The organism is Pantoea osteomyelitidis (assembly GCF_044342975.1).
GTDB lineage: Bacteria > Pseudomonadota > Gammaproteobacteria > Enterobacterales > Enterobacteriaceae > Pantoea > Pantoea osteomyelitidis.
On the sequence record NZ_JBGFSN010000011.1, the window covers coordinates 1 to 56,559 of the forward strand.

The 56,559-nt window shown below is 55.9% G+C and carries 55 protein-coding genes and 1 riboswitch (1 of these 56 only partly in view); of the genes, 25 read left to right on the top strand and 30 right to left on the bottom strand.

Annotated elements, in window-relative coordinates; translation table 11 throughout:
* Positions 1-418 precede the first annotated feature (418 nt).
* Both murI and btuB read right to left on the bottom strand, forming a co-directional pair.
* On the bottom strand, positions 419-1,270 hold the full coding sequence (gene murI / locus ABU178_RS18265; protein WP_397217558.1) for a glutamate racemase: 852 nt from the start codon (positions 1,268-1,270) through the stop codon (positions 419-421).
* Complete coding sequence (btuB, locus tag ABU178_RS18270) at positions 1,215-3,089, bottom strand: TonB-dependent vitamin B12 receptor BtuB (protein ID WP_397217560.1); 1,875 nt, start codon at positions 3,087-3,089, stop codon at positions 1,215-1,217. The genes murI and btuB overlap by 56 nt, the downstream gene beginning before the upstream one ends.
* 67 nt (positions 3,090-3,156) lie before the next feature.
* A riboswitch (cobalamin riboswitch) is annotated at positions 3,157-3,340 on the bottom strand.
* Between the two features lie 111 nt (positions 3,341-3,451).
* Here btuB and trmA point away from each other — a divergent pair.
* Positions 3,452-4,555: a tRNA (uridine(54)-C5)-methyltransferase TrmA gene (trmA, locus tag ABU178_RS18275; RefSeq protein ID WP_397217562.1), complete on the top strand. Its 1,104-nt coding sequence runs from the start codon at positions 3,452-3,454 to the stop codon at positions 4,553-4,555.
* Between the two features lie 51 nt (positions 4,556-4,606).
* On the opposite strand, the gene ABU178_RS18280 is transcribed toward trmA, so the two are convergent.
* The gene (locus tag ABU178_RS18280) at positions 4,607-4,963 is read right to left on the bottom strand and encodes a YijD family membrane protein (RefSeq protein ID WP_397217564.1); all 357 of its coding nucleotides are present in this window, start codon (positions 4,961-4,963) and stop codon (positions 4,607-4,609) included.
* An 18-nt stretch (positions 4,964-4,981) separates the two neighbouring features.
* Positions 4,982-5,626: an HTH-type transcriptional repressor FabR gene (gene fabR, locus ABU178_RS18285; RefSeq protein ID WP_397217566.1), complete on the bottom strand. Its 645-nt coding sequence runs from the start codon at positions 5,624-5,626 to the stop codon at positions 4,982-4,984.
* A gap of 193 nt (positions 5,627-5,819) precedes the next feature.
* Here fabR and sthA point away from each other — a divergent pair, with 193 nt between their 5' ends.
* Entirely contained in the window at positions 5,820-7,220 is a 1,401-nt protein-coding gene (sthA, locus tag ABU178_RS18290; protein ID WP_397217568.1) for a Si-specific NAD(P)(+) transhydrogenase, read from the top strand.
* On the opposite strand, the gene oxyR is transcribed toward sthA, so the two are convergent.
* Complete coding sequence (gene oxyR / locus ABU178_RS18295) at positions 7,203-8,120, bottom strand: DNA-binding transcriptional regulator OxyR (protein WP_397217570.1); 918 nt, start codon at positions 8,118-8,120, stop codon at positions 7,203-7,205. The two genes, sthA and oxyR, sit on opposite strands and share 18 nt — an antisense overlap.
* Positions 8,121-8,247: 127 nt before the next feature.
* On the opposite strand from oxyR, the gene ABU178_RS18300 reads away from it, so the two are divergent.
* Positions 8,248-8,982, top strand: coding sequence for a glutathione peroxidase (locus ABU178_RS18300; RefSeq protein ID WP_397217572.1), 735 nt, complete (start codon positions 8,248-8,250; stop codon positions 8,980-8,982).
* A gap of 116 nt (positions 8,983-9,098) precedes the next feature.
* Here the strand turns inward: ABU178_RS18300 and argH are convergent, their stop codons facing one another.
* The 4 genes from argH to argC form a co-directional block, all read right to left on the bottom strand.
* On the bottom strand, positions 9,099-10,475 hold the full coding sequence (gene argH, locus ABU178_RS18305; protein ID WP_397217574.1) for an argininosuccinate lyase: 1,377 nt from the start codon (positions 10,473-10,475) through the stop codon (positions 9,099-9,101).
* An 87-nt stretch (positions 10,476-10,562) separates the two neighbouring features.
* On the bottom strand, positions 10,563-11,780 hold the full coding sequence (locus tag ABU178_RS18310) for an argininosuccinate synthase (RefSeq protein WP_397217576.1): 1,218 nt from the start codon (positions 11,778-11,780) through the stop codon (positions 10,563-10,565).
* A 24-nt stretch (positions 11,781-11,804) separates the two neighbouring features.
* The gene (argB, locus tag ABU178_RS18315) at positions 11,805-12,581 is read right to left on the bottom strand and encodes an acetylglutamate kinase (protein ID WP_397217578.1); all 777 of its coding nucleotides are present in this window, start codon (positions 12,579-12,581) and stop codon (positions 11,805-11,807) included.
* Positions 12,582-12,597: 16 nt separating this feature from the next.
* Positions 12,598-13,602: an N-acetyl-gamma-glutamyl-phosphate reductase gene (argC, locus tag ABU178_RS18320; RefSeq protein ID WP_397217580.1), complete on the bottom strand. Its 1,005-nt coding sequence runs from the start codon at positions 13,600-13,602 to the stop codon at positions 12,598-12,600.
* Positions 13,603-13,770: 168 nt separating this feature from the next.
* Between argC and argE the strand changes: the two genes are divergently transcribed.
* The 9 genes from argE to ABU178_RS18365 all read left to right on the top strand — a co-directional run bounded on the left by argE (position 13,771) and on the right by ABU178_RS18365 (position 24,332).
* Entirely contained in the window at positions 13,771-14,919 is a 1,149-nt protein-coding gene (argE, locus tag ABU178_RS18325; protein WP_397217582.1) for an acetylornithine deacetylase, read from the top strand.
* Positions 14,920-15,166: 247 nt separating this feature from the next.
* Positions 15,167-17,818 (top strand): phosphoenolpyruvate carboxylase, encoded by a 2,652-nt coding sequence (ppc, locus tag ABU178_RS18330; RefSeq protein ID WP_397217584.1) that lies wholly within the window; start codon positions 15,167-15,169, stop codon positions 17,816-17,818.
* Between the two features lie 169 nt (positions 17,819-17,987).
* On the top strand, positions 17,988-18,299 hold the full coding sequence (locus ABU178_RS18335) for a type II toxin-antitoxin system RelE/ParE family toxin (protein WP_397217586.1): 312 nt from the start codon (positions 17,988-17,990) through the stop codon (positions 18,297-18,299).
* Positions 18,300-18,310: 11 nt separating this feature from the next.
* Positions 18,311-18,652, top strand: a complete 342-nt coding sequence (locus ABU178_RS18340) for a HigA family addiction module antitoxin (protein ID WP_397217588.1) — start codon at positions 18,311-18,313, stop codon at positions 18,650-18,652.
* A gap of 274 nt (positions 18,653-18,926) precedes the next feature.
* Complete coding sequence (locus tag ABU178_RS18345) at positions 18,927-19,643, top strand: DUF3053 domain-containing protein (protein WP_397217590.1); 717 nt, start codon at positions 18,927-18,929, stop codon at positions 19,641-19,643.
* Positions 19,644-20,087: 444 nt separating this feature from the next.
* Entirely contained in the window at positions 20,088-22,028 is a 1,941-nt protein-coding gene (locus ABU178_RS18350) for a PTS mannitol transporter subunit IICBA (RefSeq protein ID WP_397217592.1), read from the top strand.
* 90 nt (positions 22,029-22,118) lie between these two features.
* A complete protein-coding gene (gene mtlD / locus ABU178_RS18355; RefSeq protein WP_397217594.1) occupies positions 22,119-23,267 on the top strand; it encodes a mannitol-1-phosphate 5-dehydrogenase in 1,149 nt (382 codons plus the stop codon).
* Positions 23,268-23,331: 64 nt separating this feature from the next.
* Positions 23,332-23,877, top strand: coding sequence for a mannitol operon repressor MtlR (gene mtlR, locus ABU178_RS18360; RefSeq protein WP_397217596.1), 546 nt, complete (start codon positions 23,332-23,334; stop codon positions 23,875-23,877).
* 92 nt (positions 23,878-23,969) lie between these two features.
* Entirely contained in the window at positions 23,970-24,332 is a 363-nt protein-coding gene (locus ABU178_RS18365; RefSeq protein WP_397217598.1) for a YibL family ribosome-associated protein, read from the top strand.
* A 9-nt stretch (positions 24,333-24,341) separates the two neighbouring features.
* On the opposite strand, the gene ABU178_RS18370 is transcribed toward ABU178_RS18365, so the two are convergent.
* The 4 genes from ABU178_RS18370 to ABU178_RS18385 all read right to left on the bottom strand — a co-directional run bounded on the left by ABU178_RS18370 (position 24,342) and on the right by ABU178_RS18385 (position 29,785).
* A complete protein-coding gene (locus tag ABU178_RS18370; RefSeq protein WP_397217600.1) occupies positions 24,342-25,304 on the bottom strand; it encodes a VirK/YbjX family protein in 963 nt (320 codons plus the stop codon).
* Between the two features lie 133 nt (positions 25,305-25,437).
* Positions 25,438-27,378 (bottom strand): methyl-accepting chemotaxis protein, encoded by a 1,941-nt coding sequence (locus ABU178_RS18375; RefSeq protein ID WP_397217602.1) that lies wholly within the window; start codon positions 27,376-27,378, stop codon positions 25,438-25,440.
* 277 nt (positions 27,379-27,655) lie between these two features.
* Positions 27,656-28,273, bottom strand: coding sequence for a superoxide dismutase [Mn] (gene sodA, locus ABU178_RS18380; RefSeq protein ID WP_397217604.1), 618 nt, complete (start codon positions 28,271-28,273; stop codon positions 27,656-27,658).
* Between the two features lie 171 nt (positions 28,274-28,444).
* A complete protein-coding gene (locus ABU178_RS18385; RefSeq protein ID WP_397217606.1) occupies positions 28,445-29,785 on the bottom strand; it encodes an aspartate aminotransferase family protein in 1,341 nt (446 codons plus the stop codon).
* A 184-nt stretch (positions 29,786-29,969) separates the two neighbouring features.
* On the opposite strand from ABU178_RS18385, the gene ABU178_RS18390 reads away from it, so the two are divergent.
* Complete coding sequence (locus ABU178_RS18390; protein WP_397217608.1) at positions 29,970-30,749, top strand: DeoR/GlpR family DNA-binding transcription regulator; 780 nt, start codon at positions 29,970-29,972, stop codon at positions 30,747-30,749.
* Here ABU178_RS18390 and fdhD read toward each other — a convergent pair.
* On the bottom strand, positions 30,746-31,570 hold the full coding sequence (gene fdhD / locus ABU178_RS18395; RefSeq protein ID WP_397217610.1) for a formate dehydrogenase accessory sulfurtransferase FdhD: 825 nt from the start codon (positions 31,568-31,570) through the stop codon (positions 30,746-30,748). The two genes, ABU178_RS18390 and fdhD, sit on opposite strands and share 4 nt — an antisense overlap.
* Before the next feature lie 264 nt (positions 31,571-31,834).
* Between fdhD and fdhE the strand changes: the two genes are divergently transcribed.
* Both fdhE and ABU178_RS18405 read left to right on the top strand, forming a co-directional pair.
* Complete coding sequence (fdhE, locus tag ABU178_RS18400) at positions 31,835-32,764, top strand: formate dehydrogenase accessory protein FdhE (RefSeq protein ID WP_397217612.1); 930 nt, start codon at positions 31,835-31,837, stop codon at positions 32,762-32,764.
* 44 nt (positions 32,765-32,808) lie between these two features.
* Positions 32,809-33,420, top strand: a complete 612-nt coding sequence (locus tag ABU178_RS18405) for a glutathione S-transferase (RefSeq protein ID WP_397217883.1) — start codon at positions 32,809-32,811, stop codon at positions 33,418-33,420.
* Between the two features lie 381 nt (positions 33,421-33,801).
* Here the strand turns inward: ABU178_RS18405 and ABU178_RS18410 are convergent, their stop codons facing one another.
* From ABU178_RS18410 to glyQ, 3 genes are all read right to left on the bottom strand, one after another.
* The gene (locus ABU178_RS18410) at positions 33,802-33,990 is read right to left on the bottom strand and encodes a hypothetical protein (RefSeq protein ID WP_397217613.1); all 189 of its coding nucleotides are present in this window, start codon (positions 33,988-33,990) and stop codon (positions 33,802-33,804) included.
* A 342-nt stretch (positions 33,991-34,332) separates the two neighbouring features.
* Positions 34,333-36,402: a glycine--tRNA ligase subunit beta gene (glyS, locus tag ABU178_RS18415; RefSeq protein ID WP_397217615.1), complete on the bottom strand. Its 2,070-nt coding sequence runs from the start codon at positions 36,400-36,402 to the stop codon at positions 34,333-34,335.
* 9 nt (positions 36,403-36,411) lie between these two features.
* Positions 36,412-37,323, bottom strand: coding sequence for a glycine--tRNA ligase subunit alpha (gene glyQ / locus ABU178_RS18420; protein WP_397217617.1), 912 nt, complete (start codon positions 37,321-37,323; stop codon positions 36,412-36,414).
* Positions 37,324-37,677: 354 nt separating this feature from the next.
* Here glyQ and ABU178_RS18425 point away from each other — a divergent pair, with 354 nt between their 5' ends.
* The 9 genes from ABU178_RS18425 to ABU178_RS18465 all read left to right on the top strand — a co-directional run bounded on the left by ABU178_RS18425 (position 37,678) and on the right by ABU178_RS18465 (position 46,859).
* Positions 37,678-38,070, top strand: a complete 393-nt coding sequence (locus tag ABU178_RS18425) for a RidA family protein (protein ID WP_397217885.1) — start codon at positions 37,678-37,680, stop codon at positions 38,068-38,070.
* Positions 38,071-38,079: 9 nt separating this feature from the next.
* The gene (locus tag ABU178_RS18430; protein ID WP_397217619.1) at positions 38,080-39,051 is read left to right on the top strand and encodes a D-2-hydroxyacid dehydrogenase; all 972 of its coding nucleotides are present in this window, start codon (positions 38,080-38,082) and stop codon (positions 39,049-39,051) included.
* Between the two features lie 75 nt (positions 39,052-39,126).
* Positions 39,127-40,020: a transporter substrate-binding domain-containing protein gene (locus ABU178_RS18435; protein ID WP_397217621.1), complete on the top strand. Its 894-nt coding sequence runs from the start codon at positions 39,127-39,129 to the stop codon at positions 40,018-40,020.
* A 34-nt stretch (positions 40,021-40,054) separates the two neighbouring features.
* Positions 40,055-41,575: an amino acid ABC transporter permease/ATP-binding protein gene (locus ABU178_RS18440; RefSeq protein WP_397217623.1), complete on the top strand. Its 1,521-nt coding sequence runs from the start codon at positions 40,055-40,057 to the stop codon at positions 41,573-41,575.
* Positions 41,562-42,614 carry an alpha-hydroxy acid oxidase gene (locus ABU178_RS18445; RefSeq protein ID WP_397217625.1) on the top strand — a complete coding sequence of 351 codons (1,053 nt, stop codon included), beginning with the start codon at positions 41,562-41,564 and terminating at the stop codon, positions 42,612-42,614. Before ABU178_RS18440 ends, ABU178_RS18445 begins: the two co-directional genes overlap by 14 nt.
* Positions 42,611-43,540 (top strand): ABC transporter substrate-binding protein, encoded by a 930-nt coding sequence (locus ABU178_RS18450; RefSeq protein WP_397217627.1) that lies wholly within the window; start codon positions 42,611-42,613, stop codon positions 43,538-43,540. The genes ABU178_RS18445 and ABU178_RS18450 overlap by 4 nt, the downstream gene beginning before the upstream one ends.
* Positions 43,537-44,913: an allantoinase AllB gene (allB, locus tag ABU178_RS18455; protein ID WP_397217629.1), complete on the top strand. Its 1,377-nt coding sequence runs from the start codon at positions 43,537-43,539 to the stop codon at positions 44,911-44,913. The genes ABU178_RS18450 and allB overlap by 4 nt, the downstream gene beginning before the upstream one ends.
* A gap of 13 nt (positions 44,914-44,926) precedes the next feature.
* Positions 44,927-45,706, top strand: a complete 780-nt coding sequence (locus tag ABU178_RS18460) for a GntR family transcriptional regulator (protein ID WP_397217631.1) — start codon at positions 44,927-44,929, stop codon at positions 45,704-45,706.
* Positions 45,707-45,743: 37 nt separating this feature from the next.
* Positions 45,744-46,859 (top strand): mandelate racemase/muconate lactonizing enzyme family protein, encoded by a 1,116-nt coding sequence (locus ABU178_RS18465; protein WP_397217633.1) that lies wholly within the window; start codon positions 45,744-45,746, stop codon positions 46,857-46,859.
* A 56-nt stretch (positions 46,860-46,915) separates the two neighbouring features.
* On the opposite strand, the gene ABU178_RS18470 is transcribed toward ABU178_RS18465, so the two are convergent.
* A complete protein-coding gene (locus ABU178_RS18470) occupies positions 46,916-47,806 on the bottom strand; it encodes an Rpn family recombination-promoting nuclease/putative transposase (RefSeq protein ID WP_397217635.1) in 891 nt (296 codons plus the stop codon).
* A 202-nt stretch (positions 47,807-48,008) separates the two neighbouring features.
* Between ABU178_RS18470 and ABU178_RS18475 the strand changes: the two genes are divergently transcribed.
* On the top strand, positions 48,009-49,004 hold the full coding sequence (locus ABU178_RS18475) for an acyltransferase (RefSeq protein ID WP_397217637.1): 996 nt from the start codon (positions 48,009-48,011) through the stop codon (positions 49,002-49,004).
* Between the two features lie 100 nt (positions 49,005-49,104).
* Here the strand turns inward: ABU178_RS18475 and ABU178_RS18480 are convergent, their stop codons facing one another.
* The 12 genes from ABU178_RS18480 to xylA all read right to left on the bottom strand — a co-directional run.
* On the bottom strand, positions 49,105-49,536 hold the full coding sequence (locus tag ABU178_RS18480) for a hypothetical protein (protein WP_397217639.1): 432 nt from the start codon (positions 49,534-49,536) through the stop codon (positions 49,105-49,107).
* On the bottom strand, positions 49,533-49,895 hold the full coding sequence (locus tag ABU178_RS18485; RefSeq protein ID WP_397217641.1) for a tlde1 domain-containing protein: 363 nt from the start codon (positions 49,893-49,895) through the stop codon (positions 49,533-49,535). Before ABU178_RS18485 ends, ABU178_RS18480 begins: the two co-directional genes overlap by 4 nt.
* Positions 49,896-49,988: 93 nt before the next feature.
* The gene (locus ABU178_RS18490) at positions 49,989-50,351 is read right to left on the bottom strand and encodes a hypothetical protein (RefSeq protein WP_397217643.1); all 363 of its coding nucleotides are present in this window, start codon (positions 50,349-50,351) and stop codon (positions 49,989-49,991) included.
* A 77-nt stretch (positions 50,352-50,428) separates the two neighbouring features.
* Positions 50,429-50,674: a tlde1 domain-containing protein gene (locus ABU178_RS18495; RefSeq protein WP_397217887.1), complete on the bottom strand. Its 246-nt coding sequence runs from the start codon at positions 50,672-50,674 to the stop codon at positions 50,429-50,431.
* 209 nt (positions 50,675-50,883) lie between these two features.
* On the bottom strand, positions 50,884-51,327 hold the full coding sequence (locus ABU178_RS18500; RefSeq protein WP_397217644.1) for a hypothetical protein: 444 nt from the start codon (positions 51,325-51,327) through the stop codon (positions 50,884-50,886).
* Positions 51,324-51,686, bottom strand: a complete 363-nt coding sequence (locus tag ABU178_RS18505) for a tlde1 domain-containing protein (protein WP_397217646.1) — start codon at positions 51,684-51,686, stop codon at positions 51,324-51,326. The genes ABU178_RS18500 and ABU178_RS18505 overlap by 4 nt, the downstream gene beginning before the upstream one ends.
* A gap of 92 nt (positions 51,687-51,778) precedes the next feature.
* Positions 51,779-52,222 carry a hypothetical protein gene (locus ABU178_RS18510; RefSeq protein WP_397217648.1) on the bottom strand — a complete coding sequence of 148 codons (444 nt, stop codon included), beginning with the start codon at positions 52,220-52,222 and terminating at the stop codon, positions 51,779-51,781.
* Complete coding sequence (locus ABU178_RS18515) at positions 52,219-52,581, bottom strand: tlde1 domain-containing protein (RefSeq protein ID WP_397217650.1); 363 nt, start codon at positions 52,579-52,581, stop codon at positions 52,219-52,221. The genes ABU178_RS18510 and ABU178_RS18515 overlap by 4 nt, the downstream gene beginning before the upstream one ends.
* 278 nt (positions 52,582-52,859) lie before the next feature.
* Entirely contained in the window at positions 52,860-53,792 is a 933-nt protein-coding gene (locus ABU178_RS18520) for a GlxA family transcriptional regulator (protein WP_397217652.1), read from the bottom strand.
* 33 nt (positions 53,793-53,825) lie between these two features.
* Positions 53,826-54,380, bottom strand: coding sequence for an isochorismatase family protein (locus tag ABU178_RS18525; RefSeq protein ID WP_397217654.1), 555 nt, complete (start codon positions 54,378-54,380; stop codon positions 53,826-53,828).
* 76 nt (positions 54,381-54,456) lie between these two features.
* Complete coding sequence (gene xylB / locus ABU178_RS18530) at positions 54,457-55,938, bottom strand: xylulokinase (protein ID WP_397217656.1); 1,482 nt, start codon at positions 55,936-55,938, stop codon at positions 54,457-54,459.
* Between the two features lie 18 nt (positions 55,939-55,956).
* On the bottom strand, positions 55,957-56,559 hold the 3' portion of the coding sequence (gene xylA, locus ABU178_RS18535) for a xylose isomerase (protein ID WP_397217658.1). 720 nt of this gene lie beyond the right edge of the window; only the last 603 of its 1,323 coding nucleotides appear in the window; its start codon lies off the right edge, out of view — the gene reads right to left on this strand; its stop codon occupies positions 55,957-55,959.

Here is a 56,559-nt window from a genome sequence, read left to right on the forward strand (position 1 = left end):
TGTTAGGCCTGCCGCCAGCGTTCAATCTGAGCCATGATCAAACTCTTCAATTAAAAGCTTGATTTGCTTCAACTCGTGAAGCGATGCTCAGGGAAAAACGTCGTAATGAATTACGTGTTCACTCTGAGACTTGATATTTTTTGAGCCCGGAGGCTCTGATATCAATCCTGCGAGTGCCCACACAGATTGTCTGATAAATTGTTAAAGAGCGGTGCCACATTCTTCTGTAGCGCGGGCTGCGTATATTACGCTTTCCGCTTTATCAGTCAAGCATTTATTTTGCTTTTCTGATACTGACGCGACGTTGCGTATCGCGCTGTGCCGTGTCAGTGGAGGCGCATTATAGGGAGTTCTTTTCCTCTGACAAGCCCTAATTTCAAATTAATTTCTGAGTGTTGAGTTTTTGTACAAAACCGGGCTAAACCGCCAGTTTTTTCAGCTGCGGGAAGCCATAACGCTGCAAAACGGGCAATAATTGCACTGCCTCCTCATCCATAGCCGTACAGTAAGCTTCATTTTGATCTGCTGATTTTGCATCTGGCGACTCATGCTCCAGCAGCCAGACAGTTCGTCTCGCAATAGCGGCGCCGGAGTCGATTAAGCGTGTCCCTTCCGGCAAGACCTGCTGCAGCTCTTCACGCAGTAGAGGAAAGTGCGTACAGCCGAGCACCACAGTATCAGGCGGTTCCGGCATACGCAGCCAGGGCTGGACGATGCGCCGGACCTCTTCCGGGTCCACCTCTTCGCCATGCAGCTTCTTCTCTGCCAGCTCAACCAGCTCGGCGGAACCCAACATAGCGATGCGGCACTCACGGGCAAACTGGGTTACCAGCTCATGGGTATAGGATCGACGTACGGTAGCGCGCGTCGCCAGCAGGCCGACGATACCGTTGCGCGTCAGGCGCGCCGCCGGCTTGATGGCGGGTACAACGCCAACCACAGGGAAAGCGAAGCGCGCACGTAAAGCAGGCAAAGAGACGGTGCTGGCGGTATTGCAGGCGATCACTACCAGCGCCAGCGGATAATGCTGCGTGATGGCTTCCACTACAGCGACCACACGCTCCACAATAAACTCTTCGGTTTTTTCACCGTAAGGGAAACCGGCATTATCAAAGGCGTAGAGATAATGAAGATCCGGCAAAAGCTGCCGAATCTCATCATATACGGAGAGCCCACCGACGCCGGAGTCAAATACCAGCACGGTGGGACGCAGATTAGAAGCTGTAACTGCCGCTGAGGTAATATTCCCGTCCTGGAGTTTGATAGCCATACGCTGTCTCATAATCTTTATCGAACAGGTTGGCAATTCTACCACGAACGGTGAGGTGAGAGGTGACGGGATAAGAGAGAGCGAGATCCCATAAGCTGACACCGCCGAGCTTCACGCGCCGGGTTGTCGCACCGCTAAAGTCATTATCATAACGCTCGCCGAGATAATGATAAGTCACTGACCAGTCAAAATCGTACAGGGTCCAGTCAAGCTGATATTTCACCTGCTGTTTCGCCCGGCGCAGCAGCGCCTGATTGGTTTCACCATCGCGGGCATCAACATAGTCGTAAGAGAGTTGATGACTGAGAGGGCCGGTATCAAAGGAGGCGGTCGCTTCCACGCCTTTAATGCGCGCTTTATCGATATTGTAGTAACGATAAGTCAGCGGATCGCTGTCGATGAGATCCTTCACGTCATTACGATAGCCAGACACGCGCCAGTTAACCGGCCCGGTTAAGCCTTCAAAGCCGCCTTCCCACTGCTTGCTTTTTTCCGGATCGAGATCGCGATTGCCGTAGAAGCCGCTGTATAGCTGTCCGAGATTGGGTGCCTTGAATGCCGTACCGTAAGAGGCGAACGCGCGATAGCCATCCACGAACTCCCATGCCGCGCTGGTTTGCCAGGTATTATGCCAGCCGAACTCATCGTTATCGTCGCCGCGCACCGCCCCTTCCAGGGTCAGGCTGCCGAACTGCTGTTGCGCGGTGGCATAAATGCCGGTGTTACGTTGCTCCTGACCATCAGCTACGTAGCTGGTGCCTGGTTCTGAAGTTTGCTTTTGCCAGTCAACCCCGGCACTTACCGCGCCGTGGCCCACCTGCACGGTATTGCCCCACTGCAGATTATATTGCTCAACATCATCCAGCGTTGCGCTGGAGGGATCGTAACGGCCCGCTGCCGGACTGTAGTTGTAATCTTTGGTGTGGCTGTAGCTGGCGATCAGCTGCGTAGAATAGATCCCCTGATTAAAGCGCAGGCCGCTATCCCAGGTCTGACTGTAAAGCTGGCGCGTATCAACAAAGCCGTTCGGCGTAACGTAATCAGGATAGCCGTCATAGTCGGTGCGGTTATCGAAGCCGTAACCACGCACGAAGCCGCTGAACTGCTCATTAAACTGATGCTCCAGCGCACCATAGAGCGTTTTGCTCATAAAGCCGTCGCGATCCTTCTGCGCCGGATCGCCATAGGCATCGGGCAGGCCCGCTACCACGTCATAACCTTTGGTATAGGTATAGTTGCCCGCCAGCGTCAGTTTGGTTGCCGCGCCCAGCATCTGCTGAGTGGAGCCGTCATAAGATTGATAACCATGCGATCCCACACCCGCCGTCAGCGTGGTTCCCGATTGCGCACGGCCAGTGATGATATTAATCACGCCGCCAATGGCGTCGGAACCGTAAACGGCCGAGCGCGCGCCGCGCACATACTCAATGCGTTGTACCAGCGCCAGCGGAATCTGGCTGAGATCGGAGGAGCCGGTGATGCCCGCCTGGTTCAGACGGATGCCATCAATCAAAATAAGCACATGGCTGGAATTGGTGCCGCGAATAAAGAGCGAGCTTTGCTGCCCGAGTCCGCCATTTTGCGCCACATCGACGCCCGGCAAGCGACGCATCACATCCGTCAGGCTTTTTGACTGCCAGCGATCGATCTCTTCACGGGTCACAACGGTTGTGGGGGCCAGCACCGAAGAAACCGGCTGAGCGAATCGATTGGCGGTAACGACTTGCATATCATCATTCTGCTGCGCGAAACCGTTTTGCGCCCAGAGTGAAATCGCCGTTGCACTGAAGGCAAACAGCGAAGCTTTTGTTTTAATCATGTATAAGCATCCAAAAGACAGAGCAGGATGCCGCAGGCATACGATCGATAGCACGCGATGATCGTACGAATTGCGACGTCACACCGGTAGGTCTTCGGGCTGGGAACCATAAGATGGCGAAGACTTCCCGTCCGTACGGACAGTGTCTGCAAAGGCGATCGCCACGACGTTCCTTACCGCTGCGCGTCAGCTCCAGATTCGCACTGGATTCCCTATTAACTCATGCTGAGGCCGGCAGGCGCAGTCTACGGATAAGAAGGCCGGAAATCCAGACTTCCAGGCATCTTCTCATGGAGAGAGCTGGACATCGCCTGGTGAATACTTACAATCGCCCGGCAAGCTCGCTATTAACAGGATTGATCATGACGCCCGAACATCTCCCGATTGAAAACTATGACGCGCAACTAGCGGAAAAAGTCAGCCGTCTACAGACGATGATGACGCCTTTTGCCGCGCCCGCTGTGGAGGTGTTTCGCTCGCCGGTCAGCCATTACCGGATGCGTGCCGAGTTTCGTCTCTGGCACGACGGCGACGATATCTATCACATCATTTTCGATCAGGAAACGCGCCAGCGTATTCGTGTCGATCAATTCCCGGCCGCCAGCGAGCTAATCAACGCGATGATGCCGAAAATGATCGCTGCGATCCGCGATAACCGCACGCTGCGCCATAAGCTGTTTCAGATCGATTACCTCTCAACGCTCAGTAACCAGATCGTTATTTCGTTGCTTTACCATCGCAAGCTGGATGACGCCTGGCAGCAGGAGGCGAGCGCCCTGCGCGATGCGCTGCGTCAGGAAGGATTTGAGGTTCAGCTGATTGGCCGCGCGACCAAAACCAAAATCTGTCTCGATCGCGATTATATCGACGAGCGCCTGCCGGTAGCGGGCCGCGAGTTGATTTACCGTCAGGTGGAGAACAGCTTTACCCAACCCAATGCGGCGATGAATATCCAGATGCTGGAGTGGGCGCTGGACGTCACAACCGGCTCGCGCGGCGATCTGCTGGAGCTTTACTGCGGCAACGGCAACTTCTCTCTGGCACTGGCGCGCAACTTCCGTCGCGTGCTGGCGACCGAAATCGCTAAGCCATCGGTTGCGGCTGCGCAGTACAACATCGCGGCGAATCAGATTGAGAACGTCCAGATCATTCGTATGGCGGCTGAAGAGTTTACCCAGGCGATGAACGGCGTGCGCGCCTTCAACCGCTTGCAGGGCATCGATTTAACCCGCTACGACTGTGAGACGATATTCGTCGATCCGCCGCGCAGCGGGCTGGACGAGGAGACGGTGAAGATGGTGCAGGCTTATCCGCGTATTCTTTATATCTCCTGCAACCCACAGACGCTGTGCGATAACCTGCAGCAGCTGGCGCAAACCCATGAGATTACGCGCCTCGCGCTGTTCGATCAGTTTCCTTATACCCATCATATGGAATGCGGCGTCCTGCTGACGCGCCGGGCCTGATACGCAAAAAGGGAACCTGATGAGGTTCCCTTTTTACTTCCACAGCGGCCTTTAACGGTTGTTCTTCGGACGCTTAAAGCGCGTCGCGATCCAGAACACCAGGCAGACCATTAAAATGGTAGGAACAAAATTGGAGCCGATATCAGGATACTCGGCGCGGACAATGGCGCTGTAAACCAGAATGCCCAGCAGAAAGAAGGCGGCGGCCAGCGAAGGCATTCCTTCCGGCATATTGCGATTCAGGTAACGCTGATGCAGGCACCAGGCGGCGAGGCCCAGCGCGATCAGCGGAAAGATAGAAAAAGGGACAAAATCGCTGAACAGCACGGAAAACGAACCGTTAATTGCTAAACCGGTAATAAAAGCCAGCAACAGCGTGCCTTTATCGCGAGAGTTCTGCTCTGTCATATCATTATCCTTATCAGTTTACTCTTCAGGTTTTTCCAGGGTAACCGCCAGTCGTTCCTGCTCCCGGCGATACCAGTAATAGGCGCCTTTGGCGATCATCCGCAGTTGCAGCACCAGACGATCCTCCAGCCTGCGGCGTTGCTCCGCGTCAACGTCCAGCGCCTCTGCACCGGCGCTGAAAACAATGGTCACCATCGCCTCCGCCTGCGCTTCTGTAAAGCTGCGCGGCATATGGTTTTCCAGCTCCAGATAGTCCGCCAGTTCAGCAATAAAGTGCTGAATCTCGCGCGCGACCGCAGCACGAAAAGCCGCCGAGGTGCCGGAGCGTTCACGTAGTAAGAGACGAAATGCGTTGGGATTGTTCCCGATAAATTCCATAAAGGTGGAGACGGAAGTTTTGATGATGCTGCCGCCTTTGGCGATACGCTGCCGCGCCTGGCGCATCAGCTGACGCAGCATCAAACCGCTCTCATCCACCATGGTCAGGCCGAGTTCATCCACATCCTTGAAGTGACGATAAAATGAGGTAGGCGCGATCCCTGCTTCGCGCGCCACTTCGCGCAGGCTTAAGCTGGCGAAACTGCGCTCTGCGCTAAGCTGACTGAATGCCGCCTCGATCAGCGAACGTCGTGTACGTTCTTTTTGTTGCGCTCTGACGCCCATTATCTCTGCCTTTTAGCCATCCGGGCAGGCACTATAACAAAATTTTCAGCGTACAGACTGGCAAACTTTGTGACCGCCTGTGAACCTCACGCTTTGTCAAACCCGGTCTAAAATCGCTGTTAGAATTCAGAAATGCGCGACGAGATGTTAGAATCCCGTTGTTAAAATGTTTAAAAAAATAGGACGTATCGGTATGCAAAAGTCTTACGATTACGATGCCATTGTGATTGGCTCCGGTCCGGGCGGTGAAGGTGCGGCGATGGGACTGGTGAAACAGGGAGCGCGCATCGCAGTGATCGAACGCTACCACAACATCGGCGGCGGTTGTACGCACTGGGGCACCATCCCTTCCAAAGCGCTTCGCCATGCAGTCAGTCGCATCATTGAATTTAACCAGAACCCGCTCTACAGTGACCACACCCGCCTGCTTCGCTCCTCTTTTGCTGACATCCTGAACCACACGGAAAGCGTTATCAGACAGCAAACCGCAATGCGTCAGGGTTTTTACGAACGTAACCGCTGTGAGCTGTATCAGGGTGATGCGCGCTTCATTGATAACAACACGATAGAGATTGAGTTACATGACGGTACGCGCGAGCAGCTGACGGCGGAGAAATTTGTCATCGCCTGCGGTTCACGCCCTTATCAACCGGCAAGCGTCGATTTTACCCATCCGCGCATCTATGATTCCGACTCTATCCTCAACCTGCACCACGAGCCGGGCCACGTGATTATTTACGGCGCCGGGGTGATTGGCTGTGAATATGCGTCGATCTTTCGTGGCCTGAATGTCAAAGTCGATCTGATCAACACCCGCGACCGCCTGCTGGCGTTTCTCGATCAGGAAATGTCCGATTCGCTCTCTTATCACTTCTGGAACAACGGCGTGGTGATTCGCCACAACGAAGAGTTTGAGAAGATCGAAGGGGTGGATGACGGCGTGATTGTGCATCTGAAGTCAGGCAAAAAAGTCAAAGCCGATTGCCTGCTGTACGCCAATGGACGTACCGGGAACACCGATTCGCTGTCGCTGGAGAATGTGGGTCTGGAAGCTGACGGACGCGGCCTGCTGAAGGTGAACAGCATGTATCAAACCGCGCAGCCGCATATCTATGCGGTCGGCGATGTGATCGGCTATCCGAGCCTGGCGTCGGCCGCTTACGATCAGGGCCGTATCGCCGCGCAGGCGATTATCAAAGGCGAAGCCACGGCGCATCTGATTGAGGATATCCCCACCGGGATTTACACCATTCCGGAAATCAGCTCCGTGGGTAAAACCGAGCAGCAGCTAACGGCGATGAAAGTGCCTTATGAGGTGGGTCGTGCGCAGTTCAAACATCTGGCGCGGGCGCAAATTGTCGGCATGAACGTGGGCAGCCTGAAGATTCTGTTCCACCGCGAAACCAAAGAAATTCTCGGCATCCACTGCTTCGGTGAGCGTGCCGCTGAAATCATCCACATCGGCCAGGCCATCATGGAACAGAAAAACGGCGGCAACACGATTGAGTACTTCGTGAATACCACCTTTAACTATCCCACCATGGCCGAAGCCTATCGTGTGGCGGCGTTAAATGGCTTAAACCGCCTTTTTTAACGACTGATTCATCTTGGGCTGCATATGTGTTCGAATTGCCTCTGCCAGCTGCTCATAGCGGCTGCGCAGCGGTGATCCCGGACGATACACCAGCGCAATGGTGCGCTGCGGCACCGGCTTATAACAGGGCAGATAGCACACGCCGTCACGCACCCGCTCCTGCGGCACCGCCAGCTTTGGTAACAGCGTAATACCGCTGCCTGCCGCCACCATGTTGCGCAGGGTTTCCAGACTGGTCGCGCGGAAATGGGTATCTTCATCCGCGCCAGCTTCAAAACAGAAGCCCATCGCCTGATCGCGCAAGCAGTGACCGTCTTCCAGCATCAGCAGCTTTTCGCCCGCCAGATCGGACATCGGCACCCGGTCGCGATCGTGCCACGGATGATCTTCGTAAACGGCCAGCATCATTGGCTCATCAAACAGCGGCACCTCAATAAAGGCTTCGCTCTCTTTCACCAGCGCCAGAATCGCGCAGTCCAGCTTGCCACTGTCCAGCTGTGCCAGCAACTGCTGCGTTTGCGCCTCATGCAGATACATTTCCAGCTTCGGGAAAGTTTGATGCAGCATGGGAATAATTTGCGGCAGCAGATAAGGTCCGGTGGTCGGGATCAACCCAATATGCAGCGGACCTGACATCGCTTCGCCCTGCTGGCTCGCCATCTCTTTCAGCACTTTCACTTCGCGCAACACGGTGCGCGCCTGGTCCACCAGCAGCAGGCCAGCCTGGGTGAAAAGCACCTTACGGCTGGTTCGCTCCAGCAGCATCACGCCCAGCTCATCTTCCAGCTTACGAATTTGCCCACTCAGCGTTGGCTGGCTGACATGACAGGCATCGGCGGCACGCCGGAAATGGCGATGCTCCGCTAACGAAACCAGATATTCCAGATCACGAATGTTCATTGCTACCCTCCGTTCCACGATAGTCCGTGGCGATAAATAGAATAGCAATGAACGATTAGCCCTATCAAGCGACAGTGGGAATAATGCGTGCATTGAATCACACCGGTTTAGCCTACAGAGAGAAGATATGTTTGTAAGTCAGGAAGGTAGGTCAGTTCCCCAGGTCACGTTTCATACCCGTCAGGGTGAGCGCTGGGTTGACGTTACCACTGATGAGCTGTTCAGGGATAAAACGGTAATCGTATTCTCACTGCCCGGCGCCTTTACGCCGACCTGTTCATCGAGCCATCTTCCGCGCTACAACGAGCTGTACAGCGTTTTCGCGCAGCAGGGGGTAGACAGCATCTTGTGCGTCTCGGTGAATGATACGTTTGTGATGAATGCGTGGAAAGCCGATCAGCATGCAGAACATATCACCTTTATTCCCGACGGGAACGGTGACTTCACCCGCGGCATGAATATGCTGGTGGAAAAAGCGGATCTGGGCTTCGGCTCGCGTTCATGGCGCTACTCCATGCTGGTTTGCAACGGCGTGGTAGAAAAGATGTTTGTTGAGCCAAACAAACCGGGCGACCCGTTTGAGGTTTCAGATGCCGACACCATGTTGCGCTACCTGGCCCCCGAATTTAAGGTGCAGGAGTCGGTCTCTGTATTCACCAAACCGGGTTGCCCGTTCTGCGCCAAAGCGAAACAGCTGTTGCTGGATCACGGCGTACAGTTTGAAGAGATTGTGCTGGGTCAGGATGCGACGACCGTCAGCCTGCGCGCTGTTTCCGGTCGCGCCACTGTGCCGCAAGTTTTTATCGCTGGCCGCCACATTGGCGACAGCGATGACCTGCAGCAGTATCTGCTGTCAGCGTAAAAGAATCACTGTGTCGGCCAGGAGAGCCGGCCCTCTGATGATGTGCCTATAACAACATGTAAGACTGAAGCTAGAGGTTGGCGGGCAACTATTGCCCGCTCTTTTTTTATCTTTTATCAGCTGCCGAGACGCTGTTTCGCCTCGGTAATCGCCAGCGCCACCTGATGCGGTGAAACCCCGCCTTTGGCATTACGCTGATCCAGGCAGGATTGCAACGCCAGCATCGGATAAACATCTTCGCCAATCACGCTGCTGAACTTTTGCAGATCCGCCAGCTTCAGTGCTTCCAGCGCCACGCCCTGCTTGATCGCTTCCACAACCGCTTCGCCGACGATATGGTGCGCTTCACGGAACGGCACGCCTTTGGCGACCAGATAATCCGCCAGCTCGGTGGCGTTCGCGTAGCCCTGCTCGGCCGCTTCCTGACAGCGCGGACGCTTCACCTGAATGCCATCCAGAACCAGCACCGACATCTGCAGACAGTCAATCCAGGTGTCGAGCGCGTCGAACAGACCCTCTTTGTCTTCCTGCATATCTTTGTTGTAGGCGAGTGGCAATCCTTTCAGCGTCATCATCATGCCGGTCAGCGCGCCCTGTACGCGGCCGCACTTGCCGCGGATCAGCTCCAGCGCATCCGGGTTTTTCTTCTGCGGCATCAGTGACGAGCCAGAGGTGACTTTATCCGACAGCTCCACAAAGCCCGCTTCGCCGGTGTTGAAGAAGATCAGATCTTCGGCGAAGCGCGACAGGTGCACCATGCCGATGGCGGCATCCGAGAGCAGCTCCAGCACATGGTCGCGGTCAGAAACCGTATCCAGGCTGTTGCGGGTAGCTGAAGCGAAGCCCAGCCAGTCGGCCAGCTGCTCACGGTCGATCTCATAGGCGGTGCCGGCCAGCGCGCCGCAGCCCAGCGGGCTGACGTCGAGGCGCTTCAGGGTATCCTGCAGACGGCTTTCATCGCGCGCCAGCATCTCAACATAAGCAAGACACCAGTGGGCAAAGGTTACCGGCTGCGCACGCTGCAGGTGGGTATAGCCCGGCATCACCGCATCCTGATTGGCTTCAGCGGTCGCGGCCAGCGCCTGTTGCAGCTGACGCGTCGCGCCCAGCAGCTCGGTTACCTGCATTTTGCACCACAGCTTAAGATCGGTCGCGACCTGATCGTTACGGCTGCGGCCGGTGTGCAGCTTTTTACCCAGCGCGCCCACTTTCTCGATCAGCTGACCTTCAACCCAGCTGTGAATATCTTCCGCGTCGCTTTGCAGAATCTGTTCAGGATCGGCGCGAACCTCATCCAGCAGCGCATTCAGCGCGCTCTCCAGCTGGCTCTGCTCTTCCGCAGTGAGCACATTCACCGTGACCAGCGCTTTGGACCAGGCGACGGAACCCATAATATCCTGCTCCGCCAGACGATAATCAAAGCGCAGCGAGTCGTTGAACTGTTTGAAACGCTGGTCTGCTGCCTGGGTAAACCGTCCACCCCAAAGTGCCATGAGAATGCTCCCTCTAATCGTTAAAACAAGGGCGGCCTGAAAGCCGCCCCGAATCAGGTGTTGGGACGAGACGCGCTCGTCGAAAAATTATTTTTTCTGCTCGTTCAGCGCGCGAATGCGTGAAGAGAGCGAGAAGAGACGGATAAAGCCGCCCGCGTGACGATGATCGTAAACTTCATCTTCGCCGAAGGTCGCGAACTCTTCAGAGTAGAGGCTGTTGGCGGATTTTTTCTGAATCGCCGTGGCCTGACCTTTATAGAGCTGCAGCACCACCTCGCCGTTAACCTCTTCCGCCAGCGATTCCGCCGCGGCCTGGATCGATTTACGCAGCGGCGCGAACCAGCGACCGTCGTAAACCACATAGGACATCTCCTGGCCCAGCTGCTCGCGCCATTTGAAGCTGTCGCGATCCAGAACCAGCTGCTCAACGGCGCGCAGCGCGTTCACCATGATGGTGCCGCCGGGGGTTTCATAGCAGCCACGGGATTTAATGCCGACCAGACGGTTCTCAACGATATCGATACGGCCCACGCCATGCTTCGCGCCCAGCACGTTCAGTTTTTCCAGGCACTGGAACGGGGACATTTGCTCGCCGTTCACTGCAACAACGCGGCCTTTTTCCACCGTCACGGTGACTTCTTCAGGCTGATCCGGCGCTTCCAGCGGATCAACGGTCCACACCCAGCAATCTTTGTTCGGAGCATTCCACGGGCTTTCCAGCACGCCGCCTTCGGTTGAGATATGCCAGGCATTCTCGTCGCGGCTGTAGATTTTTTCCAGCGACGCGGTGGTCGGAATGTTGCGCTCTTTCAGGTAGTCCAGCAGTGCTTCACGCGAACGCAGGTTCCACTCGCGCCACGGCGCAACCACTTTCAGCTGCGGTGCCAGCGCGGTATAGGTGGTTTCGAAACGCACCTGGTCGTTGCCTTTACCGGTCGCGCCATGGCACAGCGCATCCGCGCCGACCTTTAGCGCCAGCTCAACCTGCGCTTTGGCGATAATCGGACGCGCCATCGAGGTGCCCAGCAGGTAGGTGCCTTCATAGAGCGCGCCGGTTTGCAGCACCGGATAGACGTAATCGCGGATAAACTCTTCGCGCAGATCGACAACGTGACACTCGGACGCACCGGACTGCAGCGCTTTTTTCTCAACGCCTTCCAGATCGCTACGCTCCTGACCGATATCCGCAACGAACGCGACCACTTCACAGCCGCCGTAGTTCTCTTTCAGCCACGGAATAATAGCGGAGGTATCGAGGCCGCCAGAGTAAGCCAGAACGATTTTTTTGATGTCTTGCGTTTGCATTTCGTAATCCTTGAATCAGTGTCGTTAAGCGAGAATCCGGGTGCCAATCGACACGCCGTTAAAAAGGGTCGGCAGCTGTTCCGCATGACGCCAGCTGGCGATATCCACCGGACGACCGAGTGTGCGCGCCGCATCAAGGGCCGCGTTCACTTTCACAATCATGCCGTCGGTGATAATGCCTTGCGCGATCAGCTGCTCGGCTTTGGCTGCGGTCATCTCTTCGATGCGCTGGCCTTTGCCGTCAAGAATGCCGCTCACGTCGGAGAGCAGCACCAGATCGGCGCCCAGCGTCGCGGCGAGCGCGGTGGCGGCCTGGTCGGCGTTCACGTTCATCAGCTCGCCATCGTCGGTCACGCCAATCGAGCTGACCACCGGCATATAGCCCGCCGCCAGCAGGGTATTCAGCAGATCCGGCGTACCCGGCGTGGCCTTGCCTACGTGACCAAGCTCTTCATCAAACTTTTCAACATTCACCATGCCGCCGTCGCCGAGGCAGAGGCCCACACCATTGATGCCGTGCTTTTTCGCCCACGCCAGCAGCGTCTTATTGGCGGTACCGGCCAGCGCGCCGGTAATAATGTCGATCTGATCGGCGGGGGTAACGCGCAGACCATTTTTCTTTTTCACCGGCAGCGCCAGCTTTTTCATCAACTCATCCACCAGGCAGCCGCCGCCATGAACGATTATCAGCGGGCGCTGATGCGCCGAGCGGTAGGTCAGCAGCGCATCAAACAGACGGGCCAGCGCTTCTTCGCTGTCCAGCAACACGCCGCCCAGCTTGATAATTAATGGATTCATCATCTCGCACACCTGTTGGTTAAATAAGTGACTGCGTTTCAGGGAAGCCGAAACGAATATTTAAACACTGAACCGCCTGCGAAGAGGCGCCTTTCAGCAGGTTATCTTCTGCAGCCACCACGATCAGGTGTTCGCCCTGCACGGCAAAGCCGATATCGCAAAAGGGCTGCCCTACCACGCCTTTCAGCGCCGGCACGCCTTTTTCATACAGACGCACCAGCGGTTTGTCGTGGTAGGCATCATGGAACGCCTGCGCCACTTCCGCATGGCCGATACCCGCTTTCAGACGGCAGGTAATGGTCGCCAGAATGCCGCGCGCGAAATTGCCAAGATGCGGGGTAAAAATCACCGGCACGCCGAGATGAGAGGTGATTTCCGGATGATGGCGATGGTTGAAAATACCGTAGGGTTGCAGGCTCACTTCGCAGAAGCTGGTGCCGACGCTGGCTTTGCGTCCTGCGCCGCTTACGCCGCTGGTGGCATTGATCACCGGCCACTGCGCGTCATTCAGCAGTCCCGCTTCCACCAACGGTTTCAGCGCCAGCTGTGCCGCGGTGGGATAACAACCCGGCACGGCAATCAGCTGCGCTTCGCGGATTTTTTCGTGCTGCCATTCGGCCAGACCATAAACGGCTTTATCCAGCCACTCGCCGTGCTGGTGAGTGAAACCGTAGTATTGGGTATAGAAATCAGCATCGTTAACGCGGAACGCGCCTGAAAGATCAAACACAACGCAGCCCGCTTTCAGAAATTCGGGCGCCAGATCGTGGCTTACCTCATGGGCGGTCGCGAGAAACACCACGTCGACTTTTCCCGCCCAGGCTGAGGCGTCGCTTAACGGCTGCAGCGGCAGATCCACAATGCCTTTGAGCTGCGGATGTAAATCGGAAAGTAATTTTCCCGCATCCGGACTTTGCGCTGAAACCGCTAAAGCGGTTATGTTCATATGCGGATGGCGATTCAGGTAGGTGGCAAGCTCTACGCCAGCGTAACCACTGGCACCCACGATCAGCGTATTCAACATCAGGCTGTATACCTTATTACAGTCACACGTTCCGGGTCGCGGCCTTGCCCCGTTGCCCACGATGCCGTTTGCAGAAGATTTCTTGTTCACATGCAGACGACGTTAATGTATTTTTATTCACTATTAGTGCATGAATATTGATACATCCTAACTCAAGGACCGTCAACAGTGAAGACAAAATTACCGCCTTTTCTCGAACTCTACCGCCAGCTGATTGCCACGCCGACCATCAGCGCCACTGACAGCGCGCTCGATCAAAGTAATGAAACTTTAATCAATTTGCTTGCCGGCTGGTTTCGCGATCTCGGCTTTACGGTAGAAGTGCAGCCGGTGCCCGGTACGCGCAATAAATTCAACATGCTGGCGCGCACCGGCAGCGGCGCGGGCGGCCTGCTGCTCGCCGGTCATACCGATACCGTGCCCTTCGATGATGGCCGCTGGACGCGCGATCCTTTCACGCTGACCGAGCACGACAACAAGCTCTACGGCTTAGGCACTGCCGACATGAAAGGCTTCTTTGCCTTTATTCTCGATACGCTGCGCGATGTGGATCTCTCCACGCTAAAGAAACCGCTCTATATCCTGGCGACTGCCGATGAAGAGACCACCATGGCAGGCGCGAAATATTTTTCTGAAACTACCAGCCTGCGCCCCGATTGCGCCATTATCGGCGAACCGACCTCGCTGAAGCCGGTGCGCGCGCATAAAGGCCATCTCTCCCATGCGATTCGCGTGCAGGGCCAGTCAGGCCACTCCAGCGATCCGGCGCGCGGGGTGAATGCGATCGAACTGATGCATGATGCCATTGGCCATCTGATGCAGCTGCGCAATACACTGAAAGAGCGTTATCACCATGACGGCTTCGCTATCCCTTATCCGACGATGAACTTCGGCCATATCCATGGCGGCGATGCGGCGAACCGCATCTGCGCCTGCTGCGAACTGCACATGGATATTCGTCCGCTGCCGGGCCTGACGCTGAGCGATCTTGACGGCCTGCTGAACGAGGCGCTGGCACCGGTCAGCGCGCGCTGGCCGGGTCGCCTGACGGTAGGCGAGCTGCATCCGCCGATTCCCGGCTACGAATGTCCGGCGGATCATGAACTGGTAAAGGTGGTGGAAAAGCTGCTCGGCACGCCGACCGAAGTGGTGAACTACTGTACCGAAGCGCCGTTCATTCAGGAACTTTGCCCGACGCTGGTGCTCGGCCCCGGCTCCATCAACCAGGCGCACCAGCCCGATGAGTTTATCGATACGGCATTTATCAAGCCGACCCGCGCCCTTATCGCGCAAGTTGTGCAGCATTTTTGTCACTGATGAATAATAAATGGGGCATTTCACTGTGAAAGCAGCAAAATGCCCGGTCATTGTTCGGTGTTTAGCGATAAGAATAACTTATCACGCTCCGATGTAAGTTAATTTCATAAATTACCGTCATTTAGCTGCACATTACCCTGTATTTAAGCTATTTGACGAATGTTGCGTTACGTGGCTAGATAAAAGACGAAGTTATGCCCGTGGGGTGTAAGACAGTGACAAAATACGATGAGGGTGTCAGGGTCAAATGAACGAACAATATTCCGCAATGCGAAGTAATGTCAGTATGCTCGGCAAACTGCTCGGGGATACGATAAAGGATGCACTGGGAGAGAACATCCTCGATCGGGTAGAGACTATCCGCAAGCTTTCTAAATCATCTCGTGCAGGAAATGACACTCATCGTAAGGAACTGCTCTCCACGCTGCAAAACTTGTCGAATGATGAGCTGCTGCCGGTGGCACGCGCTTTCAGCCAGTTTCTTAACCTGACCAACGTGGCGGAGCAGTATCAGACCATCTCCCCCCACGGCGACGCCGCCAACCATCCGGACCTGTTAAAGAAAACCTTTGAACGCCTGAAGCTGCAGACCGATTTGAATGAAAGCGCCATTCATGAGGCGATTGAATCCCTGTCGCTGGAGCTGGTATTGACGGCACATCCCACGGAAATCACCCGTCGCACCCTGATTCACAAGCTGGTGGAAGTGAACAGCTGCCTGAAGCAGCTGGACCACAGCGATATTTCCGATTACGAACGCAACCAGATTATGCGCCGTCTGCGCCAGCTGGTGGCGCAGGCCTGGCACACCGATGAGATCCGAAAATATCGCCCGACGCCGGTTGATGAAGCCAAATGGGGCTTTGCCGTGGTGGAAAACAGCCTGTGGGAAGGCGTGCCTGCTTTCCTGCGCGAGCTGACGGAACAGGTGGAAGAGACCTTCGGCCTGACCCTGCCGGTGGATTTTGTCCCGGTGCAGTTCACCTCCTGGATGGGCGGCGACCGCGACGGCAACCCGAACGTAACCTCAACTATCACGCGCCACGTCCTGCAGCTGAGCCGCTGGAAGGCTGCCGATCTCTTTCTGCGCGACATCAGCGTGCTGATTTCCGAACTCTCTATGTCAGAATGTAATGACGAGGTGCGTGCGCTCTGCGGCGATCCGGAAGCACTGGAGCCCTATCGCGTGATTTTGAAGCGCATTCGCAGCCAGCTGATGAATACCCAGATTTACCTTGAGCGTCGTCTCAAGGGCGAACTCCTGCCGCGCCCTGCCGATCTGCTGATTTCCAACGATCAGCTGTGGGATCCGCTGTTTGCGATTTATCAGTCGTTGCAGCAGTGCGGTATGACGATTATCGCCAGAGGCCAGCTGCTCGATACCCTGCGTCGCGTGAAGTGTTTCGGCGTGCCGCTGGTGCGCATCGATATTCGTCAGGAGAGCACGCGCCATACACAAGCTATCGCGGAAGTAACGCGCTATCTGGGCCTCGGCGACTATGAAAGCTGGTCAGAAGCGGACAAACAGGCGTTTCTGATACGCGAACTGAACTCCAAACGTCCGCTGCTGCCGCGCCAGTGGGAACCGGGCGAAGAGACGCGCGAAGTGCTGGAAACCTGCCGCGTGGCGGCGGAAGCGCCGTACGGCTCTATCGCCGCCTACGTGATTTCGATGGCGAAAACCCCTTCAGACGTGCTGGCGGTGCATCTGCTGTTGAAAGAGGCGGGCATTCAGTTTGCCATGCCGGTTGCGCCGCTGTTTGAAACTCTCGACGACCTGAATAATGCCAACGACGTGATGAGTCAGCTGCTGAGCATCGACTGGTATCGCGGCTTTATTCAGGGCAAACAGATGGTAATGATTGGCTACTCCGACTCGGCGAAAGATGCCGGCGTGATGGCGGCCAGCTGGGCGCAATATCAGGCGCAGGACGCCTTAATTAAAACCTGTGAGAAAGCGGGCATCGCGCTGACGCTGTTTCACGGACGCGGCGGCACCATCGGTCGCGGCGGCGCGCCAGCTCACGCCGCGCTGCTCTCCCAGCCGCCGGGCAGCCTGAAAGGCGGTCTGCGCGTGACTGAACAGGGCGAGATGATCCGTTTCAAATATGGCCTGCCGGAAGTGACCATCGCCAGCCTGTCGCTCTATACCGGTGCGATTCTGGAAGCTAACCTGCTGCCGCCGCCAGAGCCGAAAAAAGAGTGGCGCAGCGTGATGGATCAGCTTTCTGAGGTTTCCTGCGCCATGTATCGCGGCTATGTGCGTGAGAACCCGGATTTCGTGCCCTATTTCCGCTCGGCCACGCCAGAACAGGAGCTGGGCAAGCTGCCGCTCGGCTCGCGTCCGGCCAAGCGTCGTCCGACCGGCGGCGTGGAATCGCTGCGCGCGATCCCCTGGATTTTCGCCTGGACGCAGAATCGCCTGATGCTGCCCGCCTGGCTGGGTGCCGGCGCGGCGTTGCAGAAAGCGATGGATGACGGCCATCAGGATCAGCTGGAAGCGATGTGCCGCGACTGGCCGTTCTTCTCTACCCGCCTCGGCATGCTGGAGATGGTGTTTGCTAAGGCGGATCTCTGGCTGGCGGAATATTACGATCAGCGTCTGGTGGATAAATCGCTCTGGCCGCTGGGCAAACAGTTGCGCGATCAGCTGGAAGCGGATATCGGCGCGGTGTTGACCATCGCCAATGATGCGCATCTGATGGCGGATCAGCCATGGATTGCGGAATCAATCGCGCTACGCAATGTGTATACCGATCCGCTGAACGTGTTGCAGGCAGAGCTGCTGCACCGCTCCCGCGCGCAGGAAGATCGCGGCGGCGAGCCGGATGCCCGCGTCGAGCAGGCATTAATGGTGACGATTGCAGGCGTGGCGGCAGGTATGAGGAATACAGGGTAAAAAAAGTGGCGGGCGAACAGCCCGCCAGCTGCGCTTTTATTCCCTCAAGCACTCCGCAGAATATCTGGCAAATAGTATTTGTTTTTCTGTGAAGCATACCCATGCACTTGCACACGGTGCAGTAGTGCATTAAAATATTGCTGTATTGCGAAACGGAGGTTGCAATGTAATGAAGTTGAGAAGCATTGAAAGCTTTCGGAACCAATGGCTTGAGGACTATTTTCTCTATGGAAAAACCCATAAGAAAATCCCGGCTACCATTGAGTCAGCGCTGGCCCGAAGGCTCGATATAATAAACGCGGCAGCAACATATAAAGATTTGCAATCGCCGCCCGGGAACCGTTATGAAGAGTTGAATCCACCTTTAGAGGATTACTCTTCAATACGGCTCAATGACCAGTACCGATTGATATTTAAATGGATTGATGGAAAAGCCGTTGACCTCTACTTAGATCCCCATAGCTATAAAAAGCATAAATGAGATAAAACCTTATGACACAAGCAACTCGTAAGCCGACTACTCCGGGAGACGTGCTACTTTACGAATACCTTGAACCACTATCCCTTAAAATCAATGATTTAGCTGAAATGTTAAACGTACACCGTAACTCGGTTAGCGCGCTGGTCAACAATAACCGTAAACTCACTCCTGACATGGCTTTCAGACTCTCTGCCGCTTTTGATACAAGCGTCGAGTTCTGGTTAAATCTTCAAAACAGCGTTGATATATGGGAAATCGAAAACGATGCTCGTACTCAGGAAGAAATTAGTCGCGTAATCTCTCTGGAGAAGTTTCTGGCGCTCAAAAATGCCCCTGAAAATAAGGTCGCATAGTCTCTTAATTTTATAAAAAGCCTTTGCTCTCAGGCGGCCCCAAATTGCCTGCTTTACTTTGTCATTTCATAAGCCAGCGTGGAAATGCCTCTTGCAACGTAGCTTTTACTGCGTTGTACATCGCTGGCAGCCAAAAGTTTGCTTTACCCCAGCCCGCAATAAAACCCGCCGCGTTCCCTGCATAGTCATTGTGTCCACCTGGTCCTTTGTTCTATCCTTTAGCAACATTAACCTTTTTTAAAACTGGCCATTTTCACCGACAGGAGTTGAACCCATGGCGTCAGGAATTTCCCGCATCTGGATGCGTACAGGATGGCTGCTGGCAACGGCGCTGCTGGTATTTCAGCTCACCGGCTGCGGCGACAAGGAAGGCGAGCAGCGTAAAGCCTTTATCGACTTCCTGCAGAACACCGTGATGCGCAGCGGCGAGCATCTGCCCAGCCTGAGCGAGAACCAAAAGCAGAGCTTCGGCAACTACGCTGGCGACTACGCCATTATTTACGGCTTCTCGCAGCAAATAAATAAAGCTGTCGACGAGGGAATGCGTCCGGTAGTGGATGAACTCTCCGCCATTCGTGTGCCGCAAGATTACCTGACGCGTCGCGATTCGCTGCGCCAGGCAAGCGGCGCGCTCAGCGTGTTAACCCAACAGATTCAGAGCGCTAAAATGCAAGCGGATACCAGCAAAGCCGCACTGAAGCAGCCTGACGATCTGAAAAAGGTTTACGATGACGTCTATGGCAAAGCGGTGACGCAGCCAGCTAACGTGCTGATTCCGCTGCTGCCCAAACTGCAAACCTTAAGCCAGGATGTGTTACAGACCGGCGACTATCTGCAATCGCAGGGCGCACGCGTAACCTTCGAGAATAATGGCGTGCAGTTCCCGACTCAGGATCAGGCCACGCAGTACAATACCCTGATGAGTAATCTGTCTGGCAATGCACAGGCGCTAACCCAGGCGCAGAATGCTGTGCAGGGCAATTTGCAGTAAGTAACCTAAGGGGCAGCGCAACAGCTGCCCCTTAAGATTTTTCGTAACTCCCTCGCGCTTTTTTTCCTCTCGCCGTTCTGGTTCATACAAAGTGTGATCAGGCGCATTTTTGACCAAAAATAGTTTGTGATCAAAGTCACATTTATCGCACAAAGCCATCATCTGAAAAGGTGATTTTCATCACAATTAGCCTCCTGCCACGGCGAAATTTCCACCAAGGCGCTCTTATTACAGCTTTATTTTGTGATCGTGATCACTCAAATACCCCCTAAAGCCCGCAAAATTGCGTGATCAATATCACACTTAAGAGCTGCTCTACGCAGCGTCATAAACGCGTGGTAGAGTCCGCGTGCATACAGTAATGCCGACGGCTCCCCGCCGTGACGTCTAAACAAAAACAAACGCGCTCTCTTATTGCAGCGCGTATCAATAAGGGGTGGGTTTATGTCCTCATCAGTAAAGGTCAAAGTACAAAGCTTTGGTCGCTTCCTGAGCAACATGGTGATGCCAAACATCGGCGCGTTTATCGCCTGGGGTATCATCACAGCACTGTTTATTCCAACCGGTTGGATCCCCAACGAAACGCTGGCGAAGCTGGTTGGTCCGATGATTACTTACCTGCTGCCGCTGCTGATCGGTTTTACCGGCGGTCGTCTGGTGGGTGGCGATCGTGGCGGCGTGGTGGGTGCTATCACCACGATGGGCGTGATTGTCGGCGCCGACATGCCGATGTTCCTCGGCTCGATGATTGCCGGTCCGCTGGGCGGCTGGGCGATTAAATCTTTTGACCGGGCGATTGATGGCAAAATCAAAAGCGGCTTCGAAATGCTGGTCAACAACTTCTCTGCCGGCATCATCGGCATGTTGTTGGCGCTGCTGGCCTTTATGGCTATCGGTCCGTTGGTGGAAGGGCTGTCGCACATTCTCGCCGCAGGCGTAAACCTGATGGTGCAGAACAACCTGCTGCCGCTAACCTCTATCTTTGTTGAACCGGCGAAAATCCTGTTCCTCAATAACGCCATTAACCACGGCATCTTCTCGCCGTTGGGCATCCAGCAGGCCAGCGAAGCCGGTAAATCCATCTTCTTCCTGATCGAAGCGAACCCAGGTCCGGGCATGGGCGTGCTGGTGGCTTACATGATCTTTGGTCGTGGCAGCGCTAAACAGTCTGCGGGCGGTGCGGCGATCATCCACTTCCTCGGCGGCATCCACGAAATCTACTTCCCGTACGTGCTGATGGCGCCACGCCTGCTGCTGGCGGTGATCCTCGGCGGGATGACCGGTGTCTTTACCCTGACGCTGCTGCACGGTGGTCTGGTCTCCCCTGCTTCCCCTGGCTCAATTCTGGCGGTACTGGCGATGACGCCTCGCGGCACCTACTTCGCTAACATCGCTGCTATCGTTGCCGCCTTTGCCGTCTCCTTCGTTATCTCTTCGGTGCTGCTGAAAACCAGCAAAGTCAAAGACGAGGATGATATCGAAGCGGCGACGCAGCGCATGAAAGATATGAAAGCGCAGTCCAAAGGCCAGACGGCTGGCACAGCTGGCGCACCGGTTGCCGGCGACGCCATGAGCGTTGACCTGAGCCATGTGCGTAAAATCATCGTGGCCTGCGACGCCGGTATGGGTTCCAGCGCCATGGGCGCAGGGGTGCTGCGTAAGAAAATGCAGGATGCCGGTTTGAGCAATGTCTCGGTGACCAACCTTGCCATCAACTCCCTGCCCGACGATGTGGATCTGGTGATTACCCACCGCGATCTCACCGAGCGCGCAATGCGTCAGGCGCCGCACGCTCAGCACATTTCGCTGAACAACTTCCTCGACAGCGCGCTTTACAGCAATCTGACCGAGCGTCTGGCAGCGGCAAACCGCAGCGAAACTCATCGTGATAAAGTGCAACAAACCCTGAGCGACAGCTACGGCAATGATGATACGCAGCTCTTCAGGTTGGGCGCGGATAACGTCTTCCTTGGCCTCTCCGCCAGCAATAAAGAGCAGGCGATTCGCTTCGCTGGCGAGCAGCTGGTGAAAGGCGGCTACGTGCAGCCGGAGTATGTGGAAGCGATGCTGGCGCGTGAAGCGTTGACGCCAACCTATCTGGGCGAATCGATTGCCGTTCCGCATGGCACCGTAGAAGCGAAAGATCGCGTGCTGAAAACCGGCGTGGTGTTTTGTCAGTATCCACAAGGGGTGCTGTTCGGTGAAGAGGCTGACGATGTTGCGCGTCTGGTGATTGGTATTGCCGCACGCAACAACGAGCACATTCAGGTGATTACCAGCCTGACCAACGCGCTGGATGACGAAAACGTGATTGAGAAGCTGGCGAATACCCGCAGCGTTCAGGAAGTTCTGGATCTGCTGTCCGGCAGCGCAGCAGCGGCCTGATCCTCTGCTTTTTCCCTGGGGCGGGCAGGCCCGCCCTCTTTTCCGGGGCGGGCCTGCCCGCCCCATCGCTATTTGAGGTGGGTAAAAATTATGAAAGCGTTACATTTTGGAGCCGGTAACATTGGACGCGGTTTTATCGGTAAGCTGCTGGCTGACGCCGGTATCGAACTGGTGTTTGCCGATGTTAATCAGGTGGTTCTGGATGCTTTGAATGCGCGTCATGAATATCCGGTGCATGTGGTGGGCGAGCAGGCGAAAACAGAAATCGTTAAAGGCGTCAGCGCCGTCAACAGCACCAGCGACGATATCGTTACGCTGATCGCTGAAGTTGATCTGGTGACCACCGCAGTAGGCCCGCAAATTCTGGAGCGTATCGCTGGCGGCATGGCGAAAGGTCTGGCCAAACGCAGCGACAGCGGCAACGTCCGCCCTCTCAACATTATCGCCTGTGAAAATATGGTGCGCGGCACCAGCCAGTTAAAACAGCACGTGCTGAAAGCGCTGCCGGAACAGTATCACGCCTGGCTTGAACAGCACGTTGGCTTTGTGGATTCCGCCGTGGATCGCATTGTGCCGCCTTCAGAAGCGGGCAGTAACGATCCGTTGGAAGTAACAGTGGAAACCTTCAGCGAATGGATCGTGGACAAAACCCAGTTCAAAGGCGAGCTGCCGACCATTGCCGGCATGGAGCTTACCGACAACCTGATGGCGTTTGTCGAGCGTAAACTCTTCACCCTGAATACCGGCCACGCGATTACCGCCTATCTGGGCCAGCAGGCGGGTCATCAAACCATTCGTGACGCCATTCTCGACGAGAAAATCCGTGCGGTAGTGAAAGGGGCGATGGAAGAGAGCGGCGCCGTGCTGATCAAACGCTACGGTTTCGACGCGGATAAGCACGCCGCTTACATCGAAAAAATCCTTGGCCGTTTCGAAAATCCGTATCTGAAAGATGATGTGGAGCGCGTTGGCCGTCAGCCGCTGCGTAAACTGAGCGCGGGCGATCGCCTGATCAAACCGACGCTGGGCACGTTGGAATATCAACTGCCGCACGACAACCTGGTAAAAGGTATTGCCGCCGCCATGCGCTATCGCAGCGAGCAGGATCCGCAGGCTCAGGAACTGGTCGCTCTGCTGGAAGAGAAAGGTCCGCAGGCTGCGTTGGCGCAGATTTCCGGTCTGGATGCCAACAGCGAAGTGGTGGCTTCTGCGGTGAGCGCCTATAACGCTATGGCGTAAGGTGCGCGTTTTAGCGACCCGGTCAGGGCACAGGCTATCTGTGCCCTCGGGCGTTGTCAGAACTATGCAGGCAATAATGGAAGAGAAGCAAGCTTTTGAAAACCGGGTACTTGAGCGCCTGAACGCCGGTCGCTCGGTGAGAAGCTTTCTGATCGCCGCCGTCGAGCTGTTGGCCGAAGCGGTTAACCTGCTGGTATTGCAGGTGTTTCGCAAAGATGACTATGCGGTGAAGTATGCGGTAGAGCCGCTGCTGCTGGGCAACGGGCCGCTGGGCGAGCTGTCGGTGCGTCTCAAGCTGATCTACGGGCTGGGTGTCATTAGCCGTCATGAATATGAAGATTGCGAACTGCTGTTAGCCTTGCGCGAAGAGCTTAATCATGACGACAGCGAGTATCGCTTTACCGACGATGAAATCCTTGGCCCGTTCGGCGAGCTGCACTGCGTGGTCGCCTGGCCGCCGCAGCCTGAATTTATTCATCAGGACAGCGAGTTGCGCGCCATGCAGCAGCAGCGCTATCAACAGATGGTGCGTTCAACCATGGTGCTGTCGCTGACGGAGCTGATCTCCCGCATCAGCCTGAAGCAGGCCTTCAAAAAATCATCCGTGTGATATCGCTGCACGCTGGCGGGATAAACCATCCCGCCACCCTTTCCGCCTGTTTTCGTGTATCCTTTGCCTGTTTTCCTTAACGAGTTGCCGTCATGAAAGAGCAAGAAAAAGCTGAAATTAAACGTCTGAGCGATCAGCTCGACGCCCTGAACCATAAAGAGCCGCAGCTGCTGGAATCGGGCGATGCCGAAAAGCTGGGCGAGCTGCTGAAAGAGAAAGAGACGCTGGTCAATGAGATTGATCGTTTGCGTAACGTGCGCGAGCAGAAACTGAGCAAAGAAGCGCAGAATTTACAACAGCTGCCCTTCAGCCGCACCATCACCAAAAAAGAGCAGGCGAATATGGGCGCGCTGAAAAAAAGCGTGCGCGGCCTGGTCGTCGTGCATCCGATGACGGCTCTTGGCCGCGAGCTGGGTCTGAAAGAGATGACCGGCTACGCCAAAAAGCCGTTCTGAACGGATTAATCAGGCAGCAGCCTGCTCAGGCTGCGCCACGCCTGCCGCCCTGTTAACCTGCTGAATCAGCGTATCCAGCAGGTCATAACGGCGGCGGTATTCCGCCCGCTTTTTGCTGGCGATATTTTCCAGCGCTTTACGCGTCATGCTTAACGGCAGCCGAAACAGGCCGTCGCCGCGCGCTTCGCCGCCCAGCGACAGCCAGAATTCGCTGTAGCTGGCAAAAAAATGATCGTTTTTGCTGTGACGATAGCGCAGACTGCGAAAAACGTGGGTGGTGTCGCCTACCGCAATGATATTTTCTACCTGACAATGTTCCGCCAGGATAAAAACCGCCTCCAGCAACAGACGCTTGGGAAATAAACCCTGCGCTGCTTTTGTGGCGTCACGAATGACATCATTTGAAATATGTTTACGCGGTCCCTGTAATCCGCCAATTAATAAAGTTCGCTGATTGTTTTCGATAATTAAAGAAAAAGAGAGTGAAGCGATAAGCTGCGTTTGATAGCGCAGCTCCAGGGTTACTTCTCCCTCACGGTCGAAGCGCCCCGGACAACAGTGTAATAAAAATTCCTCTCCGTTTTTACCGCTCAGCGTCGCCAGCAACTTGTCGCCCGGACTTTGCAAAAGCTGCTTCAGCACGGCATTGTCGAGCCGGGATAGCTGAAAATAGTGATCGATGATAGCCTGCGCGCGTTGCTCCACGCTGAAGCCCGCGCGCAGATAGGGACGGTGCAGCTTGGCAGGCAGCAGACCCTGTACAGAGAGCATTTGCGGTAAATCCGGCAGCGCCGACAGCTGCCGCAGATAGCGCAGCGTAGTAACAGGAAAAGCAAGCGTGCGTAATAAAAATTTCAGGCGAAATCGTTTACTTGCCCATAATTTACCAGGGATATATTTCCCACTGGCTAATTGCAAAAACAAGGATGCGGGCGAATCGGTATTCGCCGCAGAAGTCGTTATCATGGACATAAGCGTTATTATCGTGTTGACCAGTTTGATAACAGCGTACGGCGAGGAATATCAACGGCAGGTTAATATCAGGACAGGAATGAAAAGGGAGCGGAACTCTCTCCCTTTTGTTTAGCGCAGGTTTACTTATTTATCAAAAACTCTCCCAGCCCGTTTCCGTGGCGGCGCGCACCGGCGTGACGGGCGCAGGCAACAGCTTAACGGGTTTGGACGCGGTCTCGCTTTTCTCCGGCGCGCTAGTTTCCGTCAGGCGGAACACCGCAACCGCACGCGTCAGCGACGCCGCCTGCTGCTCCAGCGAATGCGCTGCGGCGGCAGATTGCTCAACCAGCGCGGCGTTCTGCTGCGTGGTGTTATCCATCTCCACCACCGCCTGCGAAACCTGACTGATGCCACGGCTCTGCTCACCGGAGGCAGAAGCGATCTCGCCCATAATATCGCGCACGTTACTGACCGACTGCACAATGGTCTGCATGGTGCTGCCGGTGCTTTCCACCAGCTTCGCGCCGCTGTTGACGCGACTGACCGACTCCGCAATCAGCTCTTCGATCTCTTTCGCCGCCTGGGCGGAGCGCTGCGCCAGATTGCGCACCTCGCTCGCCACCACGGCGAAGCCCCGCCCCTGCTCACCGGCGCGTGCCGCCTCAACCGCCGCGTTAAGCGCCAGGATATTGGTCTGGAAGGCGATGCTGTTGATCACCGTGGTGATATCCGCGATCCGCTTCGAGCTTTGGGTAATTTGCTGCATGGTTTCCACTACCGCATTGACCTGCTGGCCGCCGGTCTGCGCATTTTTTGACGCTTCGGCGGCGAGTTGGCTGGCAGAGTGCGCATTGTCCGCGTTCTGCTTCACCGTTGAGCTAAGCTGCTCCATGCTGGCGGCGGTCTGCTCCACCGCCGCCGCCTGCTCTTCGGTGCGTGAAGAGAGATCGGTGTTACCGGCGCTGATCTCCGTGGCGGCGTAAGAAACTTCCAGTACCCCGGCGCGAATCTGACCAATCATGTTGCGCAGATTATCGCTCATCTGCCCGACGGTATGCAGCAGCATACCCAGCTCATCGCGTCGCGTGGTGGTGATGTGATGCGTCAGATCCCCTTCGGCAATGCGCTCAGTGACTGTCAGCGTCTCACGCAGCGGACGGGTAATCAGACGGGTGATACAGAACGCAACGATACAGCCGACCAGTAGCGCCGCCAGCGCTACCAGAGAGACCATCTTCACGCCGAGCGCCACGCTGCTCAGCGCAATGTCTACCTCGCGCTTCACCAGCTTCTCCACCATCTCGTTCATGTCAGCTGCCTGGCGCGTCATCTCCGTAGCGGCCTGCATCTCTTGCTGATAAGCAGGCACGTAAGAGAGCACGCTTTTCTTGTAGCTGATCAGCTGGCTTTTTAACGGCTGTAATGACTGCTCCTGCTCCGGGGTGACCAGGCTGGCGAAGGTATCCAGCATCACCGCGGCATTATCCGCAGAGGCTGAAAGGATTGCCGCGCTTTTCTCGCTGGGATCGGCCACGACGCCGCGCACTGCGTAATGCACGTCCAGCAGCGCCAAATCGAGCTTGCTCATCTGAAGCTGCAGCATCAGATCGGCGCCAACGCCCAGCTGTTGCTTGAGATCCTGAAATGCCGCTTCGCTGGCGGAGAGATTCCAGCCGTTTTTAATTGCCTGGCGGGTATTTACCGCATCGGTAAAGGTTTTCTGCGAGTGTTGATAAGCCTTTACCAGATTGGGAAAGGTATCGAGCCAGCTGCGCATCTCCGGGCTCCAGTAGAGCGTTGACATCATCTGCGTAAAGGCGGCCTGCGCCATTTTTAAAGCTTGCTGACTTTCGGCAATCTTTTTTTCATCGAAATTAAGTTGATAAGCTGTCTGGCTGTCCAGCGCATCGTTGACGCCAGTGCTGATGGCGAGGCTGTAATTAATCTTGTCGGCGCGATCCTGTATATCGCGAAACTGATAAATACTGACCGCCGCAATCGCGGCAGCCAGTAACAAAACCAGCCCAAAGCCAAAACCGAGTTTCTTTCCGACCCGCAAATTCCTGATACGACTACTGAGTGCGTTAAACATGGTTATTTTTATTCCCGTTACTCAAGTGCACGATGAGGATGACGTTGGCACAGTCGCTGCGTAAAAAGGTGATGTGGATAACAGTTACTGATGAAAGGTCTATCGCCAGGATAAAAGCAAACTTTAGGCGCGGCAGGCGGCCAGGCGTGAAAGATATCCCGGCGCAAAGCGCAATAAACAGCAGAAATGTCAGGCATTTAGCGGAGAGCAGACAATAAAAAACCGGTGAAGCGAACTTCACCGGCTCATCATCACGAATTAACGTGCGGGGAAAAGCTTACCGCGCAGAAGCGAAACGCGCTGCCGCTTCGTCCCAGTTTACAACGTTCCAGAACGCTTTGATGTAGTCAGGACGCTTGTTCTGATATTTCAGATAGTAAGCGTGCTCCCACACGTCCAGGCCGAGGATCGGATAGCCGGAAGCGCCAGAAACAGCTTCGCCCATCAGCGGGTTGTCCTGGTTAGCAGTAGAAACCACCGCCAGCTTGTCGCCTTTTTTCACCAGCCACGCCCAGCCGGAACCGAAACGGGTAGCAGCCGCTTTTTCAAACTCTTCCTGGAATTTTTCCACGCTGCCGAAATCTTTCTCGATAGCGGCTTTCAGCTCGCCCTGCAGGGTGGTGCCGGTTTTCAGGCCTTTCCAGAACAGGCTGTGGTTAGCGTGGCCGCCTGCGTTGTTGCGCAGCACGGTTTTTTTCTCCGCCGGAACCTGATCCAGTTTAGCGATCAGCTCGTCTACCGGCAGGTCAGCGAATTCAGTACCTTCCAGCGCCGCGTTGGCGTTGTTAACGTAGGTCTGGTGATGTTTAGTGTGATGGATTTCCATCGTCTGCTTGTCGAAGTGCGGTTCCAGTGCGTCGTATGCATAAGGCAGGGATGGCAGTGAATAACTCATGTTCAACCTCTCCATTTAATGTTTGGGCAGCACTTCTCATTGGAGTGCCGCGTCAGCAGTCGAATCATTATAGTTAAATTCATGATCCATAAAAGCGTAATCAATGCCTTAATAAAGATAAGGAATTGACGCAGATGGAAAAACACGGCCTGCGCCACCGGTAAATTGCGCTTACTGTCTCAACTCGCTGAGCGATTTATCCAGCGCGCCGACCAGCCAGTCGATATCGCTCTCCTGAAACGCCAACGGCGGGCGCAGTTTCAGCACGTTGCCATAGGGACCCGCCACCGAAGTCAGGACATGGTGATCGCGCAGCTTTTCGATCAAATCGAGCGCCAGCGCTTTGTTCGGCGTTTTACTGTCGCGATCCGTGACCAGCTCAAAGCCAATAAACAGCCCGGCGCCACGCACGTCGCCCACGCAGGCATAGCGATCCTTGAGCTTGCTCAGCTCCGCCAGCAGCTTAGCGCCCACCACGCGGCTGTGCTCCTGAAGTCCCTCTTCTTTTATTACGTTCAGCACCGCCTGAGCGGCCGCCATCGCCACCGGGTTGCCGCCAAAGGTGTTGAAGTAAGGAATATCATCGCTAAAAGCGGCCAGCACCTCGCTTTTCGCCAGCAGCCCCGAAACCGGAATGCCGTTGCCCATTGGTTTACCGGTAGTGATGATATCCGGCACCACGCCGTGACGGGCAAAGCCCCAGAAAGCGTCGCCGGTGCGGGCAAAGCCAGGCTGCACCTCGTCGGCGATAAAAATACCGCCGTTGGCGTGCACCACATCCACCGCTTTTTGCAGAAAGCCGCGCGGGTTTGGCAGTACGCCGTCGGAGGAAAAGATGGAGTCGGCGAGGAAGCCGGCAAACTTGATGCCGTGCGCCTGCATATCGTCAATCTGCTTCTGGATTTCATTGGCGAACCATTCACCCAGATCGGGCGCATCGACGCGATAAGCATCCGGCGGCGGCACCAGGCGCGTAGTCGGCGCCAGCGGCTGGCCGCTGCCCAGCGCAGGCGAGGCGCCGGAGGTAAGATCGCTGGTGCCGTGATAGGCTTCCTGCGAAACGATAATGCCGGTACCGCCGCTCCAGGCGCGCGCCACGCGAATCGCCAGGTCATTGGCTTCCGACCCGGTACACATATACATGGCGCGATCGATGGCATCCGGCGTGGTAGCCAGCAGCGCTTCGGAGTAGTCGAGGATGCGCTCGTGCAGATAGCGGGTATGGGTGTTCAGCATCTTCATCTGCTGCGTCACCGCGTCGATCACCGCCGGATGGCAATGGCCGATGCTGGCCACGTTGTTATAGACGTCGAGATATTTGTCACCCGCCGCATCCCACAGATACTGCCCCTCGCCCCGAACCAGATGGACCGGCTTACGGTAAAACAGGCGATAAGATTCGCCGAGAACCTTGCTGCGTTTATCGGTCAGCTTGCGAACATCCGCATCCAGACCCTCTGCGTGCTCCGCACGAAAACTGTTGGTATCCATGATGGTTGAGCGTGTGGCCATGGTGACTCCCGTTGCAAAAGGTGAAAGGGGTACGTGCTGGTCAAAGTTTGCTGGCTTCATCATGACGCGTTTCGGAGAAAATGCAACCAAATACACAAATACAACCAAATACACATGACGGCAGTTAGCGGCTCGGGTAAGCTAAGCCCTTGTAACCGCGCCAGCCAGAGAGGGAATAACTATTATGCTGCAGGAAACACGCCTACACCGCATTCGCGCCCTGCTGACCACGCTGAATCAGGTCAGTACCGAACGCATCATCAAAGAGCTGGGCATATCGCGGGAAACGGCGCGACGGGACATTATCGAACTGGAAGCGCAGGGCGTGGCGCGCCGCGTGCATGGCGGTCTGGTGACGGTAAGCGGGAACAGGCCGGAGCCGCCGCTGCGCGTGCGTAGCGGCGCGATGGCGAAAGAGAAACGTGCCATTGCCCGCGCGGCAGCGCAGCTGTTGCAGCCGGGGCAAACGCTGTTTCTTGATGCGGGGAGCACCACCACCATGCTGGCGCAGGAGCTACGCACCATGTCCGGCCTGACGATTATTACCAACAGCTTGCAGGCGGCGCTGGCTCTCAGCGCCGCCGAAGAAGCTGAAACGCTGAATAATGAGATCATCCTGCTGGGCGGCGCGATGATGGCAGGCGCGCAGCAGACGCGCGGCGAGATGACGGTCGGCGAAATTTATCGCTTTCACGCCGACGTGGCGCTGTTGTCGCCGGTAGGGATTGAGGCGAAAAACGGCGCAAGCAGCTTTCATCCTCATGAAGCGGCCATCGCCCGCGCCATGGCGCAGCAGGCCAGTCAGTTAATCCTGCTGGCGGATCACAGCAAGCTGGGCGTCGTTAGCCGCAGCCAGTATGCGCCGTCGCAGGCGATCGGCACGCTGGTGACCGACAGCGGCGGCGCAGATCATCCCGCCTTAGCAGCGCTGCGTCAGGCGCTGCGGCAGGTGATTCTGGCTTAAATCAGCCGTTGCGGATGGGTATAGACTGTGGCGCGGCCCGGCTTGCTGAAGCCCACCAGCGTCAGATTGCTGCGTTCGGCCACTTCCACCGCCAGGCGCGTCGCGGCGGAAACGGCAAACAGGATTTCCACACCGCACATGGCCGATTTCTGCACCATCTCATAGCTGGCGCGGCTGGAGACCAGCACCGCGCCCTGCTGCCAGTTTTCCCGGCTGCGATAGCCGAGCAGCTTGTCGAGCGCCACATGCCGCCCGACATCCTCGCAGCCGCCCACAAGCTCGCCCTCCAGGTCCATCCAGGCTGCGGCATGTGTACAGCCGGTCTTCTGTCCTACCGGCTGATAATTTTTTAACTGACGCAACGCCTTATCCAGATTTTTCAGCGCGAAGGTTTGGGTAAAAGGTAAAGGCGCGATCGGCTTGCCAATCTGCTCCAGCTGCTCCACGCCACATACGCCGCAGCCGGTACGACCTGCCATGGCGCGACGCTGCGCTTTCAGCCCCATAAAACGGCGGCTGGAGAGTTCGATCTGAACCTCGATGCCGTCACAGCCCGGCACCACATCTATGCCGAAAATTTCCGTCGGTGAATCGATAATGCCTTCTGAAAGTGAAAATCCCAGGGCAAACGCCTCAAGATCTTTCGGCGTCGCCATCATCACCACATGGGAAATGCCGTTGTAGACCAGCGCCACCGGCACTTCGTCCGCCAGCCAGTCCGCCTGCGAGGTTTGCAGGTTATCCCGCTGCCAGACCTGCGCGACATGCACGCCTGTGATTTCATCCCCCACTAACGGGGATTCCGCTTCGCTCTGTTTCACTCTGACTGACTCCGGACCTGACGCTGCATCAATAAAGGGTTAGGTTGCGCCGCTTCCTGGCGCAAGCAGGTGACAATTCTGAACCTGTGACGCCAACACCGCAAAGACTTTGCGTTCGGGTAAATAAAATTTTGGGCAGAAGTGTCTGTGTCTGGCTGCTATCATCAGCTTAATACGGCTGTCGGCCTGGCTCGCTTTGCCATACCGACGATCGTTCTGGCGCAAGGCACAGCGACTCCGCCCAACACAACAGGAAACGCCCCGATGAGTATTCGCATAATCCCGCAGGAGCAGCTGGAAAAAAGCGACGGAACCGCGGCGGACCAGATTCCACCGTTACTTTTCCCGCGTTTAAAAAATTTATACAGCCGCCGCGCCGCCCGGCTGCGCCGGCTGGCGCCGAAGAATCCGCTTGGCGACTATCTGCGTTTTGCCGCTGTGATTGCCCAGGCGCAGGAGATTGTGCTGTACGACCATCCGCTGCATATGGATTTGCGCGAGCGGCTGGCGCTGAGCGCGAACGAGGGTAAAGCGCCGCTGGATATCCATGCGTTGCCGCGCAGCACGCACTGGCAGCGGCTGTTGCACTCGCTGATTGCCGAGCTGAAACCAGAGATGAGCGGTCAGGCACTGGCGGTGCTGGAAAATCTGGAAAAAGCCTCGGCGCCGGAGCTGGAAGCGATGGCCAGCGCGCTGTTCGCGGGCGATTTTACGCAGGTCAACAGCGACAAATCGCCTTTTATCTGGGCTGCGCTGTCGATCTACTGGGCGCAGATGGCAGCGCTGATTCCGGGCAAGGCGCGCGTCGAGTATGGCGAACAGCACCAGTTCTGTCCGGTGTGCGCCAGCATGCCGGTTTCCGGCGTGGTGCATCTGGATCCGACGCAGCAGGATGGGCTGCGTTATCTGCACTGTAACCTGTGCGAAAGCGAATGGTATGTGGTTGCGGGCAAATGCTCTAACTGCGATCAAACGCGCGATCTGCATCTCTGGTCGCTGGAAGGCGCCGAAACGGCAATCCGGGTGGAAAGCTGCGGCGACTGCGGCACCTATATGAAGATGCTTTATCAGGAGCGTGAGCCGGCAGTTGAGCCGGTTGCAGATGATTTAGCCTCGCTGGTGCTGGATGCGCGTATGGAGCAGGAAGGCTTTGCCCGCAGCAGCCTGAATCCCTTTATGTTTCCGGGCGAATAGCCCCGAAGAAAGTATCAGCGGAAGCTTTGTAACGGAGAGAGATGATGAAACTGATCGGCAGTTATACCAGCCCTTATGTACGTAAAATTTCCGTCCTGATGCTGGAAAAGGGGATCATCTTTGAGTTTGTTAACGAGTCCCCCTGGCATGCTGAAAGCCATGTGCCGCACTATAACCCGCTGGGCAAAGTGCCCGCGCTGGTGGCTGACGATCATCATATCTGGTATGACTCCGCCATTATTGCGGAATATCTGGAAACCCGAGCGGAAACGCCGGCCTTTTTACCGGACGATCCGCTGCTGGCGCTGAAGATCCGCCAGTTAGAGAAACTGGCAGACGGGATCAGCGACGCCGCGGTGGTGATCGTACGTGAACAGCTGCGTCCTGGCGATCAGCAATCAGAAGAGGTGATGTTGCGCCATCGCGAGAAAATTCGTCATGGGCTGGACGCGCTGGAGAAAGAGGCGGCCAGCGGCCAGCTGCTTAACAGCGACAGCCTTAATCTGGCCGATATCGCGACTGGCTGCATGATTGGCTATCTTAACTTTCGCCGCGTGGCGCCAAACTGGTGCGTTAATCGTCCCTCGCTGGTGAAACTGGCGGAAAAGCTGTTCCGGCGCGAAAGCTTTGCCCGTACCGTGCCGCCTAACGCCTGAATCTGTTTGCGACCGGGCAAGGCTTTATCTGGCCTTGCCCGGCTAAATCTTTTCTGCCATGTACTGCAAAATTGTTTTGTCTGACGGCATTGCCCAAATCAATAACTTCATTAGCGCAGCTGAAAAAAACCGTTTCTACCGAAACGTTAAAAAAACGGATAATGAGCCATGACCATAAATATCTGACAGCGGATAAGGGTTGTTGAATGTTCAAAAAGCGGCAACCCTTATCTTTATGTACAGGGAGACGTCTGGCACGCGTTGCCTGATGGTAACTTTAAAAGAGCAGGCTATTAAGTTTCATTATAAACAACGGTGGCCCGTTTTCTTGTCAGGCAGATTACCTGGGCATATTTTTCAATATGCGCCTCTTCCGCATACTTACCATAATAAACAGACAGCATATAAAATAATTAATATAAAGACGCATGCACCGGCGAGGTCACTGGCGTAATCCAGCAGCACGCAAAAGAAAGAGATAAAAACAGCGGCTACAGCTAAGGTGAAGTGCGTAACGGCATTCACTAAAAAAAACAGGAAGCCTGAGCGTTGATGCGTTTTTTCGTGCATTGATGAATTCCCTTTCAGCCGGGTACCGGCCTGTTAATCTGTCCCTGACAGGAAATTCTTTCCCGTACCAGCCAGAAACGGACAGTGTTTCGTCCTGCGTCCGTAAGCGCGTTTAAAATATTTTTTAATAATTGCTTTTTATATTACTCTGAATTTTTCTGGCTTACAACAGAGCCTTGAATCAAGCCTGAAAAAGACTTTTCATATAAAATTAATTTATTAATTTATTAAAAAATAAATAGAAATAAGAACAATTAAAGCGGGGCTGATTGTTTAGCCTCGCTTTTTATATCGTCATAAAAAAGGCGAGCCTCAGGCCCGCCTTGTAAACAAAACATCGGTTTACTGCAGCAGCGAAATATCCGCCGCCTGCAGGAACAGTTCCCGCAGTTTCGCCAGCAGCGTCAGACGGTTAATCCGCACTGCCTGATCGTCCGCGTTGACCATCACCTTATCGAAGAAGTTATCCACCGCTTCGCGCAGCTGCGCCAGCTCAATCAGCGCATCCTGATAGCGACCTTCCGCAAAAAGAGGTTGCAGCTTGCTGGTCAGGGCCGTAACGAAGGTCGCCAGCTTGATCTCTTCGTTCTCCTTCAGCAGCGAGGCCTGCACGCTGTCATTCAGGGTTTCGGTGGACTTCGCCAGAATGTTGGAGACGCGCTTGTTCGCCGCCGCCAGCGCCGACGCCGCTTCCAGGGTGCGGAAGTGGGAAACTGCCTTCATACGCGCATCGAAATCAGCCGGACGCGTCGGACGGCGCGCCAGCACTGCCTGGATGGTATCGACGCTGTGGCCCTCTTCCTGATACCAGGTACGGAAACGTCCAAGCATAAAGTCGATAACGTCATCCACCACATTGGCGTTGCTCAGCTTGCTGCCATACAGGCGCGCCGCTTCTTCAGTCAGGGTTTGTAGATCGAGCGGCAGGTTTTTCTCAACGATGATGCGCAGCACGCCCAGCGCTGCACGACGCAGCGCAAACGGGTCTTTATCCCCTTTCGGATGCTGACCAATACCGAAAATGCCCGCCAGCGTATCCATTTTGTCGGCAATCGCCAGCGCGCAGGCGACCGGGTTCGAGGGCAGATCGTCACCGGCAAAACGCGGCTGATACTGTTCGTTCAGCGCCACCGCCACATCTTCCGCTTCGCCGTCATGGCGCGCGTAGTGCATGCCCATCACGCCCTGCGTATCGGTGAACTCAAATACCATGTTGGTCATCAGGTCGCACTTGGAGAGCAGACCCGCACGCGTCGCGTGATTGACGTCGGCGCCAATCTGACCGGCAATCCAGCCCGCCAACGCCTGAATGCGATCGGTTTTATCGCGCAGCGTGCCCAGCTCTTTCTGGAACAGCACGGTTTCCAGACGCGGCAGATGATCTTCCAGACGCTTTTTCCGGTCGGTGTTGAAGAAGAACTCGGCATCAGCCAGACGCGGACGCACCACCTTCTCGTTACCGGAAATAATCTGCTGCGGATCGGACGATTCAATATTGGTGACGAAGATAAAGTTCGGCAGCAGTTTGCCGCTGTCGTCATAGACCGGGAAATATTTCTGGTCGCCCTTCATGGTGTACACCAGCGCTTCGGCCGGCACCGCGAGGAATTTCTCTTCAAAGGTCGCGGTCAGCACCACCGGCCACTCCACCAGCGAGGTCACTTCTTCCAGCAGGCTGTCGCTGAGATCGGCATTGCCGCCCAGCTGACGCGCCGCCGCTTCGGCATCCGCTTTGATGATGGCTTTGCGCTCGTGATAATCGGCGATCACCTTACCGCGCTGGCGCAGAATTTCCGGGTAGTCGTCAGCGTGCTCAATGGTGAACTCCGGCTCGCCCATAAAGCGATGACCGCGCAGCGTGCGGCCCGAATCAATGCCCAGAATAGTCGCCGGAATCAGCTCATCGCCCAGCAGCAGCGTCACGGTGTGCACCGGACGAACGAACTGCACGTCGCTGTCGCCCCAGCGCATCAGTTTGGGGATCGGCAGTTTGGCGAGCGCGCTGACGATCATCGCTGGCAGCAGCGCCTGCGCGCTTTCGCCTTTCAGCTGCGCGCGATAAACCAGCCATTCGCCTTTATCGGTGCTCAGACGCTCAGCCTGATCCACGGTAATACCGTTGCCGCGCGCCCAGCCTTCCGCCGCTTTTGTCGGCTTGCCGTCGGCGTCAAAGGCCGCCGCGATGGCCGGGCCTCGTTTCTCTACTTCACGATCGGGCTGTGCGGCGCTTAAGTTCGCCACTTTCAGCGCCAGACGGCGCGGCGCGGCAAACCAGCTTACCTCGCCATGCGCCAGGTTTGCGGCGTCCAGTTCGGCCGTCACCTGCGCGGCAAAAGATTCCGCCAGGTTGCGCAGCGCTTTCGGCGGCAGCTCTTCGGTGCCAATTTCCACCAGAAAAGTTTTTTCAGTCATGGCTGCCTCTTACTTGTTGTTATTGCACATCGGGAAACCCAGCGCCTCGCGGGAGGCGTAATAGGCTTCAGCCACGGCTTTGGTCAGGGTGCGAATGCGCAGAATATAGCGCTGACGTTCGGTCACGGAGATTGCTTTGCGCGCGTCCAGCAGGTTAAAGCTGTGCGCCGCCTTGAGGATGCGCTCATAGGCTGGCAGCGGCAGCGGTTTCTCCAGCGCCAGCAGCTTTTGCGCCTCTTTCTCATACTGCTCGAAGCAGGTGAAGAGAAAATCGACGTCGGCGTATTCAAAGTTGTAGGTGGACTGCTCCACTTCGTTCTGGTGGAAAACGTCGCCATAGGTGGTTTTGCCCAGCGCGCCATCGCTCCATACCAAATCGTAAACGCTGTCGACGCCCTGGATGTACATCGCCAGACGCTCAAGGCCGTAGGTGATCTCGCCGGTCACCGGCTTACACTCCAGGCCGCCCACCTGCTGGAAGTAGGTAAACTGTGTCACTTCCATGCCGTTGAGCCACACTTCCCAGCCGAGTCCCCAGGCGCCCAGCGTCGGGTTTTCCCAGTTATCTTCCACAAAGCGGATATCGTGCACGGTGGGATCGATGCCCAGCTCTTTCAGAGACCCGAGATACAGCTCCTGAATGTTGTCCGGCGACGGCTTGATGATCACCTGGAACTGGTAGTAGTGCTGTAAACGGTTCGGGTTTTCACCGTAGCGGCCATCGGTAGGACGGCGCGACGGCTGCACGTAGGCGGCCGCAATCGGCTCTGGCCCTAACGCGCGCAGACAGGTCATCGGGTGAGAAGTGCCAGCGCCCACTTCCATGTCCAGCGGTTGAACAATGGTGCAGCCCTGACGCGCCCAGTAGTCCTGCAAGGTCAGGATCAGGCCCTGAAAGGTCTTGGTATCAAACTTTTGCATGTTGAATTCGCACGGATACGGGTGGATTAAAAAGAGTGCGACAGTATAACCCTTTGACCGCACGATGTGCAGCCGGAAATCGGAACGGCCTGTGTGGCGTTGAAAATGGGTTTAGCGGGCCAATCCGCTACGATAAGAAAATCGTATACGATAACAGGCACGGGTTTACCGCTATATTAATCCGCACAAAAATCAGATAAATATCATTCATTATCAGTACATTATTTCATAACCCGCCTCCTGAAGTTTTGTGACCCTGTTCACACCACAGACCCGCTGACCAAAATTAGCGCATTGACACGCACACAATCGTATACGAAATTGCGGTGAAACATTTTTGTTCGGAAAACGATGATGAAAATCGCAATCGCCTACCCCGGCATGAACGCCAGCGACCGCCCGATGGGCCCGGCGCCGCTCTCCGCCGCCGTGCTGCATGAACCCATGCTTTTTATCTCTGGTCAGGTCGCTATCGATCCCTGGAGCGGCGACATTGTCGGCAACGACATCGCCAGCCAGACGCGCCAGGTATTGAAAAATGTCGGCGCCCTGCTGAGCGAGGCGAATATGACGTTCGACAACGTGGTACGCGTCACCCTCTATCTCACCGATCTCAGCACCTTCAACGAGATGAACGCGGCCTACAGCGAGTTTTTCAGCTTCCCCTTTCCGGCGCGCGCCACCGTCGGCATTCAGTTAAACCATCCCGACCTGTTGGTGGAGATGGAAGTCACGGCGATGCGCTGAGGAATCTCCATGCATATTCATATTGAAAATGATGAGACGGCGACGGAGGCCCTGCGTCTGAACAGCGCATATTTGCGCCAGGCGCTGGACGCACATCGGCAACTGTGTGGTCAGTTTACCCTGACGGAGAACAGCGACCCGACCCAGACCGCCGCCTTTCTCGCCAACTGCGACATTCTCTGGGCCGGACGCAAACTGGCGCTGGATCAGTTCGCCACGCCGCGTCTCGGCTGGGTGCAGGTGATGTCGGCTGGCGTGGAGCAGTGGCTGGCCCACTGGCGCAAAGGCATTGCGCTGACTAACGCCTCGGGCGTGCACGGCGAAAAGGGCGCGGAATTTATTCTGATGGCGGCGCTGATGTTCAACTTCGCTATTCCCGGCTTTTTGCAGGATCAGGCGCAGCGCCTGTGGCGACCTACCTTTGGCGGCTGCGCGCGCGGAAAAACGGTAGTGATGCTGGGCGTAGGCGGTATTGGCCGCGCGGCGGCAAAATTGCTCACCGCTCAGGGATACTCAGTGATTGGCGTAACGCGCAGCGGCCAGTGTGATGCGGAAGTCGCCCGCTGCATCGCGATCGACGAGCTGGACAGCGTGCTGCCGCAGGTTGATGTGCTGGTCTCCACCCTGCCGCTGACGCCGCAAACCCATCGGCTGTTCGATCGCCGCCGCCTTGCACTGCTTCCCAAACGGGCGGGCGTGGTGATCGTAGGCCGCGCCGACGTGTTCGATTATCAGGCGCTGCGCGAGCAGCTCAGGGCTGGCGATCTGGCGGGCGCGGTGCTGGATGTTTATCCGCAGGAGCCGCTGCCGGTAGACGATCCGCTCTGGCACACCCCCGGCGTGATCATGACGCCACACTGTAGCCTCGACGACCACAGCGCCTACCTCGATCGCTGTCTTGAGCTGTTTATCGATAACCTGGTGCGTTACCGCAGCGGTCAGGCGTTGCGTAACCAGGTGGATATGCAGCGCGGCTATTAAGCGCTGCGCACACCAGTACGTTCATAAGTCACAAGGTCATCGCTTTCTCATTCACCAGCATCAGGGAACCTTATTATGAAATATGCTCGTCTCGCTTTGTTGTTGTCAGGCATCACCGGCACGCTGCTTGCTGGTCTCTCCAGCGCACAGGCCGCCACCGATCCCATCACGCCTGCCGCCAGCGATTTCGCTGCCATGGCGCAGTGCAAAGCGCTGCAAACCAAATATCCGGCGCTGGTCGGGAAAGAGGTGGTTGTCGGCCTTGGCGGCTATACCAAGGGTTTCGAAGCGCCGTCAGAGAAAGATCCCTCTGTCATTGAAGGGCTTGATCCGTCGCTGTTCGATCGCATCGGCGGCTGCCTCGGCTTTAAGCATACCTATCAGAACGGTTCGTTTAACGTGCTGCTCACCTCTATCACCAACGGTCGCGCCGATATCGGCCCGATGCTTTACGTCACCGACGAGCGTCTAAAGCAGATCGCCTTTGTCGCCTCGGTGCAGGTGCAGGATGGTTCCGTGGTCGCTAAAGGCAACCCGAAGAAAATCAACAGCGTTGACGATCTCTGCGGCAAAACCGTCGCGGCGGCTGCGGGCACTTACGAAGCCAACAAGCTGGTACCGGAGCAGAGCCAGAAGTGTACTGCCGCAGGCAAACCCGAAGTGGGCATGCTGATGGTGCAGAACACCGACAACAGCATTCAGGCGGTGAAAAGCGGCCGTGCTGATGTCTACCTGACCGAAGCGGGTTCAGCGCTTGCTATCGCCAAAGCCGATCCGTCGCTTGCCAGCGCCTTTACCGTTGACCTGCCGATCATGGTGGGTTTCCCGATTGCGAAAGATAACGCCACCCTGCGTAGCGCGGTGCTGGACGCCATGAAGGTGATTCAGCAGAGCGGCGCGCAGAAAAAACTGCTCGATTACTGGGGCCAGGGCAGCAGTGCTGAACGTCCCGCCGTCGCGCGCGGCTGATCCTTTTTTATACCGTCCTGCCGGAGAGCCTGTTGTGGATGAGTTTTTAAAGTATTTAACCCTGCCTTATCTCTGGCAGGGCGCCGTGATCGCAGTTGAACTGCTGGTCGGCGCGTTAGCGGGCGGCATCATTATCGGTTTCTTTCTGGCGCTGGCCAGCACCTCGAAGCACGTTTTTATTCGTCTGCCGGTGCAGATCTACATCTATATCCTGCGCGGCACGCCGGTGCTGCTACAACTGATTTTGCTTTATAACGTGCTGCCGGAATTTGGCCTGCGCTTCAGTCCGTTTGTCAGCGCTCTGCTGGCGCTGATGATCAACGAAACCGCCTTTTGCGCCGAGATCATTCGCGGCGGCATTATGGCGACCGATCGCGACCAGCGCATGGCGGCCCAGGCCTTTGGCTACTCGCGTAGCAAAGAGATGATTCATGTGGTAATCCCGCAGGCGCTACGCGCCATTCTGCCCACCATGGGCAATGAAACCGTGGGCCTGCTGAAATCGACCTCCCTCGCGTCGGTGGTCGGGGTTAACGAGCTGACGATGCGCGGCCAGGCGATTGTTTCGCAGAACTTCCTGTTTATTCCGGTGCTGGTCGCCTCTGGCGGCATCTATATGATCCTCTCCACCCTGCTGGCGGGCGGTCAGTGGTGGCTGGAAAAATTCTACAACCTGGATGAGCGCGCCCGCCGCGCCCGTGCGCGCCTGGCCGCCATGCCGTACAGCACGGCGATTATGCCGATGCACTTGCCGAAGCGCCGTTGGGAAACCCGCAACGCCGCGCCGGTGCTGGAGGTCGATAAGCTGTGCGTGGAGTATGTCGGCAAGCCGGTGCTGAAATCGCTGTCGCTCACCGTGCGGCGCGGCGAAGTGGTGGTGCTGCTGGGCCGCTCCGGCTCCGGCAAAAGCACGCTGCTGAAATCGATTCTGGCGCTGACGCCGCGCTCCTCCGGCCTGATTCAGACCGAAGGGCATTTTATGGGCACCGATGAGCGGGGCCGTCCGCTGGCGCAGCGTCATCTGCCTGCCAACCGCGCCAGATCGGGCATCGGCATCGTATTTCAGCACTTCGCGCTGTTCGATCACCTCTCCGCGCTGGAAAACGTGATGAGCATTCCGCTGCGCGTGCAGGGCGAGCAGCCGGAAATTGCCCGCGGCAAAGCGATACGCGCGCTGAAAATGGTGGGCCTGGAAGATTTCGCCGCCTCGCTGCCCCATGAGCTGTCGGGCGGACAGAAACAGCGCGTGGGCATTGCCCGTGCGCTGGCCGCCGAGCCGCAGGTTCTGCTGTTTGATGAGCCGACCTCCGCGCTGGACCCGGAACTGGTGCGTGAAGTGAACCAGACCATGCGCACCCTGGCGCAGACCGGCATCACCATGATCATCAGTACCCATGACATCGCCTTCGCAGCCGGCGTCGCCGATCGCGTAGTGTTTTTGCAAAACGGCCAGCTGATTGAAGAAGGTCCACCTGCGATTCTGAAGCAGCCCGCGACGCGCGACTTTGCCACCTTTCTTGAACATGAACAGGAAACTCAACATGTCCATGCCTGAACTGCCTTATCAGTTGGAAACCCGCCAGCGGCTGGGCGACGCGCTGTTCCGCTATATGCTGGGTCAGCCTGCCGACGGGCATGGCGACCCGCAGGACGCTAACTTTCAGGCGCTGGCGCGCTGGCGTCTGCTGCCGCGCGTGCTGCAGGGCAACGGCGGCATCGAAACCGGCGTCTCGCTGGGCGGCCAACGCTGGGCCGCGCCGATTGGCGTCGGCGCCTTCGCTGGCGACCAGATTTTTCATCAAGAGGGATTGCTGCCCATCGCCCGCGCCTGCAAGCGTCTGCAACTGCCGCTGGTGATCTCCGAAGAGACGGTCACGCCGCTGGAAGCCATTGGCGATGAATACGATCGCTGCTGGCTGCAGCTGCGCGCCGCTGGCGATACCGGCCGCATTAAATCGTTGATCGCGCAGGCGGCCAACAGCGGCTTCAAAGCGATTGTTCTCACGGTGCTGGCGCCGGTGCATCCGGTAGCAGGCCTGCAACCGGGCGGCTTCTCGGTCGGCGAAGCGCTGAGCAAACGCGGCCTGCGCACCATTGGCGGCAGCGAGCCGGGCGTTGCCCCCCTGCCTGCATTTCCGGTCTGGCGCTGGCAGGAGATCGCCAACGTAGCGGAATTTACCGCCGGGCTGGGCCTGCCGCTGCTGCTGAAAGGAATACTGCATCCTGACGACGCCGCGCTGGCCGAAACGCATGGCGTTAACGGCCTGATCGCCTCAAATATCGGTCTGCGCCAGAGCGCGCGCTGGGCCACGCCGGTGGATCAGTTCCCTGCTTTGCGCGCCGCCACCGCGCTGCCGCTGCTGCTGGATGGCGGCGTGCGCAGCGGCAGCGACGCCGTGGTCGCCCGCTGCCTGGGCGCCGCCCTGTCGCTGAGCGTGCGTCCGGTGATCAGCGCGCTGGTGGCAGGCGGCGAAACCGCCGTCTTTGAGCTGCTTTCGGGCTGGATCAATGAAATCGCCGCCGTCAGCCACTGGTGCGGCGTCAGCGATATGGCGCAGCTTAATCCCGCTTTTCTCATTGAGGTGTCCGCATGACGCATCGCTTAACACTCAATCAGGGCGACAGCAGCGAATCCCGTATCTATTACTGCGCCCACTATCTTGCTGACAGGCTGGGCTTTTTCGCTGAGCAGGATCTGGTGATCAGCTTTATCACCAGCGAGTCCGGCGGCCATACCATTCAGGGCGGACAGGTGCCTGCGGTGATCAACCGCGAAGCGGATCTGACGCTGGGCGGTCCAATGGTAGTCATGAAAAATTATCAGGAGAAGGGGCCGGAACTGCGCTGCTTCTGCGCGTCGGTGGCGGCCAATCCCTGGTTTCTGGCAGCCGCACAGGCGAAGCCCGATTTTCAGCTGGCCGACCTGCGCGACAAACGCGTGATTGACGTGGGCAATGTCGGCACCGCCACGCTCACTTTTCGCTGGCTGCTGCGTCAGCACGGACTGGCGGAAGCGGTAACGCTGCTGCCCGGCAGCGGCGATGAGGATCGGGACTATGCCACGGTCGCCGCTGGCGATGCCGATTACGCCCTGCATTCGATGCACGCGCTGGCTCCGGCCATCGCCAACGGCATGTTGCACAGCGTCGCCAGCCTGGCGGAACCCTGCGGCAATGTGCCCTGGAGCGCCTATATCGCCCGCGCGGATGTGATGCAGGAGAAATCCGCCGCCTTTGCCGCCTTTACGCGCGCCATCGCCCAGGCGCTGCGCTGGCTACAGCAGCATGACGCGCTGGACGTCGCCGAACAGATCCAGTCGCGCTATCCCGGCTACGCGCTGGCTGCGCTGGTTACTGGCATTGCGGCTTATCAGCAGGCGCAGGTCTTCGCGCCGCAAACCCTGATCCCCCGCGCGGAGTTTGACCATTTCCGCCAGCTGCTGAGCGACATCGGCTGGCTTGATCCTTCTCTGCCGGTGCCTTACACGGCGCTGGTAACCCATCCAGGAGAGACGGCATGAAAACGCTGATTATTAACGGTCTGGTTGTTACCGAACAGGGCGAGCAGCCGGTCGACCTGCTGATCGACAACGGCAAAATCGCCGCCCTGCTGACGCGCGGCGCGCTGCGCCCGGCAGTGGACGACGTGATCGACGCCAGCGGCCTGATCGTGGTGCCCGGCGCGATTGACGTGCACACCCACTTTACCGGCTCGCACGATTTTCCCGAGCAAGAGCTGCGTGAAGGGACGCGCGGCGCGGCGGCGCACGGCGTCACCACGATTGTCGAGATGCCGCACTCACTGCCGCCCGCCACCACGCTGGATCGCTTCGTCGCTAAGCGCAGCTGGCTGGAACGCAACTGTTCGGTGGATTTCGCCATGTGGGCAGGGCTTGACGGCAATAATGTCGATCAGCTCGCCGCGTTAGATAAAGAAGGCGCTATCGCCTTTAAAGCTTTTCTCTGTAGCGGCGCGCCCAACGGTGAAGCCACGGATGAGAAAGGCCTGCCGCGCCTGGATGACGACGGCCTGCTGCGCGCGATGCGCGAGCTGGCGACCTTTGACGGACTGATTGGCGTCCATGCGGAAAACCACGACATTCTGATCGGCGCGGGCAGCGAGCTGCGCCAGGCCGGACGTAAAGATACGCGCGCCCACGCGCTGGCTGGCCCGGAGATTGCCGAGATTGAAGCGGTTGGCCGCGTGCTGGCGATTGCGCGCGAGACCGGCGCGCGCTGCCATATCGTTCATGTCAGTTCCGCACGCGCCGCTGAGACCATTATTGCCGCCAGGGCTGAGGTCCGCGCTACCTTCGAAACCTGTCCACATTATCTGATCCTCGACGAGGACGATCTGGTGCGTATCGGGCCGAACGCCCGCTGTGGCCCGCCGATTCGTCCCCGTCCGGTAGTGGATGCGTTATGGCAAGTGCTGGAGCGCGGCGGGATCGACATGATCGCCTCCGATCACTGCCCCTACACCCCGGAGCAGAAGCTTGCCGGGCTTGAAAGTATCTGGGACGCAGGCATGGGCCTGACCGGCGTGGAGACGCTGAGTCCGATGTTCTTCAGCGAGGCGCACAGCAAACGCGGTATGCCGCTGCGTGAATTTGCCCGTATGACCGCCAGCGGACCGGCGCACGCCTTTGGACTCTGGGGTCGGAAAGGCGCTATCGCCCTGGGTTTCGATGCCGATCTGGTGTTTTACGATGCGAATATCGAATGGCGCGTCGAAGGCGCGAAATTCCAGGGGCTGGGCAAATGGAGCGCATTTGAAGGCATGACCTGTCAGGGTAAAGTGGTGCGCACATTGATTCGTGGCGTCACGGTTTACAACGATGATCGGATGCAGGTTGAACCCGGCTTCGGTGAGTTCGTGACACGACAGGCATAACCAGGACAACAACATGGCAGGAAAGTCGACATCGCTGGCGAGCCGCGCAGGCAAAAAGAGAAACGCCAACGCGCCGCTCGCGCAGGATGATAACGCATCGCAGGAATGGAGCACCGCCCGGCCGCGCACGCTGGTGGATCACGCGGTAGACGCTATTCTTGCCGCCGCCTCGCGCGGACTTATTTTACCCGGCGACCGCATTGCAGAACCCGATCTGGTGGCGCGCCTCGGCATGAGCCGCGTACCGATCCGTGAAGCGCTGCGCATTCTGGAAAGCCAGGGCATCGTCACCAGCGAACCTTATAAAGGGATCCGCCTGATGGAAATCTCCCATCAGCGACTGGAGCAGATTATCGACGTGCGCATCCCGCTGGAGACGCTGGCCTGCCGCCGCGCCATCGAGGCGGGCAGGAACGGCGCGCCGCAGCTCACAAAGCTCTATCAGGCCGTGGCCGACATGCAGACCATGATGCAGCGCGACGACGTTTACGGCTTCGCCTCAGCGGATACCGCCTTTCACCGCACGCTTTGCAGCTTTGCTCATAACCCGGTGCTCAGCAATTTGTGGGAGTCGATCGCTCGTCAGCTCACGGTGATTTTCGGTCTTTCCACCATGGGCAAATCGATGAGCGACATCATTGAGGAGCATCAGAGGCTGGTGAACGTCTTTGCTGAAGGGGATATCGCCAAAATTTCCGACGAGATTGAGCAGCACATCCGCATTCAGGCGCTGGATGTGGATTACGAAACCATTATTGCGCAGCGCCGCCAGCAACGCTCCTCCGCCGGTTGATGCTGTTGATTACGCCTTTAATACCAGGAAAACCACGATGAAAATCACCAATGTTGAAGCCTTTTACCTGCGGCTTCCCGTGATAGAACAGCGCACCGACAGCTCTCAGGACGCGCTGCTGATCAAAATCAGTACCGATGCCGGTGTTGTCGGCTGGGGCGAGGTGGACGGCAGCCCGTACGTTACCAAAGCGATTATCGAAGCGCCCTATTCTCACACCATGGTCACCGGCCTGAAGTCGCTGCTGATCGGCGAAAACCCGCTGGAAACCACCCGGTTGTGGAAGAAAATGCATCGCGCGACTATCTATTACGGCCGCAGCGGCGCGGTATTGCAGGCGATGGCGGGAATTGATATCGCGCTGTGGGATATCAAGGGCAAAGCGCTGGGCAAACCGATCGTTGAGCTGCTGGGCGGCGCGATGCGTGACAAGATGCGCGTCTACTCCTCCAACATGTTCCAGTTCAGCGTTGAGGAGACGGTAGCGCGCGCGCGTCACGCCATCGATACCGGTCATACCGGCGTGAAGTTTGGCTGGGAGCCGTTCGGTACCGACGAGGCGCAGGATCTGCGTTATCTGGACGCGCTGCGTCATGCTATGGGCGACGATATCGATCTGATGCTGGATGTGGGTCACGTCTGGGACGCCAAAACCACCATCCGCCGCAGCCAGCGCTATGAACACCTTAACCTGTTCTGGATTGAAGAGCCGCTGCACCCGGATAACTATGCCGGTTATGGTCAGGTTTCCGCAGCCTGCCAGCAGCATATCGCCGCCGGCGAGCAGGAGTGTTCGGTAGTGGGCTTTGAGCGCCTGATTGATCAAGGCGGCATTGATATCGTGCAGATCGATTTGACGCGCACCGGCTTTACGCAGGCGATGGAGATCGCCAGCTATGCCCACAGCCGTGGCCGTAAAGTGTGCAACCACAACTTCACCACCGATATTAATACCGCTGCCTCGCTGCACTTCCTCTGCGCCATTGAGAATGCGCTGGTGATGGAGTATTGCGTTGAGCCAGGCGAAATCAGCCGTTCGCTGGCGCAGAACCCGGTGCGTATCGCCGAAGGTTACGCCTGGCTGCCCTCCGAGCCTGGCCTGGGCGTCACGCCGAACGAGGCGGTGATCGAGAAGTTCCTGGTCAGGGATTGAGGTTTTAGCCGGGACGCAGCACTGTTCTTCTCCCAACGCCATCCTGAGGGGAAGAATCAGTGCTTAATTTTTACTAATTCTTGCTGCGTGAGTCCGGTCGTTTCCATAATGATAATCGGATCAACGCCTTTTTTGAGCATGGCTTGCGCAATTTTCAGCCGGGCTATCTGTTCGCCCTCAGCCTTCCCTTGCTGCCTCAGTCTTTCTGCAATAGTCATAAAGGTCTCCTCATACTGCGGTAAGCGGCGGGCCAACGCCTGTAAAAAGGCCTGTGGCCGAGCCGTATCGCCGGTTTGCACAGCCCAGTTTAACAGTGCGTCGCGCTGCTCAGGCGTATTCATTTTAGCCTGCAACAGCTCAACTATCTTATCCTCCAGCACGGCCAGATCGCGAATGAAAATATGCTTAAACATCAGCTCCAACAGAGCCATGCTGCCATGCTTCATTATCTCATCATCAGACATGGCGCCAACGTCAATCAGCGGAAAACTGCGGGTATAGAGCTGACGAGCACGCTCGGGATCGCTGAACAGATCGAGCCAGTTCATCGGCGCACGCCACAGCGAGGCGCGACCGTGGCAAAACAGCAGTGGCACCACCAGCGGCAGATGCGCATGACCGGCGTCCAGATGACGTTGCATCGCGGCGATAGCGTAACGCATCAGCCGGAAGGCCATATGTTTATCCCCACTGCTCTGATGCTCAATCAGCGTATAGATATAGCCGTCGCCGTCTGTTGTTTTCAGCGAATATAATATATCGGCAAAATAAGGGCGCAGATCCTCTTCCAGAAAAGAGCCTGACTCTAACTGGAGCGTGTCAAGGTTACACACCTCAAGCAGCGCTGGCGGCAGATGACAGGTGAGAAATTCCCGCGCCGTGGGCGGATGGGTAAGAAAGGTTTTAAACAGTCCGTCATGGGGCGTGGGCGAAGCGCAATTATTCATCATCATCCCTGAATGAAAATAGAACCCGCGCACCTTAGCACAGCCAAAACAGAAAAAAATTAGCGGACCCGCTTACCCGTTCAGCTAACGTTTCCGGTGCTGACCGGGGTTCAACATAAACGCTTCCCGCGCGGAAAAGTTGTTGGCGCGGCGTTGTCTGACTACCCTTTTCCCCCAGGACGCATTACGCCACGGGGAAGCTATGCCGCAAAAAATAAGCTGGATCGATAACTTACGCGCCGTCGCCTGCATGATGGTGATCATGATCCACACCACCACCTGGTACATCACCGGCCCGGAAGCCGTAAGCGGAATCCGCTGGGATCTCGCCAATCTGCTCAACTCGGCGTCACGCGTCTGCGTGCCGCTCTTTTTCATGATCTCCGGCTACTTGTTTTTTGGCGAACGCAGCGCGCAGAAGCGCCATTTTCTGCGCATCGTGCTCTGTTTGCTGTTTTATAGCGCCGTGTCGCTGGTCTATATCGCCTGGCTGACGCCGATAAGCGAAGGACGATCGCTGTTGAAGCTGCTGCAAAAACCGGTGTTCTACCATCTGTGGTTCTTCTTCGCCATTATCGGCATCTATCTGCTTTCGCCAGTGATTCAGGTGAAAGCGGTACGCGCACGCTATGTAGCCGTTCTGGTGCTGGTGCTGGCGGTGCTGGCGAATCCCAATACTGTGAGCCAGTCGCTTGGCCCGTTTCACTGGCTGCCAGTGAATCTTTATGTCAGCGGCGACAGCTTTTATTACGTGCTCTATGCGCTGCTGGGTCGCGCTATCGGAACCATGGAGACGGAAAGGCGTGGCGTGACGATGCTGGCGGGAATCGCTTTTGTCGCCTGCATGGCGGGTATCGCGATGGGTACAAAGCAGGAGCTGAAGGCAAACGGCGCGTTTTCCGATACCTGGTACCTTTACTGCGGCCCGCTGGTGTTTATTGCCGCCATCAGCCTGCTGCTGCTGTTTAAGAACTGCCTGAATCAGCGCCCGCTGCCGGTGCTGGCAACCCTTTCCCGCTATTCACTGCCGATTTATGGCTTTCATGCGTTGTTTATCCACTTTTTACGCACCCGTCATCTGGACGATATGACGCAGCCGCTGCTCGATCTGCCCTGGGTATTTGGCGTGACCTTAGGCGGCAGTTTGTTGCTGGCGATGTTGCTTCAACGCGTGGATAAGCATCATCTGGTGAGCTGAGAATGCCGGCGTTGGCGGGTAAAGAGGGTAGGTTTGGGATGCGAGCCAGGTAATCAGAAAGTTACCGCCGCGTCCCAAAACGTGCGAAGCGGATATAAAATCAGAATTCGCGTTTTACAATGATGTAGCCGTTGAAGCGGAGCGAGCACTCCTCATCATTAATCAATACAGAACCGAGCAAAACATTATGCTTGCCCGCTTTGTTCACATAATCATATTTAATGATTAAATTTGTGGGATTGCTTTCTGAATAAATTTCAGCCAGTTCATTAAGTTTCATATCTGCTAAGACAGGCTCTTTTGTATCTTCTTTTGCAAAAAAGTTTGCCATTTGTTCCGTGACTTTTTCTCTTTTAAGTAAAGTCATTTCGGTCTTATCAAGAACAATGTCGCTTTCCTGTACTCCGAAGTCTTCAACCATCGCATCAGTCATACTGACGCCTACGCTTCGGTTAATATCCATACAGGAGTGCGGTTGGAGTTGCGCTTTTGCCTGAAAAGCGAAAAATAAAAAAATCAAAAATTTATTCATGTAACAGTTAACTCCTTGGCTCTGCTTTTTACAATTTTTTCTCGGTATTTTCGAATAAAAATAATACAACCGTTTGATGCTGTCCCGTCTATATTATCTCCATGTATCAGAAACCCCGATCGCCCGCACATCCTGTTATCAGGATGAGGGGTAAGACGCAAAACATAAGCCCCGGTCGTCGGGTGTTTAGTGATGGGATCGCTGATAAGATATTTCCCACGCGGCAACGGCCCTTTATTAATCACACACTCCTGTTCCGGATCGTCTTTATAACCCTGTGCTCCTGCATATTTCGCCTTGAATTGAAATAAGCCATCTCTTTCGAACTTTCTTGTTTTGACATTATAAAACCAAGCCATTTCTGATATCTCCATGATTATGGCGCTTTACTTTATAAAAAATACAAGCTCGGTTCATCTTCACACTTAACCTCTTCAGGGAAGGACATTAACTCAGAATTCACGTTTTACGATGATGTAGCCGTTGAAGCGGAGCGAGCACTCTGCATCGCTAACTACCACGGAACCCAGTAAAATATTACGTTTATTCTCCTTGTTAAAATATTCATATTTTATAATCAAATTTTTCGGATTATCTTCCTTATAAATTTCTTTAAGGCTATTAAGTTTCACATGCTCCAGACCAGGGTCTTTTTTATCTTCTTGTGCAAAAAAGAGCGCCATTTTTTCCGTGACATTTTCTCTCTCAAGCAAAGTCATTTTTGTTTTCTCAAGCAGAATGTCACTTTCCTGTAAACCGAAATCTTCAACCATCGCATCAGTCATACTGACGCCTACGCTTCGGTTAATATCCATGCATGAGTCCGGTTCGAGTTGCGCTTTAACCTGAGAAACAAGCAGACAACTTAAAAATAACGACTTCAGAAAAAAAATCATCTTATTATAAGTTCCTTATCAGCACTATCTACAATTTCTTTTCTAAACTTACGTAGTAGAACAATACAGCCTTTCGATGCGGTACCGTCTTTATTGTCTCCATGTATCAGAAATCCCGATCGCCCACACATCCTGTTATCAGGATGAGGGGTAAGGCGTAAAACATAAGCCCCGGCCGTCGGGTGTTTAGTGATGGGATCGCTGATAAGATATTTCCCACGCGGCAAGGGGCCTTTATTGATGACACATTACCGTTCCGGGTCGTCTTTATAACCCGGCGCGCCTGCATATTTTGCCTTAAACCGAAACTCGCCATCTTTTTCAAACTTCCTGGTTTTTACGTTATAAAACCAGGTCATTTCTGATATCTCCATGACTATTGCTCTTTAAATTATAAAAATACAAATCCGGCTCGTATTTACACTTAACCTCTTCAGGGAAGGACATTAACTCAGAATTCGCGTTTTACGACGATGTAGCCGTTGTATCTTACCGAGCATTCCGTGTCGTTAATCAGCAAAGAGCCAAGCAAGATATTATGTTTACCTGCTCTGTTCTGATAATCGTATCGAATAATCAAATTCTTCGGATTAAAATCACTGTAAATTTCAGCTAATTCCTGTAGGTTAAGGCCAGCCAAGATCGAATCCTTTTTATCTTCTTTCGCAAAAAAAAGAGCCATTGGTGCTGTGACATTTTCCTGAGCAACTAATGTCATTTTGGTTTTTTCCAACACGATATCGCTCTCCTGCAATCCGAAATCTTCAACCATCGCGTCGGTCATACTGACCCCTAAGCTCAACTCTATATCCATGCAGTCATCAGCAGTTAAGCTTGCCCTTGCCGGAAAGGCAGCGCAGCATATTAATAAAAATGAAATCAACCAATATTTCATTTGATGACTAACTCCTTATCGCCACTTTCAGCAATGATTTTTCTGAATCTCGGATGTAGAATAATACACCCTTTCGAAGCTGTTCCTTTACCGTTTCCTCCATGTATCAGAAATCCCGATCGCCCACACATCCTGTTATCAGGATGAGGGGTAAGGCGTAAAACATAAGCCCCGGCCGTCGGGTGTTTAGTGATGGGATCGCTGATAAGATATTTCCCACGCGGCAAAGGGCCTTTATTGATGACACATTGCCGTTCCGGGTCGTCTTTATAACCCGGCGCGCCTGCATATTTTGCCTTAAACCGAAACGCGCCATCTTTTTCAAACTTCCTGGTTTTTACGTTATAAAACCAGGTCATTTCTGATATCTCCATGACTATTGCTCTTTGAATTATAAAAATACAAATCCGGCTCGTATTTACACTTAACCTCTTCAGGTAAAGACATTTACTCAGAATTCGCGTTTTACGATGATGTAGCCGTTGTATCTGATTGTACATTCCCCTTCGCTAATGAAATGGGAACTGAGCAGAACATTGTGCTTACCCGCTTTATTGACGTAATCAAATTTAATAATTAAGTTTGTCGGATTATCCATAGTGTAGCTTTCCATCAAGTCTTTAAGCGACAGGTCAGCTAAAGCAGGATCTTTTTTGTCTTGTAAAGCGAAATAGAGTGCCATTGGCTTTGTGACTTTTTCCTGAAAGACCAGGGACATTTTAGTTTGCTCCAGCACAATATCGTTCTCTTCTAAGCCAAAATCACTTACCATCGCGTCAGTCACGTTGATACCAACGCTTCGCTCGATATCTATGCAATCATCCGCTGTTAATTTTGCGTTCACTGTAAAAACAATCGACAACGGGATGACTAGCGAAAATAATTTATATTTCATTTAACAACCAACTCCTTGTCACCACTTTGTGCGATTCGTCTCCTGTATTGAATATTCAGAATAATGCATCCTTTAGAAGCCGTCCCGTTGCTGTTTCCTCCATGTATCAGAAATCCCGATCGCCCACACATCTTGTTATCAGGATGAGAGGTAAGGCGTAAAACATAAGCCCCGGCCGTCGGATGTTTAGGTATGGGATCGCTGATAAGATATTTCCCACGCGGCAACGGCCCTTTGTTGATGACACATTCCTGTTCTGGTTCGTCTTTATAACCCGGCGCGCCTGCATACTCTGCCTTAAACTGAAACGCGCCATCTTTTTCAAACTTCCTTGTTTTTACATGATAGAACCAGGTCATTTCTGATATTCCTTATCTTAAACAATAACAGACGAGCTTATTCTTCCCGCTGATTAATAATAGGCCACTTCCATTTTTTGGATTTTTTCGATTATTGACAGAAGAGATATACTTTACAGAGGGGCATTTTAAATTGGTTGATGAAGATCAAGACTGACCGAAATCCATCATAATTCTATTATTAATCGTTCATTTAATACGAAACGCTAAAACATTAAATAACTCACCAAACCGAGTATTAAATAATAATAAGCAAAATATTCGATCTTAAGTAAATTTTATCTGGTGAGCAGATCCTCCCAGCGCTGACGGGCGCGTCTGAACTGACGTGCGGAAGAGAAACCCGCCGCCAGTGCCGCCTTTTCTGCCCCCTCGCCCTGCTGTAGCCGCTGACGTGCAATGCCAAGCCGCAGTTGTTCATGATATTCGCGCACGCTGATGCCGAGATGCTGGCGAAACAGCCGGGCCAGATGGCGCGGGCTGACGTGCACGCGTCCGGCGAGATCCATCAGCGACCACGCATTTTCCGGCTGGGCGATCATCGCATCCTGCGCACGATGAATAGCCGGATGCAGATGATTACGATAGCGCAGCCAGGGAGAAAGTTGCGGAGCGTCGCCGGAACGCCGAAACCAGACCACCATTTCCCGCGCGACCTCAAGCGCCGTCTGCGCGCCGCACAGGCGATTAATCAGGTGCAGAGATAAATCGATGCCTGCGGTGATGCCTGCACTGGTCCAGATGCCGCGATCTTCGACGAACACGCGGTTATCTTTCACCAGTGCGGCAGGTGCAGCCGTTTTCAGGCGTGCCAGCACCTCATGATGGGTAGTGCACTGCACGCCGTTGAGCAGACCAGCACGAGCCGCCAGCAGCGCGCCTGAACAGACACAAATCAGCGTGATCTGCTGCGCGTGAATCAGCGGTTGCTGGCGTTCCAGCCAGCGACGCGCCGCTTCCGCCTGCGGCGTGTTGTAGCAGACGCGGGAATCATGTACGCCGGGCACCACAAGAAGGCTGCCCGGCGGCAGGGTTTCCGGCAGCGGCTCGATGGCGCTGATGGTCATTTCCGTAGAACTGATGACGCTGGGCTGTGGGCCGATATAGCGCAGGCGAAACTTATCCCCCGCCAGCTTCAGCGTTTCCGCCGGGCCGGTCAGATCCAGCGCCATCACACCCGGCATCGTTAAAAACCAGACGATTTGCGACATCATGTTCTCCTCAACGCGCGCTTTCCTCATTTATTAAACCGCTAATGGAGCCAGCGCTTGCAGACACGCATCCACGCTCTTGATGGTTGCAAATCGGTTAGCCAGAACGATCTCGGTGCGGTGATGCAGATCCGCGCTGCTCAGCGTAATCCCCTTCCAGCTCATGGGAAAGGTCATTGTCGCTTCACTGACAAAGGTCACGTTAAACCCTAAATCGGACGCGACGCGCGCGGTGGTTTCACAGCACTGCTCGGTGCGAATGCCGCTGATAATCAGATGGTTAATCTGCTGATCCTGTAGCCAGGCGAGCAGGCCCGATTCGGTCAGCGCATTGTGCACATGCTTATGCACGCTGTGTGTCGCCTGATGGTTCAGGAACGGCATCCTCGCCACCAGGCCCGACGCCAGGGAAAAGGGGCCATCCGGCTCGACGTGAAACACATCCACTACCGGCACGCCCTGCTGCTGGCAGCCCGCAATCAGCTGGCTGAGCTTCTGTTTAAACTGCGGATAATCTTCTTCCTGCCAGTAATCGCGGTGGAAGAAAGATTGCTGCACATCGATAACCAGTAACGCTGATTTTGACATTTTGGGCCTCCTCACAGGATGGGTATAACGCCATAATGGTGCGCTTCACACCCATAGAGAAGGCCAATTTGGGACATCACGCTGACGATGCAGGACAGGTTGTCTCCGCCATAATGCCTGCCAGCTGCTGATACAGGCGTGCAAAGATCGCCCGCTGCCTCTGATAATGCTGATATCGCTCAGGATCGGGCTGATGACGCTGTTCCAGCGGCAACGGCGGTAGTAAGGTTTCCGCCGCAACCTCGGGCTGTAACGCCATCTGCGCCAGCCGCGCCGCGCCCAATGCCGGGCCGATGTCGCCGCCGGTAGAGTAATCAAGCGTCTGCCCGCTGATATCGGCCAGCATCTGACGCCAGTATGCGCTGCGCGCGCCGCCGCCAATCAGCATAATGCTGTGCGGCGTCACGCCGCAGGCATGGACCGCATCGATTCCCTGCGCCAGCGCATAGCCCACGCCCTCCAGCACCGCCTGCGCCAGTTCAGGCCGACCATGCTGATGGGTAAAGCCGAAAAACACCCCTTTCGCGTCGGGATTATTGTGCGGGGTGCGTTCGCCGGAAAGATAGGGTAAAAACCAGAGCGGCGGCGCATCCGCCTGCGCCTGCGCGGCTTCCGCCAGCAATTGCGGCACGTCGTCGCAGCCGGTGAGTTTAGCAGCCCAGTCCAGACAGGAGGCGGCGCTCAGCATGACCGACATCAGATGCCAGCGTGCAGGGAGCGCATGACAAAAACTGTGCACCGCACTCTCCGGGTTGCTGAGAAAACCGTCGCTTACCAGGAAATAGACGCCGGACGTGCCGAGCGACAACATTCCCTGACCTGGATTGATCATACCGACGCCCACCGCGCCAGCGGCATTATCGCCACCGCCTGCCACCACCGGTACCGCTTTCATCCCCCAGCGCGCCGCGACGGCGTCTGTCAGCCTGCCGGTTATAGCGTTGCCTTCATACAGCGCGGGCATCTGGTCGCGGCTCAGGCCGCAGGCCGCCAGCAAGCTATCGTTCCAGTCGCGCTGCGCCACGTCCAGCCACAGGGTGCCGGCGGCGTCGGACATATCGCTGGCGAAAACGCCGGTGAGCCGCCAGCGCAGATAATCCTTCGGCAGTAATACCTTTTCGATGCGGGCGAACACCTCAGGCTCGTGCTGCTTTACCCACAGCAGCTTCGGCGCCGTAAAGCCCGGCATCATCAGATTGCCGGTGATCAGGCGAGCGTCAGGCACCTGCTGCTCAAGCTGACGGCACTGTTCGGCGCTGCGGCCATCGTTCCATAAAATAGCCGGACGCAGCACGCGGTTTTCGCCGTCCAGCAGCGTGGCGCCGTGCATCTGTCCGCTCAGGCCAATCGCCTCTACCTCGCTCAGATTATGCTGCGCGGCCAGCGCGCATAAGGCGCTGTCCGTCGCCTGCCACCAGCTTTCCGGATCCTGCTCGCTCCACAAGGGGCGGGGCCTTGATACGCTGAGCTTTTCCGTCTGGCTGGCGATGACGCTGCCCTGCTTATCCAGCAATACTACCTTTACGCCTGAGGTGCCGAGATCGATGCCGATAACCATGCGCCCGCTCCTGTTGTTTTAACGATCAAAGAGATAATTATTCACCAGATTTTCCAGCAGCTCCTGACGCCCGCTCTGATGTTCAGGATTGAAATCCTGCTGCATGGCGTGATTCGCCAGCGACGCCAGAGTAAATTCGCCCTGCAAGATCTGCTGGCCAAATTCGCTGTTCCAGCCGCTGTAGCGTTGCGCCACGCGCTTATCCAGCTCGCCATCTTCAATCATGCGCACCGCCACTTTCAACGCCAGCGCCATGGTATCCATGGCGCCGATATGTCCATAGAAAAGATCGTATTTGTCGGTGCTCTGGCGACGCACTTTCGCGTCGAAGTTCAGCCCGCCGGTGGTGAATCCGCCCGCTTTGATAATCTCATACATCACCAGCGCATTCTCTTCGACGCTATTAGGAAATTGATCGGTATCCCACCCCAGCTGCATATCGCCGCGGTTGGCATCGACCGAGCCGAAAATGCCCAGCGCAATGGCAGTAGCGATCTCGTGGTGAAAAGAGTGTCCCGCCAGGGTGGCGTGATTCGCCTCAACGTTGACCTTGATCTCTTTCTCCAGCCCGAACTGCTTCAGGAAGCCGTAGACCGTGGCGACGTCGTAATCATATTGATG

What these genes read in the sequence shown, in the direction of transcription:
- murI (WP_397217558.1), bottom strand. Translation starts at nt 1,270, where the DNA reads ATGGCTATCAAACTCCAGGACGGGAATATTACCTCAGCGGCAGTTACA.
- btuB (WP_397217560.1), bottom strand. Translation starts at nt 3,089, where the DNA reads ATGATTAAAACAAAAGCTTCGCTGTTTGCCTTCAGTGCAACGGCGATT.
- trmA (WP_397217562.1), top strand. Translation starts at nt 3,452, where the DNA reads ATGACGCCCGAACATCTCCCGATTGAAAACTATGACGCGCAACTAGCG.
- ABU178_RS18280 (WP_397217564.1), bottom strand. Translation starts at nt 4,963, where the DNA reads ATGACAGAGCAGAACTCTCGCGATAAAGGCACGCTGTTGCTGGCTTTT.
- fabR (WP_397217566.1), bottom strand. Translation starts at nt 5,626, where the DNA reads ATGGGCGTCAGAGCGCAACAAAAAGAACGTACACGACGTTCGCTGATC.
- sthA (WP_397217568.1), top strand. Translation starts at nt 5,820, where the DNA reads ATGCAAAAGTCTTACGATTACGATGCCATTGTGATTGGCTCCGGTCCG.
- oxyR (WP_397217570.1), bottom strand. Translation starts at nt 8,120, where the DNA reads ATGAACATTCGTGATCTGGAATATCTGGTTTCGTTAGCGGAGCATCGC.
- ABU178_RS18300 (WP_397217572.1), top strand. Translation starts at nt 8,248, where the DNA reads ATGTTTGTAAGTCAGGAAGGTAGGTCAGTTCCCCAGGTCACGTTTCAT.
- argH (WP_397217574.1), bottom strand. Translation starts at nt 10,475, where the DNA reads ATGGCACTTTGGGGTGGACGGTTTACCCAGGCAGCAGACCAGCGTTTC.
- ABU178_RS18310 (WP_397217576.1), bottom strand. Translation starts at nt 11,780, where the DNA reads ATGCAAACGCAAGACATCAAAAAAATCGTTCTGGCTTACTCTGGCGGC.
- argB (WP_397217578.1), bottom strand. Translation starts at nt 12,581, where the DNA reads ATGATGAATCCATTAATTATCAAGCTGGGCGGCGTGTTGCTGGACAGC.
- argC (WP_397217580.1), bottom strand. Translation starts at nt 13,602, where the DNA reads ATGTTGAATACGCTGATCGTGGGTGCCAGTGGTTACGCTGGCGTAGAG.
- ppc (WP_397217584.1), top strand. Translation starts at nt 15,167, where the DNA reads ATGAACGAACAATATTCCGCAATGCGAAGTAATGTCAGTATGCTCGGC.
- ABU178_RS18335 (WP_397217586.1), top strand. Translation starts at nt 17,988, where the DNA reads ATGAAGTTGAGAAGCATTGAAAGCTTTCGGAACCAATGGCTTGAGGAC.
- ABU178_RS18340 (WP_397217588.1), top strand. Translation starts at nt 18,311, where the DNA reads ATGACACAAGCAACTCGTAAGCCGACTACTCCGGGAGACGTGCTACTT.
- ABU178_RS18345 (WP_397217590.1), top strand. Translation starts at nt 18,927, where the DNA reads ATGGCGTCAGGAATTTCCCGCATCTGGATGCGTACAGGATGGCTGCTG.
- ABU178_RS18350 (WP_397217592.1), top strand. Translation starts at nt 20,088, where the DNA reads ATGTCCTCATCAGTAAAGGTCAAAGTACAAAGCTTTGGTCGCTTCCTG.
- mtlD (WP_397217594.1), top strand. Translation starts at nt 22,119, where the DNA reads ATGAAAGCGTTACATTTTGGAGCCGGTAACATTGGACGCGGTTTTATC.
- mtlR (WP_397217596.1), top strand. Translation starts at nt 23,332, where the DNA reads ATGCAGGCAATAATGGAAGAGAAGCAAGCTTTTGAAAACCGGGTACTT.
- ABU178_RS18365 (WP_397217598.1), top strand. Translation starts at nt 23,970, where the DNA reads ATGAAAGAGCAAGAAAAAGCTGAAATTAAACGTCTGAGCGATCAGCTC.
- ABU178_RS18370 (WP_397217600.1), bottom strand. Translation starts at nt 25,304, where the DNA reads ATGTCCATGATAACGACTTCTGCGGCGAATACCGATTCGCCCGCATCC.
- ABU178_RS18375 (WP_397217602.1), bottom strand. Translation starts at nt 27,378, where the DNA reads ATGTTTAACGCACTCAGTAGTCGTATCAGGAATTTGCGGGTCGGAAAG.
- sodA (WP_397217604.1), bottom strand. Translation starts at nt 28,273, where the DNA reads ATGAGTTATTCACTGCCATCCCTGCCTTATGCATACGACGCACTGGAA.
- ABU178_RS18385 (WP_397217606.1), bottom strand. Translation starts at nt 29,785, where the DNA reads ATGGCCACACGCTCAACCATCATGGATACCAACAGTTTTCGTGCGGAG.
- ABU178_RS18390 (WP_397217608.1), top strand. Translation starts at nt 29,970, where the DNA reads ATGCTGCAGGAAACACGCCTACACCGCATTCGCGCCCTGCTGACCACG.
- fdhE (WP_397217612.1), top strand. Translation starts at nt 31,835, where the DNA reads ATGAGTATTCGCATAATCCCGCAGGAGCAGCTGGAAAAAAGCGACGGA.
- ABU178_RS18405 (WP_397217883.1), top strand. Translation starts at nt 32,809, where the DNA reads ATGAAACTGATCGGCAGTTATACCAGCCCTTATGTACGTAAAATTTCC.
- ABU178_RS18410 (WP_397217613.1), bottom strand. Translation starts at nt 33,990, where the DNA reads ATGCACGAAAAAACGCATCAACGCTCAGGCTTCCTGTTTTTTTTAGTG.
- glyS (WP_397217615.1), bottom strand. Translation starts at nt 36,402, where the DNA reads ATGACTGAAAAAACTTTTCTGGTGGAAATTGGCACCGAAGAGCTGCCG.
- glyQ (WP_397217617.1), bottom strand. Translation starts at nt 37,323, where the DNA reads ATGCAAAAGTTTGATACCAAGACCTTTCAGGGCCTGATCCTGACCTTG.
- ABU178_RS18425 (WP_397217885.1), top strand. Translation starts at nt 37,678, where the DNA reads ATGAAAATCGCAATCGCCTACCCCGGCATGAACGCCAGCGACCGCCCG.
- ABU178_RS18430 (WP_397217619.1), top strand. Translation starts at nt 38,080, where the DNA reads ATGCATATTCATATTGAAAATGATGAGACGGCGACGGAGGCCCTGCGT.
- ABU178_RS18435 (WP_397217621.1), top strand. Translation starts at nt 39,127, where the DNA reads ATGAAATATGCTCGTCTCGCTTTGTTGTTGTCAGGCATCACCGGCACG.
- ABU178_RS18445 (WP_397217625.1), top strand. Translation starts at nt 41,562, where the DNA reads ATGTCCATGCCTGAACTGCCTTATCAGTTGGAAACCCGCCAGCGGCTG.
- ABU178_RS18450 (WP_397217627.1), top strand. Translation starts at nt 42,611, where the DNA reads ATGACGCATCGCTTAACACTCAATCAGGGCGACAGCAGCGAATCCCGT.
- allB (WP_397217629.1), top strand. Translation starts at nt 43,537, where the DNA reads ATGAAAACGCTGATTATTAACGGTCTGGTTGTTACCGAACAGGGCGAG.
- ABU178_RS18460 (WP_397217631.1), top strand. Translation starts at nt 44,927, where the DNA reads ATGGCAGGAAAGTCGACATCGCTGGCGAGCCGCGCAGGCAAAAAGAGA.
- ABU178_RS18465 (WP_397217633.1), top strand. Translation starts at nt 45,744, where the DNA reads ATGAAAATCACCAATGTTGAAGCCTTTTACCTGCGGCTTCCCGTGATA.
- ABU178_RS18470 (WP_397217635.1), bottom strand. Translation starts at nt 47,806, where the DNA reads ATGAATAATTGCGCTTCGCCCACGCCCCATGACGGACTGTTTAAAACC.
- ABU178_RS18475 (WP_397217637.1), top strand. Translation starts at nt 48,009, where the DNA reads ATGCCGCAAAAAATAAGCTGGATCGATAACTTACGCGCCGTCGCCTGC.
- ABU178_RS18480 (WP_397217639.1), bottom strand. Translation starts at nt 49,536, where the DNA reads ATGAATAAATTTTTGATTTTTTTATTTTTCGCTTTTCAGGCAAAAGCG.
- ABU178_RS18485 (WP_397217641.1), bottom strand. Translation starts at nt 49,895, where the DNA reads ATGGCTTGGTTTTATAATGTCAAAACAAGAAAGTTCGAAAGAGATGGC.
- ABU178_RS18490 (WP_397217643.1), bottom strand. Translation starts at nt 50,351, where the DNA reads ATGGATATTAACCGAAGCGTAGGCGTCAGTATGACTGATGCGATGGTT.
- ABU178_RS18500 (WP_397217644.1), bottom strand. Translation starts at nt 51,327, where the DNA reads ATGAAATATTGGTTGATTTCATTTTTATTAATATGCTGCGCTGCCTTT.
- ABU178_RS18505 (WP_397217646.1), bottom strand. Translation starts at nt 51,686, where the DNA reads ATGACCTGGTTTTATAACGTAAAAACCAGGAAGTTTGAAAAAGATGGC.
- ABU178_RS18510 (WP_397217648.1), bottom strand. Translation starts at nt 52,222, where the DNA reads ATGAAATATAAATTATTTTCGCTAGTCATCCCGTTGTCGATTGTTTTT.
- ABU178_RS18515 (WP_397217650.1), bottom strand. Translation starts at nt 52,581, where the DNA reads ATGACCTGGTTCTATCATGTAAAAACAAGGAAGTTTGAAAAAGATGGC.
- ABU178_RS18520 (WP_397217652.1), bottom strand. Translation starts at nt 53,792, where the DNA reads ATGTCGCAAATCGTCTGGTTTTTAACGATGCCGGGTGTGATGGCGCTG.
- ABU178_RS18525 (WP_397217654.1), bottom strand. Translation starts at nt 54,380, where the DNA reads ATGTCAAAATCAGCGTTACTGGTTATCGATGTGCAGCAATCTTTCTTC.
- xylB (WP_397217656.1), bottom strand. Translation starts at nt 55,938, where the DNA reads ATGGTTATCGGCATCGATCTCGGCACCTCAGGCGTAAAGGTAGTATTG.